This is a genomic window from Ignavibacteriota bacterium (assembly GCA_016218045.1).
Taxonomy (GTDB): Bacteria; Bacteroidota; Ignavibacteria; order SZUA-365; family SZUA-365; genus JACRFB01.
The window spans coordinates 1-41001 of sequence record JACRFB010000023.1; the positions used below are offsets into that span (position 1 = coordinate 1).

Sequence of the window (41001 nt, forward strand, 5' to 3'; positions counted from 1 at the left end):
AACAGCAGATACACTCCTCCGCGGAACACGAAGCCGCCGGAAGCACGGTATTCGAAGCCGGGATTAATGAAGCCGCGGCACGCCGAGACCTCTTCTGCTATAAATATTTTTTTTAATGATGCCTTACCGAAAACGCCTCCGTATAAAAAGAGAGGTAGTTTGGCCAATGGGGAGTTAGTCAGATTTTGGCCGTAAGTGTCGATATGGTAGGGATTTGCGGCGCATCAGAAGGTGTGGCCAGAATTTCCGTTTTTTATCGAAATAATCCGCAGGAAACAGGTGGTTTGGCCAGAATTTGGGAGGGTTTTAACGCTGTTTTACCGTGATTTTCCATCACGAAAACACCGGTTTAGGCGTCAGGTGACAACTCGGACAGGTCGCTGATGTGTGTAACAGAGCCGCGAATAGCGGCCAGTGTGACCTGCGCCTCGGAGATGATGGCCCGTAACATGACATCGTCCAAAGATTTTTGGTCTACCGGCTCACCGTTGTTCTCCCTAACAATACGTGCTGCCTGTGCAAGCTCGGTGGCGCGCTTCAAAATGCCCACGATTTCATGATTCATGGCACCTACATCGTGCAGCTGCTTGACCAAATCGCCTAATTCCCCCATAGGCGCATTTTCCGGCGCGTTGCCGTACAGCAACCATTGCATATTCAGATCCGGGCATTTTTCAGCGACCAATTTTAGGTTGACGGTCTTCCGCGTTCTCCATGCGGACACAGAACTTCTTGCCAAACCCATAAAACCGGCCAAATCATCATCTGTTTCGACATGAAGATAAGACTTCAGCCGAGACAGTACTGCATCGACATTTTTCAGCTTCGGGCTTGACATGCTAATTAATGCAACGTATATTGCGCTGGTTAATAAGACGTTTTGCAACGTAAGCGGAGCGAGTGACAATGTCAACAGTAGAAAAAGAAAAAACGATAAGACTCACCCGCGCGGAATTGAGGCGCAGACCGTATCGAGGGATACTGTCTGAGATAGCGAAAGAGCGAGGGGTGACTCATTCAGCTATTCAGAACGCCCTGTGGCGAGACCGCAATGAGACAATTTGGAAGATACTCATTCAGAAGGTCGCTGCGCGGCGGAACGCGTTGGAAATGAAGCGATCCCGCATAATAAACGCTGCACTCTCAACGGGAATAGATATTAGGGAGGCTGCATGAGCCGGTTCTATGGCGATGCTCGCAATGCCAGCCGTGCCGTAGTTGAACGAATAAAGGATTCATACCGCCTGCGTTACGACGCCGAAGTTGCTCGCAGGATGGGTGTGTCTCCCGTGCGGTTCGCACAATGGATGCACCGCGACAACATACCTTATAGGCTGATCGTTGCCAGCTTCCCTGAATTAGATCTCAATTACGCATTCCGGGGCCAACCGGCTGACGGTGCAGCATCTCCTAGCGGTGAAACGTTGGACCACTCGACACAAATGAGCAGCGGTGTGACGGTAGCATTGGAACACCTACCAGTGCACATCCAGGCCGCATACTGGCAGTGGGTGTTGGAGCGCCTGGAAGAAAAAAGGCCGGGATTCAAACATCCTGACGGGCCTAGAACCTGCAACCAACCTGCAACCTGAACCTGCAACCTAAAGCGAACCTGCAACCTGACGGTAACTCGCGTGAAATCAACGAACAAGAGCAGTAGACGCGCATCAGACGTATGGCTCAGTCGCGATGAAACCTGCAACCTGCTAGGAATTACACGGCAGGCACTGGATAAGCGACGGAAAAAGCCCGGAGTCTGCCACTATGTCACACGGCCGGTCGTCCGCCGAGGTGGACTGCAGCACGAATACGCACTCTCGAGTCTTCCCCTTGAAGCCCAGGCTAAGTACCATGCTCAGCAACTCGCGACCAAGGGCGCGACGATGGAGGATCCGGCGCAGCGGAACGATGTAGACCTGGGTCTCGAGCTCGAACGGTACATTTCCGAGCCCGAGTACAACCGCCGGAAAGCGGAACGGGACTTGATTCTAATGCAGGAATTCGAAGGTCTCAACGGCAAGGATCTCGATGCTGCTGTAGCGGCGTGGAATAAGGCCCATGCAGATGATCCGCGCATGCAGACCAGCTCGCGATCAGTCCGCCGGATGCGGACGCAGCACCAGAAATATGGCGTAGAGGGGCTCCTCGCCAAATACGGAAGGAACCGGAACCGCAGTCTGGCGATCGAGGATCTAGGTCCATTACAACAGCATGTGTACGCCAATTTTAAAACGAACTATTTGGATGATAGGAGCCCTTCGGCGGCTGCTTGCTGCCTCGCGGCGCAGGGACTTGCGATCGAAATTGCAGAGCGGATTGCCCCGGCGATGGTGCCAGATTTGCGCGCGCGATTCCCGCACGCCTCGACTTTCGTCCGTGCAATACACGCCGAACTCGGGGAGTCGCAGGTGTACCTGGCGCGTGCGGGCTACCAGGCGTGGAATCGCCGGTACGCCTCTCATATAGAACGTGACGACGCGGGCGTGGCGGCCGGCCGTGCGTGGATCTCGGATCATCACCAGCTCGACGAGATGTGGCTCGCGCGCCTGCGCGACGATGCGAATGTGCCGGCGGAACTCAGGCGCGCCCTGCAGGACGACGCGGCGCTGTTCGATGGGACGCAACGGCGGCCGTGGCTCACCGTCTGGCGCGATTACAAGACGGGCCTGTGGCTCTCGTGGGAATGCCGGTTCTCGTCGCCGAATGCGCAGCGAGTCATGACCACTTTTGCTCAGGCGGTATTGCGGTACGGTCTGCCTGACGAGATCGTGATTGACAATGGAAAAGACTACCGCGCGAAGGACTTTGCCGGCGGACGGCTTAAGGTCGAGGTCGACGAGCGGACCACGAAATCGATGCTCGCCATCCTCGGAGTCAGGGCACGATTCGCCTGGCCGTACCACGGGCAGAGCAAGGCGATCGAACGCGACTTCCGCACCTTCGACGGATGGAAGAGCCGGTTCACACCGGGGTACACAGGCAACAGCGCGGCGAACAAGCCGGAGTCTGCCGGATCGGCCGCGATGCGCCGGGCGCTGTTGTGTTACGACGAGGGGGTCGAGCTGCTGGATCAGTTTGTAAATACCATCCTCCACACGGCTGCCTCGAACGGGAAGAATATGCGCGGCCGCTCGCGCCTGCAGGCATGGGCGGAGGAGTTCCACGGCCTCCGCACGGTGACGCAGGAGTCGATCGCACTGCTGACGATGCGCACCACGCCGCCCCGTCTCATCGGCCGCAACGGTGTGATGATCAACGGCCGTAACTGGTACGCACCATGGATGGAGAAGTACAAGAGTACGCGCGGCGGCATGCGGATATACCTGCGCGTGCCCGACGACGAGACGGCGGGCGAGGCCTGGTGCTTCTCGGCCGAGACTGACGAATACATGGGGCGTGCGCAGAGCGACATGTTCCGTGCACCTGGCCTGGCTGTTACAGAAGAGGAGAGCACCCGGGTCTCTGACGCGATTCGGCTCATGAAGGACACACACAATGCCGCGCGCGCAGCCGTGCGTCGCGACGGCGTCCCAGACGTGCGCGACGTACAGAGGCACATCGCGCGGGCGCTTGAATCAGGCGCTGTGCCGGCAGGACGGACTGTGGAAGTGCGCGAGGCAGAGGGACTCGATCTGGCAGCGCATGCAGTGTCGCCCGAGGGTGTCATACTCGCGCATGCGGGTGAACGCGTGACGCCGGCGATTGCCGAGGCGCTACTGGCTGCAGGAATCACACACGTGCAGGTGGCGCCGGATCGCAGACAGATCCAGATCAGCGCGGCCGACCGCGCAATTGCCGAGGATGCGCAGATTCAGCGCACCGGCACATACGCATTCCCCGAGCCGCCCGAGAAACCGGCACGGCGCAAGTGGAGCACCTGGCGCTCGGACGAGGTCGGATCAGGAGATGAAATATGAAGCACGATGATGTGGAATGGACGACCGCCATCAACACATGGATGCACTTCTCACTCTTGCGTGAAGCAGCGATCGATCCGCACGCCGAGTGGTGGATTCGCACTCACATCACCCAATGGCTGAAACACGTCGACGCGGCGACGGCGCTGCTCCTGCTCGATATGATGCAGATGTGGGAGGACATCCGTGAGTACTACAGTCAGTTCTATCAGCAGATACAGGACAACCTCATCGTGCCCGACACCCGTGCCGGACTCATGTCGATGAAAGATATCCGCGAGATGCTTCGCGACATCGCCGGCACTCAAAACGTAGACGAAAATCTCCCATAAATAAGCGGAGGGCGCGCTGTTTACCAGGCAATCGCGCCCTCCATCACACGAAACCGGACCCTTGCGGGACCGATCACAGGAGGAAATGTATGGCAGACCTAACAAGCGATCAACTGCGAGCGGCATTCAACGCGCGCGTCGACAGGTGGGGCAAAGGCGCAGTCTCGCGTGCAGCAAAGAGCATAGGGTGCTCGGCGTCGGTGCTGTCGATGTGGCGCCAGGGCCGTTACGCGGGCGACAACGCCGGCGTCGACATAGCTGTCCGCGCCTGGCTCGAACGCGTCGATGAACGCGAATCAGTGCTGAGTGAGGAGCGCCTCCCGTTCCTGGACACGTCGATTGCGCGGGCCGTGTTCGAAGTGGCAAAGCGCGCACACGTGCACAGCGGGATGTACCTGGTGTGCGGCCCGAGTGGTGTGGGCAAATCGCGCGCGGTGCGCGAGTACGCGATGCGCAACCCGGATGTGATCCTCGTCGAATGCCACCGCATGCTGCGCACACGTGAACTGATCGGCGATCTGCACCGCGCAGTAGGACTCGACGGCAAGGGTACGGTGCATCACATGATGCGTGATCTGGTGGAGAAGCTGCGCGATAGCGGCCGCCTCATCATCGTCGACGAGGCGGAGAACCTATCGGCCGCATCCCTGGACGAAGTGCGCCGCCTGCACGATTGGGCTGATGTGGGCGTCCTCTACGTCGGGCTCGAACGGCTCTACTTCAACCTGCGTCAGATGCGCGGCGACTTCGAGTACATCATCAACAGGATCCGCAATTACCGGCGGCTCGACAACCTCAAACCGGCCGACACGGCACTGTTCGTGAGCACACAGTTCGAACGGGGCAACGGCAGTGATGCGCTCACGAAAGCATATCACAGCGTGTCGCGTGGGAACGCCCGCGTGTTGCGTGATCTGATCTTCGATTCTCTTGAAGTGTCGCGGGTGAATAAAACCGCGGTGACGCGTGAGATGATCGAGGCGATTGCCGAGGAGGGGCGGGTCTGATGCTTATCCCTTACACCAAACCGGAATGGCTGCGCGCGCTGAACGAGCAGCTCGTGCCCGAGGTGGATTTTGTGTTGGTGCGTCGCCAGGACCTGACAACTCTGCAGGCGGAGCTCGAACTATCACACCAGGTGGCGGAAACGCTTGGCCGTGAACTGGACTCGGCACGGGCGATGCTCGAAAGCTCGAGGCGTCATAGGCGCGCGCTGCTCGTCACCGTGAAGGGGCTGCGCAATACTGTCACGCATCAGCGATTCCTCGCCCGACTCTCGTCGGACGCGATCCGCGAAGAGCGCCGCGCGGCACGCGAAGCTGCAAGCAGGCGAGGTGCATGATGCCCGACGAAGCAAAACTCATACAGCTCATCCACACGCTCCGCTCCAAGCTCGGCCTCGACGACGAGACCTACCGCGCGATGCTCGCCGGCTACATGGTGGCCCAGACGCGCAGGCCCGCCGAGTCTTCGAAAAACCTCTCGTACAGGCAGCTCCAGGACCTCTGCAAAACACTCACTGACCGCGCCGTCGCCGCCGGCATCTGGACGCCATGGCAGGCGCGCGTCGACCGTGACCGGCTCGCATCACGCCCCACGATATTTGCCACCGACAGCCAGCTCGCGATGCTCGAGGGGATGTGGGCGCTCGTGTCGCGCCAGCCGGATCAGGAGTCACGAGAGCGGGCCTTTGACCGGTTCATACACCGGCGGTTTCACTACGGCGGCCTGCGCATGCTGCCGCGTCACGAAGTGTACAAGGTGGCACATGCGCTGCACGCGATGATCGAGCAGCTCACGCCGCTCACCGACGAGGAACGCGCCGAACAGGAAGCTGCGCTCGAGAGCGCGATGGAGCTGATACGTGAGAGCAGGCGCAAGGGCAAGGTGCGCACATGATATGGCTCACACTCATTGCCGTCGTGGCCGCACTGGCAACGGTGGCTCGCATCTACTCACTCGTAAAGCACGACGAAATCATAATGACACAATGGATGGAGAACCGAGATGCCACGACACACAGATGATCTGATCGCCGAAGGCGTGGAGCTCACGCGCAGGATCGCCGAGTTGCGGGCGCAGTTGTACCTGGTCACTAGCGAGCTGGAACCGCGATTCCCCGCGCAGAAGACACACGAGGAAATCGAATCGCCCGCCGGCCGCGCCGTGCGCACGGTGCGACGCGAATACATGGTCGCGCCCGGACGGCTCGCGGATCTGCGCGCACTGCTCGGAACGGCGTACGCACACATGATCTCTGAGGAATACCCGATGACGCCCACGCGCGCGTTGCTTGATCTTATCAAGGACGAGCGCAGCATGATCGGCCAGAACATCCGCCGGCTCGGTCTGGTCGTCGCCGAGACAAAGCGCCCGATCGTGTTCCGTGCGCCGAACGGCGGCATGGTTGTCGGTGATGCGCAGGCGCCCATATCCTCGATCGGCCAGATACTTGCGGCAGACGCCGCCAACGGAGTGGGCCGTGAAAACATCAATTGATCAGGCGCTGCGCGACCCGGCCGCGCGCGAGAACGGCGTGCGTGATGCTGCGCGCGTCGAGGCGGCTATCGCCGAAACCGTGACGTCGTTCGGCCGAGAACGCTACTTCGACACCTTCCACCTTTCGGAGTTGGCGGAGTACGTCCGCACGCGCTGCGGTACTGTGGCCCCGGATTCCGCGGGCCGCATCCTGCGCGCGCTTCGTAAACGCGGCGTGGTCGATTACCACGTCGTCTCCCGCGCGGAATCTCTCTACTGCATCACCCGCGTGGAGGACTGATGAACGCCTGGGATCGCAACTCACCTCCGCCGCCGGCGAGCATACACAAGACGGTGTACGTGCTTGCCAGCGGCCGTCATTACGAAATCAGTTTCGGATTCGGCACTCCAATGTTCCGGTGCCGCAGATGCAGCCGTGTTTTGAAACAGCCATCCTGCCGCTGCTCCGGTGGCAGGATCTCGGGCGATGCTGTCGGTTCCGGCACCATCAGCCGATCAAACAATCGTTACACAAAACCAAGGAGATCTACCACATGACGACCACCACACCGCAGAGCAGCCAGTACTCAAACCTGCTGGATCTGCTCGCCTTGTTCACCGAGGGCACATCGCGTATCGCCGAACTCGAGCAGCGCGCCTCCGAGCACATGATCGAGTTTCTGGACGAGATCCGGGCCGAGTATGCGCAGCTCCAGGCGAGCGTTGCCGAGGCGCAGGCCGCGATCGAATCTGCAGTGCTGCAGCATCCCGAGTGGTTTGCAGGCAAGTCGACGCTGCGCACGCCATTCGGCAGCGTGGCGAAGCGCAAGGCCACTTCGCTCGACATCCAGAAACCCGAACTGACCATCGCGCTGATCCAGCAGGACGACACACTCGACGACGCGGTATACCTGCGCGTGGTCGAGGGCGTGAACAAGGAGGCGCTGAACCTGCTCGACGACGCAACCCTGCGCCGACTGCGCGTGCGCCGCATCACCGAGGAGAAGCTCACCGTGAAACCGCTCAGCGTGTCGCTCGGAACGGCCGTCAAGGCGCAGGAGCAGGGCGACGAGGAACGCGCCGCAGCGTGAGCACGCGTAGCATGAATACACACTGTATCACGTGCCGGATGTGCGCCACGGTTATCCTGCTCCGCGGGGGATCAGCCGCGGCGCACATCACGTGCACCACGACGGGGGAACACCGGACGCACCTCATGCCCGGTGCCCGCCTCGACTGTCACAACACACGCGCCGGCGCGGAGTCGATCGACACCGAGATGCCGCCGGCGGATCCAGGTAACATAGACTCTCCGAGATGATATGGGACGCGACGAACAATTATCGTATGCGATGTCACTCACCGACCAGCTCCTTGCCGTGTGGACGAAGCTTGGCGGAAAACACGCCGAGTGGACCGAGCACAGCATACACGAGGCGCTGTACAAGCGAGGCCGTACCCTCACGCTGCACACGGCGTTCACGGAGTACAACCAGGTGGAGCTGTCGAGATCGATCGGCATGATGAAGCGCAGGCTGGCCGAATATCAGAAGAAATGGAACACGCAGTGGAAGGCCGAGGCCGACGCCCGGCAGCAGCGCCTACTCGACGACGAGCTGACGCAGGACGAGTGCTACACCTATGATCAGGTGATGGAGTACATGGACGCGAACGCGCGCACGGCGCACCCGGCACAACTGTTCGCCTACGAGCGGACCATCGGGCGCACGGCGTATTACAGGAAACGCGACAAACCGCTTGCTCTGTACGGCGAGCGCGAAGCTGATACCATTGCACGAGAGATGGCGGGCGGCCGCCGCATTGACGAGTTGTTCGAAGTGGTGCATGAAACGGGGCTTGGCCCTGCGATGTATCGCGCGCTGTTCACATTTGCTTCGCGTGGCGAGTGACGGAGGTCCGTATGGTGCATCCAGACATTCTCCGCAACGTGCGGATTGAAGATCTGCCCGATGGCGACGTACGCCGCATCGCCGAACGCTGCGGCCTCGAGGTGGCCTTGTCTCTCGTGGAGGGCTACAGCGGGCTCACGATCTACATTCCGCGAAACACGCTGCACGGTTTTGTGCGGCGCTATGTGCGTGAAAACCACCGGCGCCTTTCGCCAAAGGAACTGGCGCTGGCACTCAACGTGACGGTCTCGCATGTCTACTCGATACTGCGGGAAAATGGAATGGCGCAGAATCAGGCATCGCTCTTTGAGAGCGAGGAAAAAGCCGCGTGAAGCGGTAGATTGCGCCAATGACTTACCACGCGTGAAGGGCTCACGCGCGGAATGTACATCACAAATCGGAGTGCACCATGAATCTGCAGAAAGGAACAACGATTCTCATTTGCGCATTAATCCTGGCTTCGTTTGCCGGGTGTTCAAACACGAAGGACTACGAGACTAATTCAAGGGCTGCACAGGATTTGATGAAGCTGTACGAGGCCGATCTCATTAAGCAGGCGGAAGAATATCAAGGCATCTGGGGCGCTGCGATCAGTTCTGGATATAAGGACTTTAATACTGAAATCAATGCACACAAGATGATGCTTGTTGCCGAAAAACGAGACGTGACGGACGACCCGCGAAAGGCGAGAATCGACTCTCTCGTAAAGTCGCTTGCCGACGTGCCGTCTGGATCCGAGCAGCTGCACGGCAAGATCGCTGAGCTGTACGGACACCTCAACCAAATCTACGAGCTGGCCAAGTTCCCACGCGGAAACTTCAATTCATACACGTCAGAGATCAGAGAGATGGCCAGCGGGTTTGAGCGCCTGTGCAGTGAGGCCGACGCCTACTACAAGCATTGAGATGGTCCCAGCTAATGCTGGAGTACGTCGAACATACCCGCTACAACGCACACAGCCCCCGGAGACGGGGGCTGTTCTGTTATACACGCGATCACAAATCGTCGAAAACCACGGGTATTTTATCGCGAAATTCTTCAAGCAGTGGAATCATCACTTCGCGCATTTGAGGATGAGCAGCCGGTGCTGTCCGTTGGCGCAAGATGGTTCGCCATTCTCTCAAATTTGCCGTAAGCATTATCTCGGTTTTCAGCGAATTCGGTAAGATGCTGCGGGCCATCTGTGGCTGAACTCCAAGCTCAATCATTCTCAAATACTGCTGCTCGATGGAACGCAGTGCCTCGCCCCATAGCCTTTGCGCGTCTGAATGCATGTGGCGCCGGGCGTCAATAAAGGTCAACTCACCCCCAAATTTGCCCTTCGAATAATTGCAATACCTGGTTGACTCTTGACTGAAAGAAGCTATTCGGTGACGAACGAGTTCATGACTCACGCCTCGGTCAACAACGAATCGTACGGTAATCGATACGTGTTCGATGACACTCTCATGGTGAGAGTCGATGAGCATTCTGACGAAGGACGCGGCGGAATCCGCGGTGATGCGGTTTTCGGATTTGTAACACACCCTGCCACACAACTCGATATGGCGGAGCATGCTGAACGCATCGATCGGCGTTACAATCTCGTACGATGCTGCGATGAGTTTCATTATTTTCGACCTGAAATAATGTTTGTGTGATTGGAGGTTGGTATGCCCGAAGAACATCAAAACGCGATGCTGGTCCTGTACCGATTTTCAGGCGGCGCACCGCGATCCAGCAAACTACTTCGTGTGCTGCATTCTGCTGTTTCGCGATATCAGGTCCTTTGGCCAGGCGCCATCGTGGTTGAGCACAACGGTGGCGCAACGGCTGTGTTTGAGGCGGTTAGAGGACACCTTGTTCTACGCGACCGGTTTTACGTGTTTCCGTTCAGTGCTGCGTGGGCCGGACAGGGAGATCCACGCGTGCATAGACGCATCGAGGAGCTCGAGTTTTGGCAAAGATCTGAGGCTACCGCCGGCGAAGAATAACGCCAAACAATGGCCGCTAGCTGGGCTTCCAAGGGGAAGTCGTCGTCGATTCGAGACAGTATGCCCGTGGTGATCAGGTCCTGATATTCCGTGCGCGACACAGCGATGTCGCGCGAGGGCGCAGCCCCGGCTGCGAGGGAGCCCAGATATTCGAGGTGTGTCATAGTCTTGCGCGCCTTTAGCTGCGCCAGGTATGAGTTCCGCCTCCAAGTTGGCCTGTGTTCGTGCGTGTACGTGCGAAACGCGCGGCCGCGACGTGAGCACAGGAATTTCAGCCAAGCGCTGTCCGCTCCGAGTCGCCGAGCGATCGGTTCAATGGTAAGCCTTGGTGTAAGCGGGACGCCGTGTAATTGAGGATTAAGAATCATGTAGCTTGGCCCTCCGAACACACAAGGCGATTATTCGACTGTGCTGCTGAGACCGGCTTTGCAATATCCACGTCAACACCTTGAACAAATCCGTCGACGAACGACTGATCGGATTTCCCTTTATTGATGCTGCGCTTCGATAGAGCGCCACCTAGATATTGATCCACGAAATTCACGAGCTTGGCATCGGCATGGACGACAATTCCTGTTTCATTATACCAGGCGCGATTCTGGGCGTCGAGCCGTTCGCTCACAGCACAGAAAAATCCGTGTAGAAACGCGCGGTGCCGTTCTATTTTACCGCGGCGCTTGATTCTATGCGACAGCGACTTTTCGTAGATCGACCAACGCTGTTTCGCCACACGCATCAGATAGTCATGAACATATTCTGCAATGAGAATGTCGTGAGGTTTGCCGCAGTAAATCCAATCACAGCCCAGAACCTCCATCGCTCCTGTTGTTATTATTACCGGTATGACTTTGAAGTAGGCTTTCAACAAACTGAAGATCCACGGTTGCTCTATCGGCCTGGATCGCCAGGTGCTACGATTGCATTGCTGTATTACAAATTCGGCCTGCGCAAGATCGCTGTCCGAAATGCCGTATTCTCTCTGCATCTCGCGTGCCTTGGCCAGAGCCAGGGACGCTTCGTGCTCATTGGGTGAACCCGCCAGCGCCAGCAATTTTCTGATTTTACCGATGATTGGGCTGGTCATTTCGTCAGCCGGGAAACTCTAGTTCAATGAGTACCTGACCATCACAGTGCAGCTCATATACAGCTGGCAATGGGGCGTTTCGTACTGCGATGCGCGTATCGTCGCCGTACGTCTGCGCCAAGACGCGCATGTCGCCTAAGGTTTTTAACTGCCCAAGACGGCGACGCAGACAGCTATTGTGGAAAACAGCAGAACGTAGCGCAGTGCGGCCTCTGCGGTGTTTAACCAAAAATTGCTTCTGATTGTAACTGCACTCGTCAGCCAGCTCGGCGATGAGGGCGTCGATTAGAAGCACTAGATAATTTTCCGTTGCAGTGCCGCCATGCTCGCGAACATTCTGCGCGATTTCCGTGCATCGTTTCAGATCTTTCGGCGTCATGTTCACCTCCGCAGATCGAGAAGACTGTTGATTCCCTGGTCGAGGATCTCTCCCTGGACGTCACGGTCTAATGCGCGAAACGCCGCGATCATGGCGTCGGAGTCAGTGAACACAAACCGCAGGAGTTCGTCCTCAGTGCGCGGGACACCGAAGCGCTTGGTAAATCGCGCTACGTCGGCAAGCTGCTCGCGCGTCAGCCGGCCCTTGGGGGCTGTTGCGGCCCGCTCCTCTGCGGCCTCTGCGTCTCGCCTACGTTTCGATCGAATCGTGCGTTGCAGGGTTTTGCGTTCGTCGTCGTCGTGATGCACGGGCGCCAGGTCTGCGATGTCGTGCGATTCAAGCAGCAACGGATCGTGGCGCTCTTCACCTGCGAGCAGTCGCTGCGCGTCGGCGTACGCCTTTACGTGCTGTAGTGTGAGCGTGCGATCGCTCTCGGGCGTTGAGGCGTTGAACGACACGGCGGCAATTGCATCGCCGATCTGGATGAGCTGTTGCACACGCCGGTAGCTGATAGATGTTTTTTCGCACCAGCTTCGCATGCTTTTGTAGCCCTCGGCGGTGTACAGTTCCTGGCGACTGATATTCCAGAACACCTTCGCCTTTACGTACGTGCCGATGTTTACGAAATCGATGCTTGCCTGCAGGTCCTTCAACTCCTTCTTAAGGAGCTGTTTTGCAGTTTTAAAATCGGCAGTTTGGACAGCGGTTTCCATAAAATTTCTCCTTGTTTAAAATTGGCGTAATTACGCCGTATTGACCGATTTGCCTTGAAAAGTGACGAAATTTATTTCGTCACTTTTGTGTCGTGCAGGGAAAATAAATTCCCCCGGTTCATGCCTCCGCGATCAGCGCGCCTATCTCCTCGATGTCCTCGTCTTGGACCACGATAAAAGGTCTCGCGGGGATGGGTATGGGATGCGGCGCGGTGAACTGCACGCCCGGTGGGTAGTTGCCGTCCTTTCGCAGGAATTTCGCCATGCCCCCTTCGCCGATGATGTAAGGCGTTCCGCCCGGGTGCTGGATTGTCCCGCCGTATTGATGGATGGCCGCATATACCAGATGTGACGACATGATCACCGACAGGCCGTCTACGCGCGCGTCGATCGACGCAGCGAGCGCGCCTTTATCCTGCAAAACACCACGCGAGTGCGGGCGTTTTGTCGGCTGCCACTTGAGCGTACCGCCCGCCGGCTGGCCGTCAGGTCCCATACTGTAACGGCCTCCTGCCTGGAAGTTTTTCTCCACCGATCGCACAAGCACCTGTGCGATGACCGGCATGAGGGGGGCCGGATCCAGCACGCGCTCGATTGCCGCGAGCAGCTCGGTTGTATCAATCGTGAAGGCTTCCATCGCGCGTCAGTTCAGCGCCTTAAGCAGCAGCGAGAACGTGAGTCCGCGGGCGATTGCAGAGATCGCGATGAGGCCCAGGAACATGATGGTGACATCGCGCAGTGGCTTGGCGCGCCTGTCGAGTAATGTAGTTGCGCCGAGCAGGCCGAGCGCCGCAACGGCTGCACCGAACTTGTCGGCAGTATTGTGTATCGTCTGCACGACGTGCCATCCATCGTGCGGGATCCAGTCGGCATACCATGGCCAGTGAGGCGCGCGATATGCCATGTCTACGAGCCCCGTGGGCTGCCATCCGTGCTGAAATGCCTGCAGCTCGTAGTCGGAGAACGAGCCAAGAGCAAGCAGGACAAAGCCAATGATGATGATGTAAATAGTCTGCTTCATGCTACCTCCATAATCTCCTGCACAACAGCGTCTCGCGCCGCGCGCAGGTGCAGGAGCCGCGCTGGCAGGTTCTGTTCCATCGCTGCTGCAAGGATCTGCGCGAGCGCCACGGCGCGCTGCGCACTGAGTCCGAACAGCGACACGAATTCGTTCAGCGTGATGTGGCAATCAAACGCATCCATCTGCAGTGCCGGCTGATGCCTGTATCCGTTTTCGACAGCCAGGATCTGTTTGTCGATGTACGCGACGGCTTTGTTCAAATCGCGTGTGGCGTCGGGTGTTTTGTCACCTGCGCGTACGATGTACTGGAACGCCGCCGAGAGCATGAAGTCGAGCCCCCGCGCGCCGATAAAATCCCAGACCTGCACGTTGCCGCGCTGGTAGTAGGACGGGCTGAACTCAGATGACGTTGTGTTTTCCATGACTCTCCTGTAAGTTGGATCATGCTCCGGTGACACGGTGAATCTTCCGGCCGTAGGCGCCTTAACAAGGCTGACCGCTATGCGAGAGAATGGAAGTACTCGCCCGGAGCATTTATCATTCCTCTTGCCGCTCGAATACCACCGTACCTCGTTTCCGCACACGCGCGACATCCTGTGCGTCGGTTTTTCTGAACGAGCGCAGATAGACGGCGCTTCCGTCCTTTGTGCCACGCGCGACGGCATGGTACCACACTTCCCCTGACCGTGTGAAGATGAGCGTATCTGCGCGTTCACGAATCACGACGTCGGGATCGCCGATGATTACCGGCAAAGCACGGTAGTCGTCCGGCGTCATTTCTGGATGCTTCACCGCCTGTTCGGCCACTGTTTCAGACGAGAGCAGCACGCTGTTCGTTTGAACGCCGATCGCCTTTTGCAACGCTTTGGACATGATCGCGGCGGTTACATTACCACTGCCCTTACCTTCAAGAAGGCGGTTAAACACCACACTGTTTGCCACGTCAGTGACAAATGCAGCGGCCAAACGGCTATCCTTCCCGCGCAGATCCGGCTGCCAGTCGACACTGCCAGGATTGTAACTGAATCCCGGCCCGGTGCTGTACACCTCGTCCCCGATCTTGAGAGTCGCCACCGTGCGCAGCTCGCCAGTGCGCTCACTCACAAGTACTTCGGATTCGCCCAGGGCGCCCTCGCTCGTGGAGACCTCGAGGTTGTCTCGTTTAAGTTCACGCGCGCTGAGGGACGAGACGCGCGATCGGCAATTCCAGTGGTTCGGCGGGTACATCACCGACCAGATCGGATCGTCGTAGCGGTACACACGGCCGTTGATTCCGGCGCAGATCGTGGTGGTGCGTTCGTCGCCCGGGTTGTTGTACTGCCAGTACGGCCGCTGCTCCGCAACTTCTACCATGCGCCGATAGCGGCCTGCATTCAGCGCCGACTGCATGTTCATGCGATAGATTGTGCGCAGCCGATGCGGTGCACCAAGGAGCGGCGGCCGTTTGTCTGCCGGCGTAATCTGAGCGCCGCTCGCGTCAGTGGGGAACGGCACGCCGTGCTCGTCGACGAGTTGCCCCTGATCATTACGCGGCCAGGATCTGCCCCACCATCCGGCAAGTTTTAAAAACGGTTCAAGCGATCGCTGGAATTTATCGAGCGAAATCCCGTCTGACACAGCACGGTCAACCATCTGTCGTATGCCTTCGAGCACGTCGAGGTTCATTGCCTTCGCGACAGTGAATGCGCGAGCCTGAGACTCCTGCCACACGTCACGCCAGTCGTATCCGACGGCATAGCCCTTCGCGCGCAAAAACTCCACCGCCTTTTCCGGTGGAAGACGAAATGCGACCTGTAACAGATCGGCGGCCGGCGGCATCAGTTTACTACCAGGCTCTGCAGCGAGGTCGAGCCATCGCCGCGGTCGATTCTGTACCCGGGGCTTGCCAGGTCGGTGCGATCAGGACAGGCGACGCGCACGCGCGCCGAAACGAGATACAATATGCCTGGCAACGGATCCGGCAGGTTGATGACACGTGCAAGCCGGCGACGTTCAAGACGCACGCCGCCGATCTCGCGCACGTCTGCCACCTCCTCCACAACGCGAGCCACACGGCCGCACGGTTCGAACGTGCGCGAACCCAACACGATGTCATGCGCGGTACAGTTGATGAACACCGATCGCGACGGGTGCGGTGTGTCGTGCGCAGCACCTCGTTTTGCGCGTGTGGCGCGCGCCATGCGGTGCTTTGGCTGTTTCGCCTTCTGCCACTTCGGCCGTTTACGCATCCTGCCTCCCCTGCATCTCCGCGAGGAAGTACATCATTGCGATCGTCTGCTGCAGGCGCTCGGTATCCATGTCGGAATAGACAGAAGCGAGGCCGTCCTCGACCTCACGGTACGACCGGGCACGTTTCACAAAATCGATGACGGGCTGCACCGCTGGTGCGATTTGCTGCTGGAGATCTGCGTCGGCAAACGTGTCCAGCATTGCGTCCACCGCGGCCTGATCCGGGAACGTGCCCGGCTCCGCAAACGTGGCGGGCGTTGCAGGTGTGGCGCCCGCCGGCTTCTCCTCAATCTGCTCGTCGTCGAGGTAATATGCGCTGGTGAAATACGACCGCGTCAAGCGCAGACCAGATTTATCCAGCGCGGTCGAAAGTTTATCGTCGCGCTCGGCCAGGTCCTTGTCCACATCGCGGCGTTCGTACAGCATGAGCGATGGTGACTCCTGCGTGTTCCAGTTCACCTCAGCGATCCATCGCAGTATCGTATTCATCCCCTTCTCAATCTGACGCGCCAGTGCGAATGCTGCGCTGTTGAGGATGCTCTCGCCGGTCTTGCTCGACGCATACCCTCCCCCATTGTCCGAAACATCGGACGTCATCGTCTGATGAATGATCGAGAGCGAGATCTCGTCGTTGAGGAATGAGAGGAACGAGCGGTGCGCCTCGCCGCCGCCCTTGATGTCCACCTCCATTGTCTCGTACGACTGCGTGTCGGTGAGGACGAGTACTGCATCCTGGATCATGCGCTGCCCGGCGCTGAGCGCCTGCGACCGCTCGGTGTCTGTGGCGGATGCCGGCACCTTGATCATCACATGCGGGACGCCGAATTTCTCCACGAATAGTAACCAAAACTTGATACCACCGCGCTTGAATGTGACAGGCCAGAATGCGCCGGACAGGGCGCCGATCCCGTACGGATTGTCGTACGAGGCATCGATGGCTGCAAATAGAAAGTTTTTCGTCGCCGGATCGATGGGTATGCCGTCGCGGTTGTCCTTCGTGAAGTACTTCCACCATGTGTTTGGATCGTACGCGAACCACTCCTGGGGTTTGGCAAGCGCGACCTTGGGCATGATCAGGTTGCCACGCACGGTCTGCTGCCAGGGAATCTCGAACGGCTGATAGCCGTGATTCCAGGCCTCAACGTATCCGTCGATGAACGACTGAAAGTCAAAGTCGCGCAGCCACTCGACGCACTCCCGCTTGTAACGGTTCTTTGAGCGCCCGCGGTCGAGGTCCCATTCCAGCGCCTTTACCGCCGACGACAACTGCTGCGTACAGGCGCGTACCATGGCATCGTAATACAGGGTGCGGTACACATCGATCTTCCGCCCTGCCTTGCGTAGAATTTCGTCGGGATTTGGCAGGTACGCCATGCCCGACGACATGTCGCGCACGGCTGCCATCGTCACGATCTCATCTTCCGACGGGCGCGCCGGCGGGACCTCCACAAAGTGGTGGTCGTCGAGCCACAGCTTGACATTACTCATATAGACCTCATGCTTAGTCGATGTATCCGCTCAGGAGTGATGCCGCATCGGACGGCACGGATCCATGCACCTGCGGTGGCGTAAGCGGGTCGCCGCCATCGGATGCGTGCACCGCCAGAGCCGCAGCCCAAAAGTCGTCACCGTGGCCGGTGAGATCGTCCTCGGCCGCATCAAAGCGCACATTGCCAGCCGCTGTCACGGTCCGCCGTATGGAGTGAAACGATTCGCGGATGCGGTCGATTGGAGGAACCAGAAGACGGCGATCCTCCATGCGGTTGCGCAAGCGCGATGCGAGATCAGCTTTGACAGGGTTGGTGAAGTTCACGGCCTCGACACGTGTGCGGCCGTAATCCGTCACTGCGTCCTCGGCCAGTTCGGTGCCCATGCCACTGGAATCGATACACGCTCTGCGAAGCCGCGGATGTGCAAGCAGAGGCCACAGCATTGCGCGCTGCTGCCGAAACGGGGTGTCATGCATGGCGATTACGAGGCGGGTCACCAGAATGTCGGCCGTACGCTCCACCACGTATATCACAGCCAGATGCCTGCGACGAGCAACGTCGTAGCCCAGGTACAGATCGCCGGTCGCCGGCAGCGCGCGCGCCGCCTCCTCGGTCATCCTGCTCTCGCCGTCATTCCACAACAAGTCGAGGGGCGCCTCGCAGCTCGCATACATATCATAGGGAATAAACGCCGTCGATTCGTCTTGCGGCTGGCAGCAGTATTCCTGCAGCCACACAGATTCATCGCCCACACTTGCGCGCTCACCCGCAATCCACTGTGCGCGTTCCTCCTCCGTCGTAGGCCGCCGCATGATCTTATCGACCAGTCCGTCGGCCACTGCTTGCTGAATATCGACGCTGTGCAGAGACCAGGGCAACTCTCCGCGCCGCGATCGTTCGACGAATCGGTTGAATAGGGAATTGCGCCCGTTATGAGTGGAGAACACGCGGAGGGGGAATCCCCACGTGATGGTCGGGCGGGCAGCAGCCCACATAGCCGGCGCGTCGTCGTGCCAGGCAAACTCGTCCAGTATCACCTTGCCGCCCTTCGACCTAAACCCCTTGGGGTTCGAACTCAGAGCGTGGATCCGAGAACCATTGGTAAACTCGATCGAGAACGCTTTGATGTCGCGGTCATGATCTATTACCACCTGCCCCAGGTCTCGCGCGACAATGTCGAGCGCGCGCGCCCAGTTACCGCAATAGATGATGTACTCTCGGGCTGCCGATTCGTCAGCGCTCGAGAACCATACCGCCGGATACAGCCCCTGCGCCTGATCCCGCACATCCTCCCAGCTCTGCGCATACGTCCATCCGATGCGCCTGCTCTTCTCGGCGATCTTGATGCGCGAGGTGTCGTCCAGCCATTTGCGCTGGTACGGCAGGAACAGTGAGGGTGCGCTCATTGTGCGGGCGGTTTTGGCGATTCAAGTCCCAGTTCCTCCATCGCTTTACGCAGCGCTTCTGGACTCGGCACACCGTTTTGCGCAGGAGTGTCTGCCGGCGGCGCGGAAATCTCCTCGTACTTGCGAGCGCGCTCTGCGCCGGCCCCGTACGAGAGCAGAAACGAAAACAAGTGCCGCGGCGGAACCTCGTTGCGCTGGAGCATGTCCTCGATAATAGCCGCACAGCGTACGGCGATCTGAGCAATACGGTTGGAGATGGCGGCATCCGTCCCGAGGACGCGGGCGCGCTTTTCGTCCCAGCCGCCGGCGGACTTCCAATTGCGCACGGTTTTCTCTGCAACACCGAGCCGGGCTGCGATATCGGCCACGTTCATGAGCTGCTCGACGTAGAGCTGCTCAGCCGCGGGCACGAGTTCAGGCTTAGCCATACAGCTCGCCCTCCAGATCGTCGATCAGTTGGGTGGCGTGGCGCAGCTCGCCCTGGAGCACAGTCAGCCTGGCGAGCGCGACCTCGGCCTCGTCAAGTCTGAGGTCCAATGGTTCGGCGAATGGATCGACGAGCGACTGCATACGCGCGACGAGAGATCGTATCTCGAGAGTGATCCGGTCGCGTTTGCTCTTCTCGATGGTCAGCTTGCCTGTCAGGATGGCGCGGCGTTCGTTCATGATTTGACTCCCAGATCAATGACGAGGCGTTTGGTTTCGTCGACAGATTTCTCGAGCGAGTGGAGTTTGCCGTCCATGCTGGACGAGATAGCGGTCTGGCTGTTGAGGGCGTCGAAAATACGGGTTACCGTCTCGTAGTCCCGCGCCTGCTCGGCCTCCTGCATGCGAAAGGCGCGGTCGCGCTCCTCGCGCATATCCTGCCGCTGCACGTTGCGCTCCTCCGAAAGCGCGGCCATCTGCGACTGTCGCTCCTCTCGGAGCATGGTCATGAGCCGTTCGAGGGTCGCTGTCCACATCCGCTGCTGAAACCACCACATGACAAACACGATCGCGCCGTATCCGCCGTACTCCAGCAGTTTTCCTATCCAGGTGGGAACGCCCTCTACCATTGCCGCCTCATCGTTATGTGATTGGATCACCGGCGGTCCACGCGAGATAACCCGGCGTGAAACCGAATCCGATTGGTGGTACAAACATCGGGTCAACGCCCCTTCAGAGATTAATCAACTGACGATGAAACGCCGCGAGGCTATACGAATAGATTTGCACCATCAAAACGCCCGCAGGCGTCCACCGGCAGCGTAACTGCCGTTTCGGACATGCAGCCCACGCTTAGTACCCTCAAAACCGCGTTTAACTCGTTCACTGCACGTTTAAATACTCCGCACCCGAGTCGTAACACGCCGAAACGCACCACGGGCCTCTAAACGCCAAATCCTGGCAAAATCACTTTTCGGAACATCAGCTATGATCATCCCGTTTTTTACTACAGGCACACACACCGATTCTGCGGGTAATACCCACACGATCACCGGGGAGGAGCTCGACCGTCGGGCGAGACTGTATAACGAGCAGCGCCAACACGAGGCGCCGGTGGTCGTTGGACACCCGCAGACCGATGCGCCAGCGTACGGCTGGATTGAGCGCGTGCGCCGCGACGGCAACACTCTGGTGGCTGAGGTGCGTGACGTGCAGCCGGAATTCGCGGAAGCGCTGGCGCGCAAGCTGTGGAAGAAGGTCAGCGCAGCGTTCTATCCCGACGGCCTGCTTCGACATGTGGGATTCCTCGGCGCGCAGCCGCCCGCAATCAAGGGATTGCCGTCGTTCCAATTCGCAGCGCCCGCAGGCGAAACCACCGAGTTCGAATTCTCGGAGCCGCTTAGCGATCGCGAACGCTGGATGTGGAACTCCGTGCGACGCATCCTGAGCGGTTTGCGCGATCACCTCCTCGTTACGGAAAAGGACGAGCAAAAAGTGAACGCCATCATCGCGCCGTGGGATCTCGAGGCCCTGATCCCGCCCACGGAGACGCCGGCAGTGAATTCCTACAACGAACCACACAAAGGAGCATCCATGCCCCCAACAACGCCCAGCGTTGAGGAGCTGCAGACGCAGCTCGCCGACGCACAGTCGAAACACGAGGCTGCAACCGCGCGCATCCAGCAGCTCGAGGCGCAGTTCGCCGAACAGCGAACCGCGGCCGCGCGTGACCGCATCGCCGCGTTCTTCGCGAGCCCCGAGATTGCTCGACGCGTGACGAGCGAGACGGAACGTGCCACGCTCACAAACGTGCTGTTGTCGCTGCAGAACGCGACCGAGAAAGTCGAGTTCGCCGAGGCCGACGGTACGAAGGTGCAGCTGTCGCAGGCCGACGCGCTGATGCGCACCATCGCGGCGCGCCCGCCCGTTGTCGAGTTCGCTGAACGCGTGACCGCTGGCGCGGCGCCGGAACACCAAACGGAAGTCGACGCCGCGAAAGCTGCCGCGAAGAAGTTCAGCGAGCGCTGACAGCGCTCGCTGATAGCGGCCCGCTTGGCCAACTGCTGACTACAACATCACTCATAGGAGCATGCAATGAGCAAATCGCTCGGACTCACGGAATCGACGCTCGCCGGCAGCAATCTGCTGGGCGGCGATCACCCCACGGTCACCCTGCCCATCACCCTTGTGAGCGGCCAGAATTTGACCGCCGGCACAGTGCTCGGGCGCATCACTGCGACCGGGAAGTTTACCGCCTACGACAACACCGCCGTCGACGGCAGCGGCACCGCCGTATGCATCCTCGGTGAGGACTGCGACGCGTCGGGTGGCGACGAGAAGACGTTCGCCTATTGGCACGGCGAGTTTCTCGAGTCGGCGCTGACCGGCTGGGACGCCAACGCCGCACTCGATCTCGAGAAGGCGATCTGGGCCAAATAGCCCTGCTGACCACGACACCACGCAATCACAGACAGAGAGCACACACCCATGATCTCCCAGTACACCCCGCGGTTCTTGACGACCGCGATCAATGAAATCAAGCCGCCGAAGCGACGGCTCTTGGACCGCCTGTTCCCGGTGCGCCGGGAGTCCATGGCGGAATACGCCGATATCGAGATCGTCACAGGGCGCCGTAACCTGGCGCGATTCGTGGCACGCGGCCGCGAAGCGGCGGTGCGCGAGAAGGGCGGCCGGAAAATCGTGACGTTCCGCATCCCGTCGATTCGCGAGAAGATGCCGTTTCGCGCCGCCGACGTGTTCAAGGCAGTGGCGCGCGGCGCTTCGCCGTTCGTGTCCTCCACCGCGGAGCTGAAGGCATCGTTGGACAAGGAGGTTCTGTTCCAGCTCCAGGAGTTCCGTTTCTCGTTCGACCGCACCAAGGAGTGGCTTGCGGCTCAGGCCGCAAAGGGTTCGTTCACGATCACGCTTGACGACGGCGATCTCACGGTCGATTACGGCGTGCCCGCAGCGAACAAGCCTGTGCTCGCCGGCGCGGCAAAGTGGAACTCGGGATCCGCGGACCTCGACATCCTTCAGCAGATCCGCTCCTGGAAACGCCTCATCAGCCAGGGCTCGGGCTACACCGCAACCGATGTCACGCTCGGCAGCAACGCGGCCGACGCATTCCTCGCCGACGAGCGCGTGCGCAAGCTGCTCGACGCGAACAACCTGCGCGTCGGCACGCTGGATCTCACCGGCGATGCCGAGTACATCGGCACCTTCGCAGGGCTGCGCTTCTGGACGCACGAGGAACAGTACACCGACGCCAGCGGCAACGCCCAGGACTACGTCCCTGCAAACGTCGCTATCGTCAGCTCGAACGCCCCGAACGCGTTCTGGCACGGCCCGGTCGACGACCTCGAGGCGAATTTCGGCACGTTCGAATTCTTCTCGAAGCAGTTCGAGCTGAAGGACCCGTCGACGGTCATGCTGCTCGTCGCCACCGCGCCGCTGCCCGTCATCCACCACAGCAGTTCGCTCGTCTACGCAACGGTGCTCTGACCTGTGACGACCGTGCGCATTACCGGCAACGTTGTAGGCTTCACCGCAGACGCTGAAGGCCTCGCTCTCATTGACGAGAGCGAGGCGCAGCGTTTGGTGGAGCTGGGCGTTGCCGTGATTGTTGACGCGCCTGAGCGCCGCGCTCCAAAGGCAGCGCCTGCGAAGAATTCCAAACGCAAAAGGCGGAGCTGAGGGAAATGGCCTACGCATCGCGCACCCGCATTATCGAGACACTTATCCCTGCCGGGGATATGTCGCTGCTCCTGGACGACGAGGTGGCTGACAACAACACCGTGACCTCTGCTCGGTTCGACGCGATCTGCCAGGCGGTAGACAACGAGCTCAACGCCATGCTGCGCGGCCTGTACGCAGTGCCGTTTTCAGAGGTGCCGGATCTGCTGGGGCGTATCGCTGACGCCAAGGTCGCTTATATGATGTACGGCCGTCGCCCTACACCAAAACCCGACAACATCACGGACGCCAACGCTTGGGCCGAAAAGCGGCTGGCTGACGTGCTCGCCCGCCGCGTACAGCTCACCGAAACGGCGTCGTCGCCCGTGCGTACACCGCCCCCCGTCGCATCCAAAAAGGATACGGACAGGATTTTCACCCAGGACATGTTGGACTCGATGCCGTGAGTGCGTACGTATCCGCATTGGTTGATGCAATCGTGGCGCGCGTCCAGGAATCACTTGGCAGCGCGGCCTCGGTGGTCGCATTCCCCGACGCGCCGGAATCGTATCCAGTAGTGCACCCTCAATGCTCGGTCCTGGTGCAGTACCAGGGCTCGTCGTATGTGCAAGCTGGGCCATTGACACATAAGCGCACTGCGCAGTTCGATCTGCACATCCTTACGCCTGCGTTGCATGGATCTGCAGGCGCGGGTAAGTATATCGCCGAGGTTCTCGCATCTGTGTGCGGGTGGTCCCCGTCGAAGGGCTGTGGACGATTTGTGCCTGTTGCCGACGGGTATCTCACGCGTCTGTCTTCAGGGCTCTGGCAACACTACGTACGCGTGCGCACGCTCGTCCCCTATTATGGCCAATCCACAAAATCTGAGGTATAAAGTGAAATCTTTCATTCTTCTGACCATCCTTTTTGCGTGCCTGGCACTCGCAGTCCCCGCTGCCGAGGCGCAGGTGTACACGGTGGCCGACACATTCGCGTTGTCTGGGGGGTTCCCTGGAGACGGCATCGGCAAGGACACGCTGCAGCAGACAGGGGAGAACGTCTCGACTCCACGACTCGACTCGTTGCATGCTTTTCTGGAACACAGTGATTCGATCAACGTGGTTATTCTGGCGTCTCCTGTACACGCCGGCATATTCCAAACGGAGGCGCAGATCCTTGCTGACACTGTGCGTGTAAAGGCCGCAGCTAAAACGAAGGCGGGCACAATCGGTGTTACCTACCAGGAACTGAAACAGGCGTTTGCCGGGGCTGTGCCTCCAACGCTTCGGTTCTTCCAGTATGTCTACCGCCGCGGCACCGGGAAAAATACAGACGGAGGCAGCGCTGTGATGCTCATCAAGGAGATCACGCACTAATGCGTCAGCGGCTGTTATACGCGCTCATCGGCGCACTGCTTAGCGGTGCGGCGGTATATGTCGGTCAGTCCGGTTGCGACAATCCTCCCGCAACCGGACTGCCGGCCGGCGCGTACTCTGTGGCCTCGCAGACGCGTGCCGAGATCAACATCGACAGCATCCGCGCAGAGCTGGAGGTCGAGCTGCGCGCGGAGTTGCGTCCCGAGGTGCGGTATGTACGAATACGGGAGCCGCGTGGTTCGGATTCGCCGGCTGTCGCCGATTCGTCTATCGTCGACACGGGCGTTGTTGCCCAGGCCACTATGCACGCGGAAGGCTCGGCGGCGCTGGCGGAGCGCGATTCGTACATCCGCGAATTGCACGATCGCATAGACCAGAGCGAACGTATTCGCGACATCATTGCGGTCGCTGAAATCAGTCAGCCTGACTCGGTGCGCGGCGGCCGTTTTTCCGCGCACCTGGAATTTTCCATGCGCGACGTGGAGTTCCGCAACGTCGCGATCAGCTACGAAGCACCAGCGGATCCGTGGTACAGCAGCGTCAGCGAGTATCTGCCGTACGTAGCGGCCGTGATGGGTGTAGTCAAACTCACGTACGACATCATCAAATAGGATCAGTCATGAAGACCATCGTCATGCTCAACCGTTTCGGCCGCGCGGCCATGATGTTCGCGCTTGCCGCATTCATTGTCACAAGCATTCTTGCGATCCCCGCCTCGGCGCAAACCGCCGCGGACTCGCTGTCCAGTGTGCCCACCGTCGTCACTGTCGATGTTTCGAAAATCAAATCGATTGGTGATGTGCTGCCCCTCGCGCTCGCGTTGCTGACCCCCTTTCTTATCGGGCTTACGAAATCCGTGCTGACCGTGCGCCGGCGCCAACCCGACGGCACGTACGTCGACGAACTTCCCGCCTGGTTCCCGAAGTGGCTGCCACTCGTGCTTGCCCCGGTGGTGCCGTTTTTTGTGACGTGGATTGCGTCTCTCGCGGGCGCGCAGACAGCGTCGCCCCTGGCTGCAGTGTTGCTGGGCGCTCTCTCGGTTTACCTGCGTGAGATCTGGGATCAGATTCGTAAATCGCGCGCATCAGCCGCCGTCTGACATGGGCACCATTCGGGCAATCTTTGGCCGGGACCATGTTGGCTGGGCGCTGATAGTCTGCGCTGCAGTGCTGGCTCCGCTTGTGTTGATGTATCAACACGCTGCTACTGCAGTGGTGTTTGCGTCAATGCTGTTCACTGCCTTCGACTTGTGCGGATTCAAGCATGTTCTAAACGACGGGCACGGTGCCATGCCTACCGCGTATTACCGCATCATGCAGGGGGGCGTTTCAAGTTGTGCTGTACTTCGCGATCTGGCAGGTCGCCGGCGCGAGAGCGCTTGCAGCCACCGCGCTTGTGTGGTGGACCGGTGGTTGCGACTTGCTCTACTATTTCCTCGGTAGATATCCGCTGTGGACCAAGAGCTGGACCTGGCTGTGGTGGACCCCCGGCGGCCTGCTCGCACTGGCCGGTGCATCGGGCAATCGTGACCGTATGTGGTATCCGTTGTGGGCAGTCATTGTGCAATCTGCTGCAGGGCTTGGCCTGGCGGCATGGATAATCTGGAGGTGATATGCTGCTCCTGGGACATCATCCGAATGCTGAAGACCTCGAGGCTGAGGCAGGCCTTCGCGAGATTCGCGCGATGTATGAATCGCTGCCGCATGATCTCGATACTGTGCGCACGGCGTACCTGCACACGTGTGACGCGTTCGTCGGCGTGCATGAGGTCGGCTCATCGAACAGTTCGTACTGGGTAGACAAGTTTCTGAATGCCCTCGGACTCGATGCAGGATTATCCTGGTGTATGGCGCTTGAGCAGTTCAAACTGCGGTTTGTGGCCTCCATCTGGGACTTGCCGGATCTGATGGCGTTCAATAGTGGCGGGACTCAGGCATGCTACATGTATTACGAGAAGCGCGGCATGGTTTTTACGGATCCGGCGCGCTTGTCTTTGTGCGATCAGGTCATCTGGCGCAACGGCCTTACGGCGCACGGCCACGTTGGTGGTACATATCGGATCCAGTCGCAGACGTCAGGGCTGATCGTGACGACGAACGAAGGTAACACCTCGACGGACGAGAAAACTCCCGGCCGCTGGCGAGACGGCGGGACGTGTGTCAATAAGGAATGGCGGGCTGATAAGTGGGGCAAGTGGGGCCAGCCGCGCAATCCCGGCCGATATGTACGTGGAGCAATCTCGTTCGAGATGCTCTACCTCGACGCAATAAAGCGCAAGGCGGCGTGATGTGGAACTCTCGATCGTCCATGATACCGCGACGGGATGGCAGCTCGCACGGCAGCGCAGGCACGAGGAAACCGTGTCAACGCCGGCGACAGAAATCACCATCGAGCATGCCATCGATTATCGGTATCCGAAGGTCGACTGCTACGACGCCGCCGGATACCTCGTGCCGCCGTCGCGCATCCTGGAACTCGAGTGCGGCGAGCATTCGCCGGTCACCGCGAATCGGTATTTCGTGCGCATCATTTTTGCTGATGCTTTTTCTGGCGTCATCGTTTTGCACGACTGATGCCCATGCGCAGATCGCGTTCGGTGGTGGTGTGAAACGCATCACATTGGCCCGTCGTGATAGCGTGGCTGTCGATACGCTGTGGCTGCTGCAGTATTGGCTGCGTTCGAAGATCGACAGTGCGATCGCCGCAAATCCCGCTGCTGCAGATTCGTTGTTCGGCAGGCGACCGCATGATTGGAATGCGTCACAGCGGTGGCGCGATACTCTCGCAGCTGCAGAGACGGCAATCCCGTGGTCATTCCAGGAAATGGATACCACGCTCGCATGGTGGGCACTGACGTTGACGGCCAACGAGTGGACGAATGGACCGGCTGGCTCTCCGAACTACACCGATCGCGTGATGCGCTTCGGATACAACATGGAGCGCGACGATCTCTCCGAACCGTCTATCGGTCAGCAGTATGAATCGAAGTACTACAACAGTAAGTGGATGATGGAATGGCATCTGGCGACCGTCGGCATCGACGGCACAAACCACCGTCCACTGTCGGCAACGTTTGATCGATACCGTGGGCACATGCTCGAGCTGACGGTCGAGTCACGCGTCACCGGCTTTCGCGGCGATGGTCATGGAGAGCCGTGGCTGTACCTGGATGCAGACGATGATTCGACGTCGCCGGGTGTCGGGAGCGTCAAACTCTTGAACGGATCAACACTCCAGGCCGCAGATCCAAACGTGAGTATCGTCAACGCCTCGAACAACAGCACGATCCAGAACGTGATATCGACGGGCGGCAATACGCAGCTCTACTTCGGTTCGTCTGGTTGGACTGACCTGAACCTGCAGGCCGGTACGAAGACTTTCACGCTGAACTACGCCGGCATCATTTCACAGAACATCTTCGTGGCCACCGATGCCTCAGATACGACCGGCGTGTTGGGCTTTAATGAATATGGATGGTTGAGGAAACGTTGGCTTGTGACGATAGGCCAGGTCAACGCACGCGTGTCAGCGGGTCTGGATTCGGCGTTTACTCAGACTGGCGGGCGCCGGCTCAACGTTGCAAATCTGTCTCACGGGTCAAACGGCCAGTACCTGGTGATGTTTGGCGGGGCCCCATCGTGGGTCACGCCGTCGTGGGCGACGGCAGGTAGCATTGCAGACTCGATACGCGAGCTGCTTGACGGCACGCGGAAATTCCATCACTCACGGATTGATTTTACAGGTTACTCGTCCGGGTTATCCGCGGACAGCGTACGGCGGCTTGGGCGCCAGTACATCGCGCCCATGGCACAGATGACGTTCTGGAATACGAGCGATACGGCGGCTCTCAGGTTCTTTCACGCAGACGCGGCGGGCGGTGTGAATACTGGTCCTGGATCCTCGGCGCTGCTGTTTCATGCTCCGTATCCATTGGTGATTGACCGCATGGTAATCACCCATAGTCGAGACACATCCACCACGGCGCGCAGGCGTGATACCCTCGTAACGTTCACGCTACGGGATTCAATACCACAGGGCGCAGCCGTATACGTCTACTACGCAGGATCGGCGGTGTCGACGGTGTACAACGGCAGCGGCCTGCAAATCGTTGGCATGGGGTACAAGGCTCTAAACGACCTCAATACGTTCTATTTCGTAGGTCAAAAAATACAGGTACCGCTGATAGTGCCGAACATGCTGATGTCTCGTCGAGGTGTTCGTGACCAGGACTGGCTGTCGTGCACGGTGTCGTTTATCGAAAAAGTCCCGGGGTTAATATACTGATGAAAACCGTGTTGATGCTGGTAGTGATGTGTGCCACTCTATGTGCACAGACTACAGTCGAGAGCGTTCCGTACGAGCAGGACAACGACTCGCGTATCTCACTGCGCGGCACACGATTCGTGTTCACCGACTTGGCGGGGCTCGTCCAGATTGGACCGGATGACAGTGCTACTGTGTCGATCGACGGGCTGACGTCCACAGATTTTGCGATTGTGTCGTATGCCAACCGCGGCCCCGTGCTGCAGGCCGCCGAGGAGCCAAACGTCGGGTGGGCGATCTGGCAGGATGGCATACTCACCGTATACGGTCGTAATGACAGCTACGTGCTGTACCTTATTCTAAGGGTTTTGCAATGAAGCATCTGCTGATTGTTCTGGCGCTGCTGGTGGCGGTGATAGATATGGCCGCTCAGCCTCGCATCTGCCGTATCACAGGCGAGCTGCGCTTGATTGATGGATCAGTGGCCGCCGGGGCTCGTCTGCGAATATCGCGGCTGCGTCCTGCCGGATCTACGACATACCAAGTGCTCACGAAGCCTGTTGAGGACACCGCGGATGCGAACGGCATTATCGCAATCGACGTAATCGCAAATAGCGTCATCAGCGTGTGGTCACCTGACAGATTTCCTGCAAACGGGTATCCTACCTCGGCACCAGGGATTGATTTGGTAGTACCAGATGCAGACGCTGCAGTGCTTGGGGCGTTGTCGCCGGCTCCAGCTCTTCCGTCGTACACTGCAGTCCTCGGGCTGCCCATTATGGTGAAACATGGCAGCGATTCCGCCCTGGCTCGATCCGTCGTATTTACAGGATCAGGCGTGGGCAGCGTACTCTTCGATGCATGGACCGCCACCGTCACGATCACCGGCGGCGCTGGTGCTGCGGACACGAGCGGGACGTGGTTCAATACCGCCCACACGCGCATGGAGCAAACGGACGCAGCGATTGCTGCTGCCGCCGTTGCAGCACAAGGCACTGCAGATGCAGCCGGCGCCGCGGCGGCCACCGCGCAGAGCACTGCAGACGGTGCGGCGAGCGCAGCAGCCACTGCGCAAAGCACCGCAAATGGAGCGGCGAGCGCGGCGGCCACCGCGCAGAGCACTGCAGACGGCGCGGCGAGCGCAGCAGCCACTGCGCAAAGCACCGCAAATGGAGCGGCGAGCGCAGCGGCCACCGCGCAGAGCACTGCAGACGGTGCGGCCTCAACGATCTCTAGTCACGCGGCGAATACAAACAATCCGCACTCGGTCACGGCTGCACAGGTGGGAGCGCCGACAACCTCGACGTTCATTGCGGAACAGGCATTGAATGCGAACGAACACGCGGCGCTGCGCGACTCCTCTAGGGGCTGGCGCACCTTTGTACGTCCTGCGGCGCTTGATACATGCATCGATGTTGACAGCTCGACTGCAGGGCTGTATGTACTCTCCATCAACATTGACTGCATCCGAGACAGTGGCCTGTTGGGTCCAATGCTGGATAAAATGTATGCACGTTCAGGAGGCAGCGCAACTCTTCCGGACTCGGTGCACGCAGAGATATTCGCGTCCGACACGAGCGGCGGCTGGTTTATCGACAGTTGCTACGTATATCGCAACCAGGTGTTCGTGCCGCGCGGATCGGCAACATATAAACTCGGCTGGGTAGAGTACACGGTTTCAATCACAAACCAGATGAGCGGCAAGCCGTATTTCGAGATCGACGTTGCGGCGGACACATCAAACGGTTGGTATCTCACGGGCTGCGGCGAGGCGACGATAAGCAGCCCGGCAAGTACTACGAACAACTGCCGAGGAAAATACGGTTTCGGCAACGGCGACGCCTACGTGGTGACAATGTATGTTGGGAATGCGGGCCGCAACCCCACCCCGACGATGGTGTTTTACCAAACCGGGACCGCGACTTGGAACGCACGCCGCACACTGCGCGTATCAACTACCGGAGCCAACATCTACGACGGCATGACGATGACGATCCGAATCGAGGTCGCCGGGACAAACACGTCCACGGGAACCATGTACGCAACAATTCGACCAGGGAGAGGTGCATGATGAAAACTATTAGAAAATTTAACCTGATGGAGAAGCTATGAATCACGACACTTTAAAAACCGCACTCGATGCGCTGATCTCCCGCGCCGACACGCTTGCATCCAACGCAGCACCGCATGGCATGATTGTCGACGTCCCTTGGTGGCTCGGCCCCGCGTTGCTTGTTGGCGTTGTTGCGGTTGTCGGCTTGGTCGCGCTCTTCTCGTCCTGGGCCTGGCGAGGTTTTCCATGATAAGCCATCTCCTGCAGCTATTGATGCTGCACGGCGGCGATTTTAAGCCCCTGATTGGGTTCTTGGCAGTGGCCGCTGTCGCTGTTGTACTCATCCTGCTGGGCGCCGGATGGGGGATCGTGAAACTCATCAAGTTTCTCAGGAGTCGTCATGGCTGACGAGAAGAGCCGGAGTAAATATGTCAGCCGTTGAATATGACGCCAAGATCACAGCGAGCGATATTCTGGACGCTGAGCTGCAGGACTTGCGCGATGCATTGCCGGACTGTACAACGACAGCGTTGCAGCAGGCGTATGTAGCACTTTGCAGTATCAGAGATCCTGAGCGTACCGGCGTCATTGCTGTTGAGCTTGCGCGGCGCGCAAACAACTGACACGTCATAACATCCAAACAGACCACACAGGAGCAACACCATGGCACAGCGCACCCCCGCCGAGATTGCACAGGAGCTGTATATCAACGGCAACAACTTCGCCATTATCTATCCAATCACGTCTGCTTCGGGCACGTTGACACTCGGCACGCCGCTGCCGTTTGAAGCGCTATCGGAAACGAGCATCAAGGATCCGATGTCGACCGGTAAAACCGAGTACATCCAGGCCAATCTCGACAACGGCGTGACCGTGGAGGCGAAGAAGGTGACGAAAGTTGTTGATGCCGCCACGGGCGCTGAAAAGGTTGGCGGCGGCGGCGACAATGTCCCGACTATCAAATTCACGCACTACGAGGCATCGAAGGACAAGCTCGCAGCCGTAAAGGCGCTGCAGGATGATTACGTGCTCGTCTGTGTGGGCCTCGGTGACGACGCCGCGGATGCCGCAGACGTGGCAGTGGCAGTACTGCTCGGCAAGATCACAAGCGATATCGAGCGGTCAACCAAGGGCAACGAGATGGTGAGCTGGCCGGTCGAAGTCCAGGGCGAGACGATCGCCGGCATCACGGCCGGAACCGTAACAACATGGCTCACCACGATCACCCCGCTCGGCGCCGACGCTGCAATCACCATCCCCGCGTTGACAACAGGCGACGTTGTGACGCTGGCCACCGGCGTCATGCTGTACCTCTAACGGTTACGGTCAAAACACGTCGTGGCGGGCTTTCGTCAGATATCGACATTTTATGAGGACGGTTACGGTACCGTAACCGTCCTCTTTGTCGTCGCCGATACCTACGATGACCTTTTCGCCACGGCCGCCCATCCTGACATAGACGTCGTCCAACTTAAGACGACGAAGAAAGATCTCGACCTGCAGGCAGGTGTGCAGGCAGAGGACGAGTTGACGTTCACCCTGGACGAGGCGTCCGCATCTGGAGCTGCTGATTCAAACGCAGTCGCGTTTATCCTCGACGCCCGCGACGCTGCAGTACTGCGCTACGTTGCCCTGTTTGTCAATCCAGTGGATCCAGACGCACCAACAAACGATGAAGCTGAATTCACAGGCGTCATCCGTCCTGAGTTTCACGCTACGGACAGCGTCTGGTCCGGTGGGCAGTGGAGCGAATCTCCCAGCCCCGTCCGTGTGTGGGATGTTACAGCGCGGCCGTTCTGGGCTGACATCCTCGAAAGTGTCCCGCTCAAAGATCTGATCTACGGCAATGCCACAACGGGCGTGTCTGCCGCATTCAATACCGCCTGGGAGACTGCGTGGGTCGCGGACCGTATGGGGTACTTTCGCGATACATCCAGCGGTCGCGAAGCCCTGTGGGGATCCATCACCTCGGTCAATGCTGCGCTTGAGTCGCTGTGTGCGGCACTGGCAAACGGCCTACAGGTACTTGGTCGCGGCACGTATGCCATCAGCATCGTCAACTCAACGTGCGGATTCAGAATTATCCCGCAGCGCATTGCGTACTGCAAGCGACTGGGTGGCGGCTATGGTCGGTATGCCTATGCGAAAGATTCGTCGAACACAAAAGTGTATCGCGTGCGCTCAGACGACGCCTTCGAGCCGATGTTGGGCTGGCCTGCTGGTTGGGTCCCCAGCGCGCTGAGTAACACCCATCTGTACTGCCAGTATCAGCTGGTAAAGCCCAGCATCGTCGACAAAAAGGACGTGTACTCTCCTCCAGGCACCAACGCCCAGGCAATCGCGTTTGAGCGTTACGACAATTTAGCCGAGCTGATCTATGCCGTTGCTTTTGCGTTGGGCATGTACGTGCGGTTTACCTACATAGGCAGTTCGGATTTGCAGATCGAATTTGTTCCGCGCGCCGGCGTATCGCAGCACCGCGTATGGTTGAGAGATGCGACAAAGGCGGACCTGGACACGTCGCCGATGGATCCTGACGACGATAAGCAGTTTTACGGAGCTGCAAGCGGACTCGCTGGAGAGGGTGGGCACTATATCTACGATGCGATCAACGGGGTGTACAAGTTGAATGACGAGTGGCGGGATGCAAAGCGAGAAGGAGATCAGCTCTTGTTCTCGATCGGCATTCCGTTCCGGTCGTTCAAGCCCGGGTATGCCGCTGACGGAGAAAATTGGTCCGATGTCTTGTTGCCCCACAACGCACGGTTCTACAACGGCGGCGCTGCTGTCACGACACATCCAGCCGAGTATTACGATGCGAAGGGTTCATGCACGACTCTGTTTTGTCGCACAGCCGCAGTAGGCGATACAGATACAACGGTAGAGCATGGGCTCAACGGTACCGACGATGTGATTGAGCCGGTGGGGCTTATCGGCGTGCGTGTCTCCGGCGTGTATGACTACTGGTTTGACACCTTGGAAAGCTACGTCTCCTGGCTCATCGATCGCGACGGTGCCTTCTATAAGACCGAATACAGCATTGATGTGCCGTACCTCTGCAGCTGGAGAAAGAGTGCCGACGGTACGCACCCCGACGACGACGGCGGCCGCGGCCGAATCCTGAATCTGGCGCTTGGCTGCGAATACGTTCAGGATGGTGTGGAGTACGTCGTCGTTGGGATTGAACGCGATTGGGCGGTGCGCTCGACGCGGCTGCGGCTGCAAAACATTGACCGCTTCGCATTCGGCGAGCCTGATAATCCTGCGACGACCGATGGCAGCGTCCCAGCGCTTGCGGACGGCGGCGATGGGTACCAGGCGACTCTTACCCGTGAGTGTGTTGCAGGAGAGGCTCTGGCTCAGGGTGACGTTTTGTACATGGCTGCAGATGGTGCGCTGTACCGTGCGACAGCGACCGATGCAGTGTACGGACGTATCGTGGGCGTGGCGGCTCATGCCGCCGCAACCGACGAGGTTGTATCGGTGCTGCTGCCGCCGTCCATATGCGACTCGTTGGCGTACGCGTTTTCGTCCGGCGATCGCTTATATCTGAGGACAGGTTCGCCGAACGTGTCTTCATCGCGGCTCGCTTCCAACACTGGCACCGAAAATCTTTTCCTTGAGCTTGGGACTGCGCTCAGTCCTGCGTCATTTCGCTTCGAGCTCGGAGAGCAGTTCGTATTTCCTCCAACATTTTGACAGGTATCCTCATGGCACAGTTCACACCATCGATTGGCCGCATCGTTATATTTGTCCTGGACAACGGCATGCAGCGTCCAGCAATCATCACGTCCGTGGTCGATAATACGACTGTCAACCTCGCGGTCATGACAGACATCCAGGACTCTCTGCCGTGTCCGCTGCTCGTGCTCAACGTTGAAGCCGGCACGGCGCGCCGCCAGTGGAGCGTACCAACAGCCCAGTCAGCAGTACGGTCGACGCCGGCGCCGGCGACCAAGTCCGAAACGCAGGACGAGAAGTAACTCGTGGTGCGGCTGCGCTATACGAACGGAGCGACGACTACTACGGAGCTGTTCCGTGAGCTGTCGCTCATCATGCTGCCAGAAACAACACGGCAGCAGTCGACAACGTTGCGCGGCCGACTGGTTGACCACCTGCTTGCACATCGGCGGGTATGGACACTGACCATAACCACCGAAGGCGCGATCAATGACGTTCTCTGGGTGCTCGATTTCTGGACAGCCGAGGTGCGGGAGATCCAGTATCCGTACGACGCGAACGACGCGGTGAACTGGATCCAGGTGCGTACGGCCGACGGCCGTTGTCCGATCACGTTTCGTGACGACATCGTATTGTTTCCCGAGACAGGCCTCGAGCTATTTGCAGTGGAGCCATCGTAATGCCGCCGCCGGTTGATTTTGTCTACCGCGACATCGATGAGTGGCGCGACATGCCAATGCATCGGCTGGTTCTCCGCGGCAAGGATAATCAGGATCTGTTTCACTTCTACCATTTGCGCCAGGGGTCGACGTGGGACATCCAGCCGGTCACTGCGCGCGGTATGTACGGCGATACGCGCACGTGCGGTTGGTTGTTCGAGGCGCGTGCACTAGTGCTGCAGAACACGTTCGAGCAGATGGTATATGATCTGGACGCCTACATGGGACGCGCGTGGGATGCGTTTGTGATTCTCAAACCCGACGCCTCGCAAGAGCACGGCCGGCTGGTATCGATCTGGCTCGCAGATCCCGTCGGCGTAACCTGGGCACCCGTGCAGTCCGAGGGCAGACCGTCGTTTGAGGTGCGAGTAACGAAGGCGCTGACCTCGTTGTATCAACCGACCGGAATGACCGGCACGGACCACCTCTGGAATGAGGATACACTGCTGGTGAATGATCCAGCGTAGGAGGATTTATGGTGGGACACGAAGAACGCGGCGGCATGTTGGTGCGCGATTTCACGGTCGAGGGCGCGACGTATCGCTACGACATGGAACTCATCACGCTCGAACAGGCTAACATGGCCGCGGAGGTTTTGTACTACAAGCGAGCGATGCTCGAAAAGCCGGCAGCGCACGTCGCGCAGATGCTACGTGCGGGCGGTGGCGATTATCTGCTTCGCGCGTTCGCCTATACGTTGCGGCGCATCGATGCCGACGGGAAGCCCGCGCCGTTTTCCGACCAGGAATACGAGCGGGCGCTGCAGGATGTGCGCACAATGAGCGTCCGCACACACGCCGATGTGGAGGCCTGCGTGAGTGATTTTTTTACGCGTTTCGGGCTGGAGTCCGTCGCGCGAACAGTGCTATCGCGAGCCGACGAAGTACGCGTGGATCTGGCCGATCTCATCGCATCGCTCGGATCGAATCTCGCACAGATCAACGCCGCGGAGCGGCCCGCCGCCTCTTCGAACGCGACGGAGTCATGAGGACTCTGTACGATGATGGCACTCTCAGGCTGCGGCTGTCTGATGCGCGGCGCGACCCGTTGGTTGCCCTTGTCGCGCAGAACGATCCGCTGCGGATGGCGGATGCCCGGCGAACGCTCTGGTACGATGCAATCAGTGGGATCGAATATCTGATGGAGTCGATGTGACAATCAGCGAACGTGATGCGACAGACAAAGTGCGCGATTTTCTCAACGCGTGGCGACTGCGTGATTGGGCTGCGATGGCGCGCACAATACAGCTCACGCCGGCGTCGCATCATGGTGGCCGCCTAGCGGATTACCTTCGTACCTGGTTCTCGCCGCGCATGCTGGTCTCATATTCTATCGAAGACACGGTCATCTTCTCGGACTGCATGATGGAGATACGTGTGCTGATCAAGTACCTGCACCCCGGCACGCCCGGACGACGAGTAGAGCTGCGAGTCAACACGATTTGTGAACTCGCGCCGTACACGCCTGCAGGTGGTGAAGTGCCTGGCGGCGTCTGGGGTGTAAACCCCGCCAGCGCGTTGCGCGAATATGTGGTGACGTGATGCCTGAACTTCCAGTAGTTGTCACGTTCTCTCCCGCACTCGATGTGGCGCGCCTAAATGTTATGATCATGGCGCTTAAACGCGCATTGGGACCTCTCGGGCAGGAAATCAAACCGATCGACGGAGATGCCCTTGCCGCAGAACTGCGCCAGGTACAGAAGGCGGCAAAAGATGCTGGTGAGGAAATCGACCGCACTGATGAAAAGCTGAACACGCCAGCGGCTGCTGGAAGCGGCGTGCCGGGAGGCAGGGCCTTTCAGTTCAACCAGCTCTATCAAAGTGTGACGGCCGTCAGCTCCGCGGTGCAGGATCTGAGCGCACCGTTTACCGCACTCGATACTCAGGTGAAGAATATCGGTACGCTTGGAGTCGAGAATTTTGAGGCGTACGCCGACCTGGCGATAGACCTCTCGACTCGCGTGCCTGACTCTGCCGCCGCGATCGCTGCAGGTGTATACGACGCAATCGGTGCCGGCGTCACGGGCACGCAGGAGGAGATCATCTCGTTTGTCGAGACGGCATCGAAGATGGCCGTCGCCGGCATGAGCGACACGCAGAGCGCTGTCAACGGTCTCACCTCGGTGATGAACGCGTACAAGCTGCCTGCGACCGACGCTGCACGCGTGAGCGACATATTCTTCGGCGCCATCAACGTTGGAAAGACGACACTGCCGGAAATGAACGCCAGTCTGGCAAACGTGATTCCCGCGGCGTCGGCCGCCGGCGTCGTGTTCGAAGAAGTCGCCGCGATGATCGCACAGATGACATCGCTCGGCGTGCCCACAAGTCAGGCTACTACTCAGATTCGATCGGCGATAGTGGAGCTGCAAAAACCGGCAGGACCTCTGGCATCTGTCATGAACTCAGTCGGTCTAAACGCAGCGAACATTGGAGAGGAGATCCGTCGGAAGGGCCTTATTCCGACTCTGCAGAAGGTCGAGAAAGCCGCCGCGTCGATGGGCCTGTCGATGACGCAGGTGTTCAGTAGCAGCGAGGCCGCCTCGGCCGCGCTGCTCGTAACAGGAGAAAACGCATCACGCGCGAATTCCACTTTTGACGCCGTGCAGCTCCAGGTCAAAGCCAAGGCCTCGCAGCAGGCGTTCGCCGTCGCGTCCGAAGGGATCGAGGTACAGGCGAAGATCACACTCAACAAAATTCAGTCGTATTTCATGGGCGCGTTTGATGTGATAGGCGGTGGCGCGATATCGGCGGCCAACACAGTCGCTTCGCTCGCGCCAACGCTCACGGCCATCACAAGTCTGAAGTCCATCGTACCCGACTCGGCAATCACCTCGCTCAAGGTGGCTCTCGACACCAAGGCACTGCCGGCGATTCAGAAGATTGCGCCTGCGTTGTTCACCGCTAGTGCAGGCGGGAAGCTCGCATTTGCTGGTCTCAGTAAGGCGGCTGTGGCGTTCGCTACAAATCCTGTGTTTCTCACCATTGCCGGTATTGCCGCCGTGGTGACTGCTACAAAGCTTTTGACCGATGCGCTGAATGAAACGGCGGCAGAGCGTGCGGCCGAGACGAATGAGCAGCTCAAATTCACTCAGCAACAAAAGGCCGAGACCGAGTCACGTATGGCGCAGGTCGAAAGCACTGAGGCGTTGGCATGGGAGTACGTGCACCTGGCAAAACAAGTCGAGGCGTCGGGATTGAGTGCGGAGGAGGCCGCGTCGAAGAAAGAGCGGCTCAGCCAAATAACAGAGCAGCTCAACGGACAATATCCGGGTGTCATTAAACGGACTGGCGATCTCGCCGATAACCTCGACGCCGTCAAGAAGCTCGCGGCCGATTCAGCTTCGAAGATCGACGACCTGCAGGGATCGTTGGACCGGCTGAGTCAGGCTGAGCAGGATCTATTGAAGCTGCAACTTCAAGACCAGGTCGACGTGGCCGCGGAAGATATTGAGAATATGATGACCGAGATCATCAACGATTCTCAGGGTTTCATGGAGAACAAAGCGGCTGATATTGGCGAATGGCTGGGCCTCGGTTCCGCTGGCCGTGTGAGCGCACAGCAGTTTGTAAAGAGCTTCACCCTCGAGATGCAGGACGCAAAAAACGGTGCCGAGTTGGCCGATGCATATGACGCAGTAAGGAAGCGTATTGCAGACTCCGGCGCAGAACCCGAACAGGTGCGCCAGTTGACGGCCCTTGCGGCGAAGTACCACCAGGCTCGTTTGCAGCAACTCTCGAGTGAAAAGCAAAAAGAGGAAGAGACAGGCGCTGCTGCCGTACAGAAAAAACAGGAAGTGCTGACCGTTGGTGGGCGTATCGCTGAGATTGAAGCACAGATCAAATCAATAGAAGAACAGCGCGCGAAAATTCCGTTTCTATCGGTTGACCGAATCAAGCAACTGGCATCCCTGGACTCACAACGCGCGGCTCTTCAGAAGGAACTGGAGCAACTCCAGGGTAAAAACACGAAAAGCGGCGAGTCGGCCTACGACCTCGCCAAGAAGAAGCTCGACACAGAACTGCGCACTCTGACCAATGAGGAGAAACGTGCGCAGGTAGTGCGAGAATCACGCAGGCTGGACGAAGGACGCAAGCGCACGGCCGAGGACGAACTCGCTGATGCGACCGCACACCGTGGTGTACTGGCGCAACAGCTTGAGCTTGAAAATAGGCGCCTCGCCACCGCTCGAAAATACAAGGACGGCGCAAAGGATGTGGAGGGCATCCAGGCGCGCATCCAGGAAATCAACGTCGACATTGCGGCCCAGGAAAACACTATCAAAGAGGCACAGGCAGGCGTGCTCGAGGATGCGCGAGACCTGGCTCAGAAGATCCGCGACGAGCGTCTGGCCGTAATCGAATTTGAGGTGGGCCTCGGATTGGCGAACAACACGGCCATCGTGGCAGAGATCGGCCGCCAGCTCGCTGAAATCAACCAGGAGGTTCTGCAGGCACAGACCGCCGGTAACTCCGATCTCGTCGACGAGCTGCAGGCTAAAATGCGTGATCTCTACCAGAGACAGTATGACCTGGCACGCGAGGCTGCAGACCGCGAGCGCGACTTGCTGAATGATAAAATGGAGCGTGAGGCCGCGGCAATGCAGGCACGGCTCGACCGCGAACGCGCATTCTTCGATCGGCTGGTGGAGCTGCAGGAGCGGCTGGGCACAAAATCTCTGGATCTACAGTCCGATGATCGCCTGGCCGCGCTCGATGCGCAGAAGAAACGCGAACTCGACGCCGTGGGGGATAGCGCCGAAGCGAAGGAGCAGCTCGAACGCGTCTTTGCGGCTCGTCGTGAGGCGGTCGAGGAAGAGATCGCACGCAAGCGCCAGGTTCTGCAGGCGCGTATTGCCGGGCAGCAGGCGGAAGCCGATCGTGTCCAGGCTGTGCGGAAGCTTGAGGCTGATCGTGCACGAAAAGCAGCGGAGCTGGCCACGTTAGCGCCCGGATCTCCCGAGGCCGAAAAGGCACGTCGCGATCTGGCCGAGATCGAAGGCGCCCTGAGCGAAAAGGCTGATTCGCTCAACGGGATTATGGAAACCATGAGTGCGGGATTCAGCGATGCCATGGCTGGCCTATTCTCGGGCGACCCGGAGGCGATGCGTGAGTCGGTTCGTGGTACGATGTCCATGATTGCCGGCATCCTCGAAAACCTTGCTGCGGCGGCCATCGAAAAAATGGTGTTGGACTGGTTGCTAATTGACCCTGCGTCCGCAGCTCTGCCGTTCTGGGTTAAGCTAGGAGTAATACCCATGATAAAGGTGGCGGCACGCGGGCTGGTAGGTGGTCTGTTGGGTCCAGTCCTGGCGCAGCTAGCCAGTTTTGCGTCGGGCGGCCGTGTGGACGAGCCGACTGTAGCTGTTGTTGGCGACGCAGCAAGGGCCGGCATGTCGCGCAACACAGAATGGATTTTCCGCGACCAGGACATCGAGGCGTTACAGGCGGCGCAGGCGGCTACGATGTATTCGCTCCTGCGGTCAGAATTTGCTATGTTGCGCAGCGCGATCGACCAGATCAACGGCCGCTTCGTTCTGACCGGCGAACAGATCCGTGTCGCGTCTGACCGTAACCGCGCTCGCCAGCGTCAACGGTACCGCTAATCGCCCGCCTGTCATTATGTCAGACGAAAATCACAGTTACAGGCCACTATAATGATCGTTTTTTGCAGGTTTTGGCTGCTCGGTCTTGGCCAAACCAGGTGCAAAACGTGGCCAAACTAGGTGCGCCGTTATACTCCGCCCGCGATGTACGGCGATATGTTACTCTCGGTCAGATATAAACGCGCACCGGCGCTGAAGAACAAGAGACTCGCATCCGACCCGCCCAGTGCGGCGAAACCTCCTTCGAGACCCAAACGCGGAAACACCATCCGCT

At 59.1% G+C, this 41001-nt stretch carries 53 protein-coding genes; 38 read left to right on the forward strand and 15 right to left on the reverse strand.

Annotation, left to right across the window (positions count from 1 at the left end):
* Positions 1 to 349: 349 nt before the first annotated feature.
* Entirely contained in the window at positions 350 to 838 is a 489-nt protein-coding gene (locus tag HY962_06970; protein ID MBI5646657.1) for a helix-turn-helix domain-containing protein, read from the reverse strand.
* A 334-nt stretch (positions 839 to 1172) separates the two neighbouring features.
* Here HY962_06970 and HY962_06975 point away from each other — a divergent pair, with 334 nt between their 5' ends.
* From HY962_06975 to HY962_07030, 12 genes are all read left to right on the forward strand, one after another.
* Positions 1173 to 1592, forward strand: coding sequence for a hypothetical protein (locus tag HY962_06975; GenBank protein MBI5646658.1), 420 nt, complete (start codon positions 1173 to 1175; stop codon positions 1590 to 1592).
* Between the two features lie 42 nt (positions 1593 to 1634).
* Positions 1635 to 3917 carry a DDE-type integrase/transposase/recombinase gene (locus HY962_06980; GenBank protein MBI5646659.1) on the forward strand — a complete coding sequence of 761 codons (2283 nt, stop codon included), beginning with the start codon at positions 1635 to 1637 and terminating at the stop codon, positions 3915 to 3917.
* The gene (locus HY962_06985; GenBank protein MBI5646660.1) at positions 3914 to 4249 is read left to right on the forward strand and encodes a hypothetical protein; all 336 of its coding nucleotides are present in this window, start codon (positions 3914 to 3916) and stop codon (positions 4247 to 4249) included. The genes HY962_06980 and HY962_06985 overlap by 4 nt, the downstream gene beginning before the upstream one ends.
* A gap of 89 nt (positions 4250 to 4338) precedes the next feature.
* A complete protein-coding gene (locus HY962_06990) occupies positions 4339 to 5256 on the forward strand; it encodes an AAA family ATPase (GenBank protein MBI5646661.1) in 918 nt (305 codons plus the stop codon).
* Positions 5256 to 5591, forward strand: a complete 336-nt coding sequence (locus tag HY962_06995; protein MBI5646662.1) for a hypothetical protein — start codon at positions 5256 to 5258, stop codon at positions 5589 to 5591. The genes HY962_06990 and HY962_06995 overlap by 1 nt, the downstream gene beginning before the upstream one ends.
* Positions 5588 to 6148, forward strand: a complete 561-nt coding sequence (locus HY962_07000) for a DUF1018 domain-containing protein (protein MBI5646663.1) — start codon at positions 5588 to 5590, stop codon at positions 6146 to 6148. Before HY962_06995 ends, HY962_07000 begins: the two co-directional genes overlap by 4 nt.
* Positions 6149 to 6256: 108 nt before the next feature.
* Positions 6257 to 6748 carry a hypothetical protein gene (locus tag HY962_07005; GenBank protein MBI5646664.1) on the forward strand — a complete coding sequence of 164 codons (492 nt, stop codon included), beginning with the start codon at positions 6257 to 6259 and terminating at the stop codon, positions 6746 to 6748.
* On the forward strand, positions 6732 to 7028 hold the full coding sequence (locus HY962_07010; protein MBI5646665.1) for a hypothetical protein: 297 nt from the start codon (positions 6732 to 6734) through the stop codon (positions 7026 to 7028). Before HY962_07005 ends, HY962_07010 begins: the two co-directional genes overlap by 17 nt.
* 253 nt (positions 7029 to 7281) lie before the next feature.
* The gene (locus tag HY962_07015; protein MBI5646666.1) at positions 7282 to 7818 is read left to right on the forward strand and encodes a host-nuclease inhibitor Gam family protein; all 537 of its coding nucleotides are present in this window, start codon (positions 7282 to 7284) and stop codon (positions 7816 to 7818) included.
* 231 nt (positions 7819 to 8049) lie between these two features.
* Positions 8050 to 8637 carry a hypothetical protein gene (locus tag HY962_07020; GenBank protein ID MBI5646667.1) on the forward strand — a complete coding sequence of 196 codons (588 nt, stop codon included), beginning with the start codon at positions 8050 to 8052 and terminating at the stop codon, positions 8635 to 8637.
* Between the two features lie 11 nt (positions 8638 to 8648).
* Complete coding sequence (locus HY962_07025; GenBank protein MBI5646668.1) at positions 8649 to 8969, forward strand: hypothetical protein; 321 nt, start codon at positions 8649 to 8651, stop codon at positions 8967 to 8969.
* 77 nt (positions 8970 to 9046) lie between these two features.
* Positions 9047 to 9541 carry a hypothetical protein gene (locus HY962_07030; protein ID MBI5646669.1) on the forward strand — a complete coding sequence of 165 codons (495 nt, stop codon included), beginning with the start codon at positions 9047 to 9049 and terminating at the stop codon, positions 9539 to 9541.
* A 91-nt stretch (positions 9542 to 9632) separates the two neighbouring features.
* Here HY962_07030 and thyX read toward each other — a convergent pair whose 3' ends face one another.
* Complete coding sequence (gene thyX, locus HY962_07035; GenBank protein MBI5646670.1) at positions 9633 to 10247, reverse strand: FAD-dependent thymidylate synthase; 615 nt, start codon at positions 10245 to 10247, stop codon at positions 9633 to 9635.
* Between the two features lie 42 nt (positions 10248 to 10289).
* Here thyX and HY962_07040 point away from each other — a divergent pair, with 42 nt between their 5' ends.
* Complete coding sequence (locus tag HY962_07040) at positions 10290 to 10610, forward strand: hypothetical protein (GenBank protein MBI5646671.1); 321 nt, start codon at positions 10290 to 10292, stop codon at positions 10608 to 10610.
* Between the two features lie 364 nt (positions 10611 to 10974).
* Here the strand turns inward: HY962_07040 and HY962_07045 are convergent, their stop codons facing one another.
* The 13 genes from HY962_07045 to HY962_07105 all read right to left on the reverse strand — a co-directional run bounded on the left by HY962_07045 (position 10975) and on the right by HY962_07105 (position 19987).
* Positions 10975 to 11694 (reverse strand): DUF2786 domain-containing protein, encoded by a 720-nt coding sequence (locus HY962_07045; protein ID MBI5646672.1) that lies wholly within the window; start codon positions 11692 to 11694, stop codon positions 10975 to 10977.
* Between the two features lie 4 nt (positions 11695 to 11698).
* Positions 11699 to 12073 carry a hypothetical protein gene (locus HY962_07050; protein MBI5646673.1) on the reverse strand — a complete coding sequence of 125 codons (375 nt, stop codon included), beginning with the start codon at positions 12071 to 12073 and terminating at the stop codon, positions 11699 to 11701.
* 2 nt (positions 12074 to 12075) lie between these two features.
* Positions 12076 to 12786 carry a hypothetical protein gene (locus HY962_07055; protein ID MBI5646674.1) on the reverse strand — a complete coding sequence of 237 codons (711 nt, stop codon included), beginning with the start codon at positions 12784 to 12786 and terminating at the stop codon, positions 12076 to 12078.
* A gap of 118 nt (positions 12787 to 12904) precedes the next feature.
* Complete coding sequence (locus HY962_07060) at positions 12905 to 13423, reverse strand: phage virion morphogenesis protein (GenBank protein ID MBI5646675.1); 519 nt, start codon at positions 13421 to 13423, stop codon at positions 12905 to 12907.
* Between the two features lie 6 nt (positions 13424 to 13429).
* The gene (locus HY962_07065) at positions 13430 to 13807 is read right to left on the reverse strand and encodes a hypothetical protein (protein MBI5646676.1); all 378 of its coding nucleotides are present in this window, start codon (positions 13805 to 13807) and stop codon (positions 13430 to 13432) included.
* Positions 13804 to 14229, reverse strand: coding sequence for a DUF3310 domain-containing protein (locus HY962_07070; protein ID MBI5646677.1), 426 nt, complete (start codon positions 14227 to 14229; stop codon positions 13804 to 13806). Before HY962_07070 ends, HY962_07065 begins: the two co-directional genes overlap by 4 nt.
* Positions 14230 to 14344: 115 nt before the next feature.
* Positions 14345 to 15625, reverse strand: coding sequence for a minor capsid protein (locus tag HY962_07075; GenBank protein MBI5646678.1), 1281 nt, complete (start codon positions 15623 to 15625; stop codon positions 14345 to 14347).
* Positions 15625 to 16035 carry a hypothetical protein gene (locus tag HY962_07080; protein ID MBI5646679.1) on the reverse strand — a complete coding sequence of 137 codons (411 nt, stop codon included), beginning with the start codon at positions 16033 to 16035 and terminating at the stop codon, positions 15625 to 15627. Before HY962_07080 ends, HY962_07075 begins: the two co-directional genes overlap by 1 nt.
* Positions 16028 to 17524, reverse strand: a complete 1497-nt coding sequence (locus HY962_07085; protein ID MBI5646680.1) for a DUF935 family protein — start codon at positions 17522 to 17524, stop codon at positions 16028 to 16030. Before HY962_07085 ends, HY962_07080 begins: the two co-directional genes overlap by 8 nt.
* Positions 17525 to 17537: 13 nt before the next feature.
* Positions 17538 to 18932, reverse strand: a complete 1395-nt coding sequence (locus HY962_07090; protein ID MBI5646681.1) for a hypothetical protein — start codon at positions 18930 to 18932, stop codon at positions 17538 to 17540.
* Positions 18929 to 19360, reverse strand: a complete 432-nt coding sequence (locus HY962_07095) for a hypothetical protein (GenBank protein ID MBI5646682.1) — start codon at positions 19358 to 19360, stop codon at positions 18929 to 18931. Before HY962_07095 ends, HY962_07090 begins: the two co-directional genes overlap by 4 nt.
* A complete protein-coding gene (locus tag HY962_07100; protein MBI5646683.1) occupies positions 19353 to 19598 on the reverse strand; it encodes a hypothetical protein in 246 nt (81 codons plus the stop codon). Before HY962_07100 ends, HY962_07095 begins: the two co-directional genes overlap by 8 nt.
* Positions 19595 to 19987, reverse strand: coding sequence for a hypothetical protein (locus HY962_07105; GenBank protein MBI5646684.1), 393 nt, complete (start codon positions 19985 to 19987; stop codon positions 19595 to 19597). Before HY962_07105 ends, HY962_07100 begins: the two co-directional genes overlap by 4 nt.
* Positions 19988 to 20345: 358 nt before the next feature.
* Here HY962_07105 and HY962_07110 point away from each other — a divergent pair, with 358 nt between their 5' ends.
* The 25 genes from HY962_07110 (at position 20346) to HY962_07230 (ending at position 40727) form a co-directional block, all read left to right on the forward strand.
* Positions 20346 to 21386, forward strand: coding sequence for a hypothetical protein (locus HY962_07110; GenBank protein ID MBI5646685.1), 1041 nt, complete (start codon positions 20346 to 20348; stop codon positions 21384 to 21386).
* A 66-nt stretch (positions 21387 to 21452) separates the two neighbouring features.
* Positions 21453 to 21797, forward strand: coding sequence for a head decoration protein (locus tag HY962_07115; GenBank protein MBI5646686.1), 345 nt, complete (start codon positions 21453 to 21455; stop codon positions 21795 to 21797).
* 48 nt (positions 21798 to 21845) lie between these two features.
* Positions 21846 to 22859: a major capsid protein gene (locus HY962_07120; GenBank protein MBI5646687.1), complete on the forward strand. Its 1014-nt coding sequence runs from the start codon at positions 21846 to 21848 to the stop codon at positions 22857 to 22859.
* A gap of 197 nt (positions 22860 to 23056) precedes the next feature.
* Positions 23057 to 23497: a DUF1320 family protein gene (locus tag HY962_07125; protein ID MBI5646688.1), complete on the forward strand. Its 441-nt coding sequence runs from the start codon at positions 23057 to 23059 to the stop codon at positions 23495 to 23497.
* On the forward strand, positions 23494 to 23925 hold the full coding sequence (locus tag HY962_07130; protein MBI5646689.1) for a hypothetical protein: 432 nt from the start codon (positions 23494 to 23496) through the stop codon (positions 23923 to 23925). Before HY962_07125 ends, HY962_07130 begins: the two co-directional genes overlap by 4 nt.
* Before the next feature lies 1 nt (position 23926).
* A complete protein-coding gene (locus HY962_07135) occupies positions 23927 to 24406 on the forward strand; it encodes a hypothetical protein (protein MBI5646690.1) in 480 nt (159 codons plus the stop codon).
* Positions 24406 to 25017, forward strand: coding sequence for a hypothetical protein (locus HY962_07140; GenBank protein MBI5646691.1), 612 nt, complete (start codon positions 24406 to 24408; stop codon positions 25015 to 25017). The genes HY962_07135 and HY962_07140 overlap by 1 nt, the downstream gene beginning before the upstream one ends.
* A gap of 8 nt (positions 25018 to 25025) precedes the next feature.
* Positions 25026 to 25505, forward strand: coding sequence for a hypothetical protein (locus HY962_07145; protein MBI5646692.1), 480 nt, complete (start codon positions 25026 to 25028; stop codon positions 25503 to 25505).
* Between the two features lie 185 nt (positions 25506 to 25690).
* The gene (locus HY962_07150) at positions 25691 to 26017 is read left to right on the forward strand and encodes a hypothetical protein (protein ID MBI5646693.1); all 327 of its coding nucleotides are present in this window, start codon (positions 25691 to 25693) and stop codon (positions 26015 to 26017) included.
* A 1-nt stretch (position 26018) separates the two neighbouring features.
* Positions 26019 to 26693: a hypothetical protein gene (locus tag HY962_07155; GenBank protein ID MBI5646694.1), complete on the forward strand. Its 675-nt coding sequence runs from the start codon at positions 26019 to 26021 to the stop codon at positions 26691 to 26693.
* 1 nt (position 26694) lies between these two features.
* Positions 26695 to 26979: a hypothetical protein gene (locus tag HY962_07160; protein ID MBI5646695.1), complete on the forward strand. Its 285-nt coding sequence runs from the start codon at positions 26695 to 26697 to the stop codon at positions 26977 to 26979.
* A 31-nt stretch (positions 26980 to 27010) separates the two neighbouring features.
* Positions 27011 to 28690 (forward strand): hypothetical protein, encoded by a 1680-nt coding sequence (locus HY962_07165; protein MBI5646696.1) that lies wholly within the window; start codon positions 27011 to 27013, stop codon positions 28688 to 28690.
* Positions 28690 to 29046 carry a hypothetical protein gene (locus HY962_07170; GenBank protein MBI5646697.1) on the forward strand — a complete coding sequence of 119 codons (357 nt, stop codon included), beginning with the start codon at positions 28690 to 28692 and terminating at the stop codon, positions 29044 to 29046. Before HY962_07165 ends, HY962_07170 begins: the two co-directional genes overlap by 1 nt.
* Positions 29043 to 30740 (forward strand): hypothetical protein, encoded by a 1698-nt coding sequence (locus HY962_07175; protein MBI5646698.1) that lies wholly within the window; start codon positions 29043 to 29045, stop codon positions 30738 to 30740. Before HY962_07170 ends, HY962_07175 begins: the two co-directional genes overlap by 4 nt.
* Positions 30741 to 30777: 37 nt before the next feature.
* Positions 30778 to 30972, forward strand: coding sequence for a hypothetical protein (locus tag HY962_07180; GenBank protein MBI5646699.1), 195 nt, complete (start codon positions 30778 to 30780; stop codon positions 30970 to 30972).
* A 178-nt stretch (positions 30973 to 31150) separates the two neighbouring features.
* The gene (locus tag HY962_07185) at positions 31151 to 31345 is read left to right on the forward strand and encodes a hypothetical protein (protein MBI5646700.1); all 195 of its coding nucleotides are present in this window, start codon (positions 31151 to 31153) and stop codon (positions 31343 to 31345) included.
* Between the two features lie 40 nt (positions 31346 to 31385).
* Positions 31386 to 32039: a hypothetical protein gene (locus tag HY962_07190; protein ID MBI5646701.1), complete on the forward strand. Its 654-nt coding sequence runs from the start codon at positions 31386 to 31388 to the stop codon at positions 32037 to 32039.
* 21 nt (positions 32040 to 32060) lie between these two features.
* A complete protein-coding gene (locus HY962_07195; protein MBI5646702.1) occupies positions 32061 to 34421 on the forward strand; it encodes a DUF2190 family protein in 2361 nt (786 codons plus the stop codon).
* A gap of 68 nt (positions 34422 to 34489) precedes the next feature.
* Entirely contained in the window at positions 34490 to 34705 is a 216-nt protein-coding gene (locus HY962_07200) for a hypothetical protein (protein ID MBI5646703.1), read from the forward strand.
* 3 nt (positions 34706 to 34708) lie between these two features.
* A complete protein-coding gene (locus HY962_07205) occupies positions 34709 to 35083 on the forward strand; it encodes a hypothetical protein (GenBank protein MBI5646704.1) in 375 nt (124 codons plus the stop codon).
* Positions 35083 to 35589, forward strand: a complete 507-nt coding sequence (locus tag HY962_07210) for a hypothetical protein (GenBank protein ID MBI5646705.1) — start codon at positions 35083 to 35085, stop codon at positions 35587 to 35589. The genes HY962_07205 and HY962_07210 overlap by 1 nt, the downstream gene beginning before the upstream one ends.
* 8 nt (positions 35590 to 35597) lie before the next feature.
* Positions 35598 to 36110 (forward strand): hypothetical protein, encoded by a 513-nt coding sequence (locus tag HY962_07215; GenBank protein ID MBI5646706.1) that lies wholly within the window; start codon positions 35598 to 35600, stop codon positions 36108 to 36110.
* A complete protein-coding gene (locus HY962_07220) occupies positions 36107 to 36277 on the forward strand; it encodes a hypothetical protein (GenBank protein ID MBI5646707.1) in 171 nt (56 codons plus the stop codon). The genes HY962_07215 and HY962_07220 overlap by 4 nt, the downstream gene beginning before the upstream one ends.
* Complete coding sequence (locus tag HY962_07225) at positions 36274 to 36663, forward strand: hypothetical protein (protein ID MBI5646708.1); 390 nt, start codon at positions 36274 to 36276, stop codon at positions 36661 to 36663. Before HY962_07220 ends, HY962_07225 begins: the two co-directional genes overlap by 4 nt.
* Entirely contained in the window at positions 36663 to 40727 is a 4065-nt protein-coding gene (locus tag HY962_07230; protein MBI5646709.1) for a phage tail tape measure protein, read from the forward strand. The genes HY962_07225 and HY962_07230 overlap by 1 nt, the downstream gene beginning before the upstream one ends.
* Positions 40728 to 41001: the final 274 nt, after the last annotated feature.

What these genes read in the sequence shown, in the direction of transcription:
- HY962_06970 (MBI5646657.1), bottom strand. Translation starts at nt 838, where the DNA reads ATGTCAAGCCCGAAGCTGAAAAATGTCGATGCAGTACTGTCTCGGCTG.
- HY962_06975 (MBI5646658.1), top strand. Translation starts at nt 1,173, where the DNA reads ATGAGCCGGTTCTATGGCGATGCTCGCAATGCCAGCCGTGCCGTAGTT.
- HY962_06985 (MBI5646660.1), top strand. Translation starts at nt 3,914, where the DNA reads ATGAAGCACGATGATGTGGAATGGACGACCGCCATCAACACATGGATG.
- HY962_06990 (MBI5646661.1), top strand. Translation starts at nt 4,339, where the DNA reads ATGGCAGACCTAACAAGCGATCAACTGCGAGCGGCATTCAACGCGCGC.
- HY962_06995 (MBI5646662.1), top strand. Translation starts at nt 5,256, where the DNA reads ATGCTTATCCCTTACACCAAACCGGAATGGCTGCGCGCGCTGAACGAG.
- HY962_07000 (MBI5646663.1), top strand. Translation starts at nt 5,588, where the DNA reads ATGATGCCCGACGAAGCAAAACTCATACAGCTCATCCACACGCTCCGC.
- HY962_07005 (MBI5646664.1), top strand. Translation starts at nt 6,257, where the DNA reads ATGCCACGACACACAGATGATCTGATCGCCGAAGGCGTGGAGCTCACG.
- HY962_07015 (MBI5646666.1), top strand. Translation starts at nt 7,282, where the DNA reads ATGACGACCACCACACCGCAGAGCAGCCAGTACTCAAACCTGCTGGAT.
- HY962_07020 (MBI5646667.1), top strand. Translation starts at nt 8,050, where the DNA reads ATGGGACGCGACGAACAATTATCGTATGCGATGTCACTCACCGACCAG.
- HY962_07025 (MBI5646668.1), top strand. Translation starts at nt 8,649, where the DNA reads ATGGTGCATCCAGACATTCTCCGCAACGTGCGGATTGAAGATCTGCCC.
- HY962_07030 (MBI5646669.1), top strand. Translation starts at nt 9,047, where the DNA reads ATGAATCTGCAGAAAGGAACAACGATTCTCATTTGCGCATTAATCCTG.
- thyX (MBI5646670.1), bottom strand. Translation starts at nt 10,247, where the DNA reads ATGAAACTCATCGCAGCATCGTACGAGATTGTAACGCCGATCGATGCG.
- HY962_07040 (MBI5646671.1), top strand. Translation starts at nt 10,290, where the DNA reads ATGCCCGAAGAACATCAAAACGCGATGCTGGTCCTGTACCGATTTTCA.
- HY962_07045 (MBI5646672.1), bottom strand. Translation starts at nt 11,694, where the DNA reads ATGACCAGCCCAATCATCGGTAAAATCAGAAAATTGCTGGCGCTGGCG.
- HY962_07050 (MBI5646673.1), bottom strand. Translation starts at nt 12,073, where the DNA reads ATGACGCCGAAAGATCTGAAACGATGCACGGAAATCGCGCAGAATGTT.
- HY962_07055 (MBI5646674.1), bottom strand. Translation starts at nt 12,786, where the DNA reads ATGGAAACCGCTGTCCAAACTGCCGATTTTAAAACTGCAAAACAGCTC.
- HY962_07060 (MBI5646675.1), bottom strand. Translation starts at nt 13,423, where the DNA reads ATGGAAGCCTTCACGATTGATACAACCGAGCTGCTCGCGGCAATCGAG.
- HY962_07065 (MBI5646676.1), bottom strand. Translation starts at nt 13,807, where the DNA reads ATGAAGCAGACTATTTACATCATCATCATTGGCTTTGTCCTGCTTGCT.
- HY962_07070 (MBI5646677.1), bottom strand. Translation starts at nt 14,229, where the DNA reads ATGGAAAACACAACGTCATCTGAGTTCAGCCCGTCCTACTACCAGCGC.
- HY962_07075 (MBI5646678.1), bottom strand. Translation starts at nt 15,625, where the DNA reads ATGCCGCCGGCCGCCGATCTGTTACAGGTCGCATTTCGTCTTCCACCG.
- HY962_07080 (MBI5646679.1), bottom strand. Translation starts at nt 16,035, where the DNA reads ATGCGTAAACGGCCGAAGTGGCAGAAGGCGAAACAGCCAAAGCACCGC.
- HY962_07085 (MBI5646680.1), bottom strand. Translation starts at nt 17,524, where the DNA reads ATGAGTAATGTCAAGCTGTGGCTCGACGACCACCACTTTGTGGAGGTC.
- HY962_07090 (MBI5646681.1), bottom strand. Translation starts at nt 18,932, where the DNA reads ATGAGCGCACCCTCACTGTTCCTGCCGTACCAGCGCAAATGGCTGGAC.
- HY962_07095 (MBI5646682.1), bottom strand. Translation starts at nt 19,360, where the DNA reads ATGGCTAAGCCTGAACTCGTGCCCGCGGCTGAGCAGCTCTACGTCGAG.
- HY962_07100 (MBI5646683.1), bottom strand. Translation starts at nt 19,598, where the DNA reads ATGAACGAACGCCGCGCCATCCTGACAGGCAAGCTGACCATCGAGAAG.
- HY962_07105 (MBI5646684.1), bottom strand. Translation starts at nt 19,987, where the DNA reads ATGGTAGAGGGCGTTCCCACCTGGATAGGAAAACTGCTGGAGTACGGC.
- HY962_07110 (MBI5646685.1), top strand. Translation starts at nt 20,346, where the DNA reads ATGATCATCCCGTTTTTTACTACAGGCACACACACCGATTCTGCGGGT.
- HY962_07115 (MBI5646686.1), top strand. Translation starts at nt 21,453, where the DNA reads ATGAGCAAATCGCTCGGACTCACGGAATCGACGCTCGCCGGCAGCAAT.
- HY962_07120 (MBI5646687.1), top strand. Translation starts at nt 21,846, where the DNA reads ATGATCTCCCAGTACACCCCGCGGTTCTTGACGACCGCGATCAATGAA.
- HY962_07125 (MBI5646688.1), top strand. Translation starts at nt 23,057, where the DNA reads ATGGCCTACGCATCGCGCACCCGCATTATCGAGACACTTATCCCTGCC.
- HY962_07140 (MBI5646691.1), top strand. Translation starts at nt 24,406, where the DNA reads ATGCGTCAGCGGCTGTTATACGCGCTCATCGGCGCACTGCTTAGCGGT.
- HY962_07145 (MBI5646692.1), top strand. Translation starts at nt 25,026, where the DNA reads ATGAAGACCATCGTCATGCTCAACCGTTTCGGCCGCGCGGCCATGATG.
- HY962_07155 (MBI5646694.1), top strand. Translation starts at nt 26,019, where the DNA reads ATGCTGCTCCTGGGACATCATCCGAATGCTGAAGACCTCGAGGCTGAG.
- HY962_07170 (MBI5646697.1), top strand. Translation starts at nt 28,690, where the DNA reads ATGAAAACCGTGTTGATGCTGGTAGTGATGTGTGCCACTCTATGTGCA.
- HY962_07175 (MBI5646698.1), top strand. Translation starts at nt 29,043, where the DNA reads ATGAAGCATCTGCTGATTGTTCTGGCGCTGCTGGTGGCGGTGATAGAT.
- HY962_07180 (MBI5646699.1), top strand. Translation starts at nt 30,778, where the DNA reads ATGAATCACGACACTTTAAAAACCGCACTCGATGCGCTGATCTCCCGC.
- HY962_07185 (MBI5646700.1), top strand. Translation starts at nt 31,151, where the DNA reads ATGTCAGCCGTTGAATATGACGCCAAGATCACAGCGAGCGATATTCTG.
- HY962_07190 (MBI5646701.1), top strand. Translation starts at nt 31,386, where the DNA reads ATGGCACAGCGCACCCCCGCCGAGATTGCACAGGAGCTGTATATCAAC.
- HY962_07200 (MBI5646703.1), top strand. Translation starts at nt 34,490, where the DNA reads ATGCAGCGTCCAGCAATCATCACGTCCGTGGTCGATAATACGACTGTC.
- HY962_07210 (MBI5646705.1), top strand. Translation starts at nt 35,083, where the DNA reads ATGCCGCCGCCGGTTGATTTTGTCTACCGCGACATCGATGAGTGGCGC.
- HY962_07215 (MBI5646706.1), top strand. Translation starts at nt 35,598, where the DNA reads ATGGTGGGACACGAAGAACGCGGCGGCATGTTGGTGCGCGATTTCACG.
- HY962_07220 (MBI5646707.1), top strand. Translation starts at nt 36,107, where the DNA reads ATGAGGACTCTGTACGATGATGGCACTCTCAGGCTGCGGCTGTCTGAT.
- HY962_07230 (MBI5646709.1), top strand. Translation starts at nt 36,663, where the DNA reads ATGCCTGAACTTCCAGTAGTTGTCACGTTCTCTCCCGCACTCGATGTG.